The 55516-nt window shown below is 66.3% G+C and carries 54 protein-coding genes (1 of these 54 cut by a window edge); 36 read left to right on the top strand and 18 right to left on the bottom strand.

All coding sequences use genetic code 11. The annotated features are described in order from the left end of the window. Positions 1 to 91, bottom strand: the 5' end (the start) of a protein-coding gene (locus ACVOLJ_RS11780; RefSeq protein ID WP_475277665.1) for an OsmC family protein. It extends 341 nt beyond the left edge of the window; the window shows 91 of its 432 coding nt (coding positions 1-91); it begins with the start codon at positions 89 to 91; the stop codon falls past the left edge of the window. Between the two features lie 371 nt (positions 92 to 462). Here ACVOLJ_RS11780 and ACVOLJ_RS11775 point away from each other — a divergent pair, with 371 nt between their 5' ends. From ACVOLJ_RS11775 to ACVOLJ_RS11760, 4 genes are all read left to right on the top strand, one after another. Next, positions 463 to 861: an HU family DNA-binding protein gene (locus ACVOLJ_RS11775; RefSeq protein ID WP_475277664.1), complete on the top strand. Its 399-nt coding sequence runs from the start codon at positions 463 to 465 to the stop codon at positions 859 to 861. A 305-nt stretch (positions 862 to 1166) separates the two neighbouring features. Next, positions 1167 to 1475, top strand: a complete 309-nt coding sequence (locus tag ACVOLJ_RS11770; protein ID WP_475277663.1) for a DUF3861 family protein — start codon at positions 1167 to 1169, stop codon at positions 1473 to 1475. Positions 1476 to 1531: 56 nt separating this feature from the next. Next, positions 1532 to 2068 (top strand): hypothetical protein, encoded by a 537-nt coding sequence (locus ACVOLJ_RS11765; protein WP_481564193.1) that lies wholly within the window; start codon positions 1532 to 1534, stop codon positions 2066 to 2068. A gap of 81 nt (positions 2069 to 2149) precedes the next feature. Beyond that, positions 2150 to 2746 (top strand): YceB family lipoprotein, encoded by a 597-nt coding sequence (locus tag ACVOLJ_RS11760; protein ID WP_475277661.1) that lies wholly within the window; start codon positions 2150 to 2152, stop codon positions 2744 to 2746. Positions 2747 to 2779: 33 nt separating this feature from the next. Here ACVOLJ_RS11760 and ACVOLJ_RS11755 read toward each other — a convergent pair whose 3' ends face one another. Next, positions 2780 to 3322 carry a type 1 glutamine amidotransferase domain-containing protein gene (locus tag ACVOLJ_RS11755; protein ID WP_481564192.1) on the bottom strand — a complete coding sequence of 181 codons (543 nt, stop codon included), beginning with the start codon at positions 3320 to 3322 and terminating at the stop codon, positions 2780 to 2782. A 171-nt stretch (positions 3323 to 3493) separates the two neighbouring features. After that, complete coding sequence (locus ACVOLJ_RS11750) at positions 3494 to 3961, bottom strand: SET domain-containing protein (protein WP_010483549.1); 468 nt, start codon at positions 3959 to 3961, stop codon at positions 3494 to 3496. A gap of 187 nt (positions 3962 to 4148) precedes the next feature. Here ACVOLJ_RS11750 and ACVOLJ_RS11745 point away from each other — a divergent pair, with 187 nt between their 5' ends. Genes ACVOLJ_RS11745 through ACVOLJ_RS11720 form a run of 6 tightly spaced genes read left to right on the top strand, consistent with a single transcriptional unit; the run spans position 4149 to position 9780 of the window. Next, complete coding sequence (locus tag ACVOLJ_RS11745) at positions 4149 to 4604, top strand: SUF system Fe-S cluster assembly regulator (protein WP_025873978.1); 456 nt, start codon at positions 4149 to 4151, stop codon at positions 4602 to 4604. A gap of 17 nt (positions 4605 to 4621) precedes the next feature. Then, positions 4622 to 6097 (top strand): Fe-S cluster assembly protein SufB, encoded by a 1476-nt coding sequence (gene sufB / locus ACVOLJ_RS11740; protein ID WP_475277659.1) that lies wholly within the window; start codon positions 4622 to 4624, stop codon positions 6095 to 6097. Then, positions 6094 to 6498 carry a hypothetical protein gene (locus ACVOLJ_RS11735; RefSeq protein ID WP_481564191.1) on the top strand — a complete coding sequence of 135 codons (405 nt, stop codon included), beginning with the start codon at positions 6094 to 6096 and terminating at the stop codon, positions 6496 to 6498. Before sufB ends, ACVOLJ_RS11735 begins: the two co-directional genes overlap by 4 nt. Positions 6499 to 6500: 2 nt before the next feature. Next, a complete protein-coding gene (gene sufC, locus ACVOLJ_RS11730) occupies positions 6501 to 7265 on the top strand; it encodes a Fe-S cluster assembly ATPase SufC (RefSeq protein WP_475277657.1) in 765 nt (254 codons plus the stop codon). Continuing rightward, positions 7265 to 8527 carry a Fe-S cluster assembly protein SufD gene (gene sufD / locus ACVOLJ_RS11725; RefSeq protein WP_481564190.1) on the top strand — a complete coding sequence of 421 codons (1263 nt, stop codon included), beginning with the start codon at positions 7265 to 7267 and terminating at the stop codon, positions 8525 to 8527. The genes sufC and sufD overlap by 1 nt, the downstream gene beginning before the upstream one ends. Continuing rightward, positions 8524 to 9780 (top strand): cysteine desulfurase, encoded by a 1257-nt coding sequence (locus tag ACVOLJ_RS11720; RefSeq protein ID WP_481564189.1) that lies wholly within the window; start codon positions 8524 to 8526, stop codon positions 9778 to 9780. Before sufD ends, ACVOLJ_RS11720 begins: the two co-directional genes overlap by 4 nt. A gap of 421 nt (positions 9781 to 10201) precedes the next feature. Here the strand turns inward: ACVOLJ_RS11720 and ACVOLJ_RS11715 are convergent, their stop codons facing one another. From ACVOLJ_RS11715 to ACVOLJ_RS11695, 5 genes are all read right to left on the bottom strand, one after another. After that, positions 10202 to 10774, bottom strand: coding sequence for a hypothetical protein (locus tag ACVOLJ_RS11715; RefSeq protein WP_481564188.1), 573 nt, complete (start codon positions 10772 to 10774; stop codon positions 10202 to 10204). 111 nt (positions 10775 to 10885) lie between these two features. Further along, positions 10886 to 11392 carry a hypothetical protein gene (locus ACVOLJ_RS11710; RefSeq protein ID WP_481564187.1) on the bottom strand — a complete coding sequence of 169 codons (507 nt, stop codon included), beginning with the start codon at positions 11390 to 11392 and terminating at the stop codon, positions 10886 to 10888. Positions 11393 to 11538: 146 nt separating this feature from the next. Next, positions 11539 to 12006 (bottom strand): hypothetical protein, encoded by a 468-nt coding sequence (locus tag ACVOLJ_RS11705; RefSeq protein WP_481564186.1) that lies wholly within the window; start codon positions 12004 to 12006, stop codon positions 11539 to 11541. A gap of 282 nt (positions 12007 to 12288) precedes the next feature. Beyond that, positions 12289 to 12627 (bottom strand): hypothetical protein, encoded by a 339-nt coding sequence (locus ACVOLJ_RS11700; RefSeq protein ID WP_481564185.1) that lies wholly within the window; start codon positions 12625 to 12627, stop codon positions 12289 to 12291. Between the two features lie 86 nt (positions 12628 to 12713). Further along, positions 12714 to 13169 (bottom strand): hypothetical protein, encoded by a 456-nt coding sequence (locus ACVOLJ_RS11695; RefSeq protein WP_481564184.1) that lies wholly within the window; start codon positions 13167 to 13169, stop codon positions 12714 to 12716. Positions 13170 to 13492: 323 nt separating this feature from the next. Here ACVOLJ_RS11695 and ACVOLJ_RS11690 point away from each other — a divergent pair, with 323 nt between their 5' ends. The 12 genes from ACVOLJ_RS11690 (at position 13493) to ACVOLJ_RS11635 (ending at position 26099) form a co-directional block, all read left to right on the top strand. Further along, on the top strand, positions 13493 to 14032 hold the full coding sequence (locus ACVOLJ_RS11690) for a GNAT family N-acetyltransferase (protein ID WP_475277648.1): 540 nt from the start codon (positions 13493 to 13495) through the stop codon (positions 14030 to 14032). Further along, positions 14029 to 14361: a non-heme iron oxygenase ferredoxin subunit gene (locus ACVOLJ_RS11685; RefSeq protein WP_475277647.1), complete on the top strand. Its 333-nt coding sequence runs from the start codon at positions 14029 to 14031 to the stop codon at positions 14359 to 14361. The genes ACVOLJ_RS11690 and ACVOLJ_RS11685 overlap by 4 nt, the downstream gene beginning before the upstream one ends. 161 nt (positions 14362 to 14522) lie before the next feature. Then, entirely contained in the window at positions 14523 to 14915 is a 393-nt protein-coding gene (locus tag ACVOLJ_RS11680) for a hypothetical protein (RefSeq protein ID WP_475277646.1), read from the top strand. A 108-nt stretch (positions 14916 to 15023) separates the two neighbouring features. After that, complete coding sequence (locus ACVOLJ_RS11675; RefSeq protein ID WP_475277645.1) at positions 15024 to 17348, top strand: catecholate siderophore receptor Fiu; 2325 nt, start codon at positions 15024 to 15026, stop codon at positions 17346 to 17348. A gap of 51 nt (positions 17349 to 17399) precedes the next feature. Further along, positions 17400 to 18077, top strand: coding sequence for a Fe2+-dependent dioxygenase (locus ACVOLJ_RS11670; RefSeq protein WP_481564183.1), 678 nt, complete (start codon positions 17400 to 17402; stop codon positions 18075 to 18077). 171 nt (positions 18078 to 18248) lie between these two features. Further along, complete coding sequence (locus ACVOLJ_RS11665; protein WP_481564182.1) at positions 18249 to 18647, top strand: hypothetical protein; 399 nt, start codon at positions 18249 to 18251, stop codon at positions 18645 to 18647. A gap of 145 nt (positions 18648 to 18792) precedes the next feature. Further along, positions 18793 to 21213: a TonB-dependent receptor domain-containing protein gene (locus tag ACVOLJ_RS11660; protein WP_481564181.1), complete on the top strand. Its 2421-nt coding sequence runs from the start codon at positions 18793 to 18795 to the stop codon at positions 21211 to 21213. A 177-nt stretch (positions 21214 to 21390) separates the two neighbouring features. Next, positions 21391 to 22029: a PepSY-associated TM helix domain-containing protein gene (locus ACVOLJ_RS11655; RefSeq protein ID WP_481564180.1), complete on the top strand. Its 639-nt coding sequence runs from the start codon at positions 21391 to 21393 to the stop codon at positions 22027 to 22029. Positions 22030 to 22069: 40 nt separating this feature from the next. Then, positions 22070 to 22588 carry a DUF2271 domain-containing protein gene (locus ACVOLJ_RS11650; RefSeq protein WP_475277640.1) on the top strand — a complete coding sequence of 173 codons (519 nt, stop codon included), beginning with the start codon at positions 22070 to 22072 and terminating at the stop codon, positions 22586 to 22588. A gap of 76 nt (positions 22589 to 22664) precedes the next feature. Then, the gene (locus ACVOLJ_RS11645) at positions 22665 to 23468 is read left to right on the top strand and encodes a DUF4198 domain-containing protein (protein WP_481564179.1); all 804 of its coding nucleotides are present in this window, start codon (positions 22665 to 22667) and stop codon (positions 23466 to 23468) included. A gap of 58 nt (positions 23469 to 23526) precedes the next feature. Continuing rightward, positions 23527 to 24498, top strand: coding sequence for an FAD:protein FMN transferase (locus tag ACVOLJ_RS11640; RefSeq protein ID WP_481564178.1), 972 nt, complete (start codon positions 23527 to 23529; stop codon positions 24496 to 24498). Beyond that, the gene (locus ACVOLJ_RS11635) at positions 24495 to 26099 is read left to right on the top strand and encodes a sulfite reductase subunit alpha (protein ID WP_481564177.1); all 1605 of its coding nucleotides are present in this window, start codon (positions 24495 to 24497) and stop codon (positions 26097 to 26099) included. The genes ACVOLJ_RS11640 and ACVOLJ_RS11635 overlap by 4 nt, the downstream gene beginning before the upstream one ends. Positions 26100 to 26579: 480 nt before the next feature. Here ACVOLJ_RS11635 and ACVOLJ_RS11630 read toward each other — a convergent pair whose 3' ends face one another. The 4 genes from ACVOLJ_RS11630 to ACVOLJ_RS11615 form a co-directional block, all read right to left on the bottom strand. Further along, positions 26580 to 27188, bottom strand: a complete 609-nt coding sequence (locus tag ACVOLJ_RS11630) for a HutD/Ves family protein (protein WP_481564176.1) — start codon at positions 27186 to 27188, stop codon at positions 26580 to 26582. A 34-nt stretch (positions 27189 to 27222) separates the two neighbouring features. Next, entirely contained in the window at positions 27223 to 27948 is a 726-nt protein-coding gene (locus ACVOLJ_RS11625) for a murein L,D-transpeptidase catalytic domain family protein (RefSeq protein ID WP_481564175.1), read from the bottom strand. 18 nt (positions 27949 to 27966) lie between these two features. Continuing rightward, positions 27967 to 29037 carry a L,D-transpeptidase gene (locus tag ACVOLJ_RS11620; RefSeq protein WP_481564174.1) on the bottom strand — a complete coding sequence of 357 codons (1071 nt, stop codon included), beginning with the start codon at positions 29035 to 29037 and terminating at the stop codon, positions 27967 to 27969. Between the two features lie 337 nt (positions 29038 to 29374). Further along, a complete protein-coding gene (locus ACVOLJ_RS11615) occupies positions 29375 to 29701 on the bottom strand; it encodes a ComEA family DNA-binding protein (protein WP_481564173.1) in 327 nt (108 codons plus the stop codon). 198 nt (positions 29702 to 29899) lie between these two features. Between ACVOLJ_RS11615 and ACVOLJ_RS11610 the strand changes: the two genes are divergently transcribed. The 5 genes from ACVOLJ_RS11610 to ACVOLJ_RS11590 all read left to right on the top strand — a co-directional run bounded on the left by ACVOLJ_RS11610 (position 29900) and on the right by ACVOLJ_RS11590 (position 35779). Next, positions 29900 to 31393 (top strand): M20 family metallopeptidase, encoded by a 1494-nt coding sequence (locus ACVOLJ_RS11610; RefSeq protein WP_475278172.1) that lies wholly within the window; start codon positions 29900 to 29902, stop codon positions 31391 to 31393. A gap of 70 nt (positions 31394 to 31463) precedes the next feature. Beyond that, positions 31464 to 31733 (top strand): GlsB/YeaQ/YmgE family stress response membrane protein, encoded by a 270-nt coding sequence (locus ACVOLJ_RS11605; protein WP_475277632.1) that lies wholly within the window; start codon positions 31464 to 31466, stop codon positions 31731 to 31733. Positions 31734 to 31798: 65 nt separating this feature from the next. Further along, positions 31799 to 32824, top strand: coding sequence for an aminoglycoside phosphotransferase family protein (locus ACVOLJ_RS11600; RefSeq protein WP_481564172.1), 1026 nt, complete (start codon positions 31799 to 31801; stop codon positions 32822 to 32824). Positions 32825 to 32835: 11 nt separating this feature from the next. Continuing rightward, complete coding sequence (gene murU / locus ACVOLJ_RS11595; protein WP_481564171.1) at positions 32836 to 33546, top strand: N-acetylmuramate alpha-1-phosphate uridylyltransferase MurU; 711 nt, start codon at positions 32836 to 32838, stop codon at positions 33544 to 33546. An 808-nt stretch (positions 33547 to 34354) separates the two neighbouring features. Continuing rightward, complete coding sequence (locus ACVOLJ_RS11590) at positions 34355 to 35779, top strand: DEAD/DEAH box helicase (protein WP_475279361.1); 1425 nt, start codon at positions 34355 to 34357, stop codon at positions 35777 to 35779. A 612-nt stretch (positions 35780 to 36391) separates the two neighbouring features. On the opposite strand, the gene ACVOLJ_RS11585 is transcribed toward ACVOLJ_RS11590, so the two are convergent. Together ACVOLJ_RS11585 and ACVOLJ_RS11580 are read right to left on the bottom strand one after the other, a co-directional pair. Next, positions 36392 to 38986 (bottom strand): M14 family zinc carboxypeptidase, encoded by a 2595-nt coding sequence (locus tag ACVOLJ_RS11585; protein WP_475279362.1) that lies wholly within the window; start codon positions 38984 to 38986, stop codon positions 36392 to 36394. A 67-nt stretch (positions 38987 to 39053) separates the two neighbouring features. Then, the gene (locus tag ACVOLJ_RS11580) at positions 39054 to 41693 is read right to left on the bottom strand and encodes a TonB-dependent receptor (RefSeq protein ID WP_481564170.1); all 2640 of its coding nucleotides are present in this window, start codon (positions 41691 to 41693) and stop codon (positions 39054 to 39056) included. A 195-nt stretch (positions 41694 to 41888) separates the two neighbouring features. Between ACVOLJ_RS11580 and queD the strand changes: the two genes are divergently transcribed. Continuing rightward, on the top strand, positions 41889 to 42251 hold the full coding sequence (gene queD, locus ACVOLJ_RS11575) for a 6-carboxytetrahydropterin synthase QueD (protein WP_475279364.1): 363 nt from the start codon (positions 41889 to 41891) through the stop codon (positions 42249 to 42251). 271 nt (positions 42252 to 42522) lie between these two features. On the opposite strand, the gene asnB is transcribed toward queD, so the two are convergent. Continuing rightward, on the bottom strand, positions 42523 to 44424 hold the full coding sequence (gene asnB / locus ACVOLJ_RS11570; protein WP_481564169.1) for an asparagine synthase (glutamine-hydrolyzing): 1902 nt from the start codon (positions 44422 to 44424) through the stop codon (positions 42523 to 42525). Positions 44425 to 44770: 346 nt separating this feature from the next. Here asnB and ACVOLJ_RS11565 point away from each other — a divergent pair, with 346 nt between their 5' ends. Then, positions 44771 to 45460 (top strand): winged helix-turn-helix domain-containing protein, encoded by a 690-nt coding sequence (locus tag ACVOLJ_RS11565; RefSeq protein ID WP_475279528.1) that lies wholly within the window; start codon positions 44771 to 44773, stop codon positions 45458 to 45460. After that, complete coding sequence (locus ACVOLJ_RS11560; RefSeq protein WP_481564168.1) at positions 45457 to 46800, top strand: ATP-binding protein; 1344 nt, start codon at positions 45457 to 45459, stop codon at positions 46798 to 46800. Before ACVOLJ_RS11565 ends, ACVOLJ_RS11560 begins: the two co-directional genes overlap by 4 nt. Here ACVOLJ_RS11560 and ACVOLJ_RS11555 read toward each other — a convergent pair. Both ACVOLJ_RS11555 and ACVOLJ_RS11550 read right to left on the bottom strand, forming a co-directional pair. Then, on the bottom strand, positions 46797 to 48269 hold the full coding sequence (locus ACVOLJ_RS11555) for a sensor histidine kinase (protein ID WP_481564167.1): 1473 nt from the start codon (positions 48267 to 48269) through the stop codon (positions 46797 to 46799). The two genes, ACVOLJ_RS11560 and ACVOLJ_RS11555, sit on opposite strands and share 4 nt — an antisense overlap. Beyond that, positions 48266 to 48985 (bottom strand): response regulator transcription factor, encoded by a 720-nt coding sequence (locus ACVOLJ_RS11550; protein ID WP_475279368.1) that lies wholly within the window; start codon positions 48983 to 48985, stop codon positions 48266 to 48268. The genes ACVOLJ_RS11555 and ACVOLJ_RS11550 overlap by 4 nt, the downstream gene beginning before the upstream one ends. Positions 48986 to 49127: 142 nt before the next feature. Here ACVOLJ_RS11550 and msrB point away from each other — a divergent pair, with 142 nt between their 5' ends. The 4 genes from msrB to ACVOLJ_RS11530 all read left to right on the top strand — a co-directional run bounded on the left by msrB (position 49128) and on the right by ACVOLJ_RS11530 (position 53818). Further along, positions 49128 to 49703 carry a peptide-methionine (R)-S-oxide reductase MsrB gene (gene msrB, locus ACVOLJ_RS11545; protein ID WP_481564166.1) on the top strand — a complete coding sequence of 192 codons (576 nt, stop codon included), beginning with the start codon at positions 49128 to 49130 and terminating at the stop codon, positions 49701 to 49703. Between the two features lie 2 nt (positions 49704 to 49705). After that, positions 49706 to 51475 (top strand): cytochrome c biogenesis protein DipZ, encoded by a 1770-nt coding sequence (locus ACVOLJ_RS11540; RefSeq protein WP_475279370.1) that lies wholly within the window; start codon positions 49706 to 49708, stop codon positions 51473 to 51475. 14 nt (positions 51476 to 51489) lie between these two features. Beyond that, positions 51490 to 52227, top strand: coding sequence for a peptide-methionine (S)-S-oxide reductase MsrA (gene msrA, locus ACVOLJ_RS11535; protein WP_481564165.1), 738 nt, complete (start codon positions 51490 to 51492; stop codon positions 52225 to 52227). 148 nt (positions 52228 to 52375) lie between these two features. Next, positions 52376 to 53818, top strand: coding sequence for an aminotransferase-like domain-containing protein (locus ACVOLJ_RS11530; RefSeq protein WP_481564164.1), 1443 nt, complete (start codon positions 52376 to 52378; stop codon positions 53816 to 53818). Between the two features lie 16 nt (positions 53819 to 53834). Here ACVOLJ_RS11530 and bioD read toward each other — a convergent pair whose 3' ends face one another. Continuing rightward, on the bottom strand, positions 53835 to 54521 hold the full coding sequence (bioD, locus tag ACVOLJ_RS11525) for a dethiobiotin synthase (RefSeq protein ID WP_481564163.1): 687 nt from the start codon (positions 54519 to 54521) through the stop codon (positions 53835 to 53837). 67 nt (positions 54522 to 54588) lie between these two features. Between bioD and ACVOLJ_RS11520 the strand changes: the two genes are divergently transcribed. Together ACVOLJ_RS11520 and ACVOLJ_RS11515 are read left to right on the top strand one after the other, a co-directional pair. Continuing rightward, positions 54589 to 55071 carry a GAF domain-containing protein gene (locus ACVOLJ_RS11520; RefSeq protein ID WP_475279374.1) on the top strand — a complete coding sequence of 161 codons (483 nt, stop codon included), beginning with the start codon at positions 54589 to 54591 and terminating at the stop codon, positions 55069 to 55071. Further along, complete coding sequence (locus ACVOLJ_RS11515) at positions 55068 to 55430, top strand: TfoX/Sxy family protein (protein WP_475279375.1); 363 nt, start codon at positions 55068 to 55070, stop codon at positions 55428 to 55430. The genes ACVOLJ_RS11520 and ACVOLJ_RS11515 overlap by 4 nt, the downstream gene beginning before the upstream one ends. Positions 55431 to 55516 lie beyond the last annotated feature (86 nt).

Raw genomic sequence — 55516 nt, 5'->3', positions numbered from 1 at the left:
CCAGCAGGCCACTTTGCGGCGTGCTCAACTGGCCCTTGCCCGACTTCAGGTCACCTTCCCAGTGGGCGGTTGCGTGTCGCGAGATTCCCATGTCCTGCTCCTGTGTGGTGGCGATGAACCAATACCCTGCCACGCGCCGCGTTAGTCCTGCGTCGCCCCGCCGCGCGCCAGGGTCACTGTCCCGCGTCATCGCGTGGACACTTCCTCGCCACGCCAACCAGCCTTTTTCCCTTGTTTTCAGTCATTTCCGTTGGTGCTGCAACTGCAGGCCAGCGGCTGTGCAGCGCACCACGACGCCCCGTTCCCCCACGCCTGGCCATGTACTGAATCGGCCTGGATATGAAAAAACATGCACTTTCAGCGCTCCAGGCTATTGGCGGCGCCCAAGAGTTGCCCTACATTGCGCTTGCCGACGGGGTTCGGCGCCGACCAAACAACCAACCGTTCACGGAACAGGAAACCATGGCAAAGACCGCTAAGAAGGCTGCCCCGAAGAAGGCAGTGAAGAAAGTCGCGACGAAGGCAGCCGCCAAGCCGGCCGCTCCGAAGCCGATCAAGGAAGTGCTGACCAAATCCGGCCTGGTTGCACACATCGCTGAAGTCTCCGGCGTCGTCGCCAAGGACGTCCGCGCTGTGCTGGCCTCGCTGGAAGGCGCTGTTGCCGCTTCGGTGCACAAGAAGGGCGCAGGCTCGTTCACGCTGCCGGGCCTGCTGAAGATCAGCACCGTCAACGTGGCAGCCAAGCCGAAGCGCAAGGGCATCAACCCGTTCACCAAGGAAGAGCAGTGGTTCGCCGCCAAGCCGGCCACCACCAAGCTCAAGGTTCGCCCGCTGAAGAAGCTCAAGGACGCTGCGCTCTAAGCGCGCGCCCTGCAGCGGATACCTGACGGGACGGCCTTGGCCGTCCCGTTTTTTTTTGCCGCGCATCCGCGCACGCTGTGCAGTAGATCCACGCCACGCGTGGATGCGCTCCCACGCACACCCCGCAACACAGCGTTTCCAGCGCCCGGCCAATCCCCGCACAGGCCCGCTGCGCATGGCCGCGCCGCTGTTTTTCCAGTGCAGCAACGAACCGGGTGGAACACTGCGTGCAGCGCCGGCCGTCGCCGCCGGGCGATGCCTTGCCTATGGTGGTGACATTCCTCCCACCAGCGCGAGCACCCCTCATGGCCAGCCCCTCCACCCGCTACCGGATCTCGGTGACCCCGATCGAAAAGGACGGGCACCCGTGCACCGGGCGCTGCACCATCGAACTGGAGCACCGCGCCAGCCGCGACCTGATGCGGCTGCTTGAATCGGCCCCCCGCACTGCCGGCCTGAGTGGCGACGAACGCGCCACCCTGGTGGTGGCCACCCAGCTGCTGCGCGACATCGTGCAGCGCCACGCCGACACCGATGGCCACGCGCTGGCGGCGATCGCCGCGCAGGTACTGCCGGCGCTGGACGCGCTGGAACAGCTGCCTTCCTCGCGCTGAGCCACGGGCAACCGATACACTGCCGCCCTCCAGGTCGCCTCGGGGAGGAGGCAGCCATGCGCATCGTGTTGACCGGGTTGATCCCGTTGTTCCTGCTGGGCTGTTCCAGCCCGGCGCCGCCGCCGGATCCGGTGTCGCCGGGCGTCGCTGCTGCACCTGATGCGGTGGCGCCCGCGCCCGCCCCCACACAGCCGCCCGCCATGGAAACCCTCGCCATCGACCCACTGTATGGCGCGGTCGCGGCCGGCAGTGAAACACCTTCAGCGATGCTCAACGGCTACATGCTGGCACTGCTCAACCAGGACCTGGCGCGCAGCAATGCCGCGTGGACCTACGCCCCCGCCGACCCACGCCACGCCGATGACGCGGTGCTGCGCGTCCTGCCGGACGTGCGCACGCTGCGCATGGACAGTGATGTCGCCCTGCCACGCGACGATGCACGGCCGCCGCACCTGCTGGAGATACCGGTGAAGGTGCGTGCGACCACCGCAGCGGGCACCTTCCGTTACCACGGCTGGTACCGCGTACAGCCCAGTGCCGACGGCCGCACCTGGCAGATCCAGTCCGCGCGGCTGCAACCGACGTTGGACTGAACCGTTGCAGCGGCGTGTACCCACGATTCAGCAGGCAAAGCTACTCTGTAGGCCTCTTCGATCCTTTTCCCGGTCACCGCCATGCGCCTGCGATCCCTGATGACCCGCCTCGCCGCTTCCACCGTGCTGATCGCTGCAGCGATCGGTGCGCAGGCGGCCCCTTCGATTTCCGGCCGTGAACTGGCGGTGGGCGCCAGCGACGTGCAGCAGTACCTGGATGGCAGCTTCCCACGCACCCAGGACGCCCTCGGCGGGTTGATCGCACTGACCATGAGCCACCCGCAGCTGAGCCTGCCGGCCGGCGAACGCCTGAACCTGGGCATGGACGTGGCACTGGCCACCGCCGGCAGCGCGCCGGCCAAGCTGGGCACGGTGAAGCTCAGCAGCGCATTGCGCTATGACGCGCAGACCCAGGGCTTCCACCTGCAGCAGCCGAGCGTGGATGACTTCACCCCGGCCAACCAGGGCGGCCGCCTCGATTCACGCACCCGCGGCCTGCTCAACGCCTGGCTGAGTGACTATGCCCAGCGCGAGCCGATCTACAAGCTGGACCCGGCCATGGCCGGCGTGCTCGGCGCACTGCAGGTGCAGTCGGCACAGGTGAAGAACGGCAAGCTGGTGGTCACCTTCAACCAGAACCTTGGCAACCTGGTACCGGCAGGCCTGCTGGGCAAGTAACGGTAGCGCCGGGCCGTGCCCGGCGGCAACGCATCACGCGGCCAGTGCGTCCACCACCGCCTCGCTGAAGGCCGGGATGTCGTCCGGCTTTCGGCTGGTGATCAGGTTGCCGTCCACCACCACCTCGGCATCGCGCCAGCGCGCACCGGCATTGGCCAGGTCCTGCTGCAGCGAAGGCCACGAGGTCACCTCGCGGCCCTTGGCCAGCCCGCTGTTGATCAGCAGCCAGGGGCCATGGCAGATGGCCGCCACCGGCTTGCCGGCCTCCGCCACGCTGCGGATGAAACCCAACGCGGCCTCATCGGTGCGCAGGGTATCGGGGTTGATGACCCCGCCGGGCAAGACCAGCGCATCGAAGCGACCGGCATCGGCGTCTGCCAGCGGCAGGTCCACCGCTACCACCCCGCCCCAGTCCTTGTCCTTCCAGCCCTTGATGCTGGCCTCTTTTGCCGGCGACACCACGGTGACGATGGCGCCCTGCGCTTCCAGCAGGCGCTTGGGTTCAATCAGTTCGGACTGCTCAAAGCCGTGGGTGGCGAGGATGGCGACCTGCTTGCCGGCGATACGCTGTGCCATGTCGGGTGCTCCGGGATAGGGAGCACACAGGGTCGACGAATGGGCATTGGACCGCGGTGACCCAGCCGTGCACGGCAGGTGCAGGTGTATCCCGGTAGCGCCGGGCCATGCCCGGCGGCTTTTGATGTTCCCGCGTTACGCGCTCGCCGGGCATGGCCCGGCGCCACCCCATCAGCGCTTGGGCTGCAGCATCGTGCCGGTGCACTTGGGTGAGCCGCAGCGGCACTCCCAGATCTTCTTCAGCTTGGCCGTGTGGCGCTCGGCCAGGGTGATGCCGTAGTTGTAGGTCAGCTCTTCGCCGGCCTTGATATCGCGCAGGGCCTCGATGAAGACCTTGTCGCCGCGGCTGTCGCCGTCCTCGTCTTCCTCGATCACCGCTTCGCAGTTCGGGTCGCAGCTGTGATTGATCCAGCGTGCGTCGTTGCCCTTGTAATTGGCGTCGATCACCCAGTCATCGTTCAGCGTGAACAGGAAGGTATGACCACTTTCCACGTCACCGCTGTCGTCGGCATCGACATCGCCATGGCTGCGCAGCAGGCCCTTGTACTGGATCACGCGCTCGCCCTGCTTGATCGGGGCCACGGAAAACACACCGTTGCCGTGGATGGCGGACTTGCGGGCTTGGATCTTCTTGGGCATCGGCAAGGGAGGTCTGCAGCGAAAGGAAGGTTGATTCTCGCCCATTCCGGGTGATTGCGAAAATCACCCCCATGCCCCAGCATTGGCACCCTCGGCCCGGCCCCAAGCGCCCGCTGAATGGCCGGGTTGGATGCCGGCGAATAAAAGCGTACAATTTCAGTCCGCTTTAAGAACCACTCGCATCGCCATGCTGCGCGTCACCAAACTCACCGATTACGCCACCGTTGTACTGACCGTGCTTGCCGCCCGTCCGGGCGAAGTACTCAGTGCCACCGAGCTGGCCGAATTCACCGGTCTGGAACCGCCCACCGTCAGCAAGGTACTCAAGCCGCTGGCGCAGGCCGGTCTGGTCGAGGGCCTGCGCGGCGTCCGCGGCGGCTACCGGCTGACCCGTCCATCGATCGAGATCTCGCTGTTCGAAGTGGTTGAAGCCATGGAAGGGCCGCTGGCCCTGACCGAGTGCAGCCACGACCACCACCAGTGCGGCATGGCGCCCAAGTGCGGCGCGCGCAGCAGCTGGCGGCTGATCAACGACGTGGTCTCCGAGGCCCTGCGCGATGTCAGCCTGGCGCAGATCCTGCCCCCCCTTCCCCTTGTCGACGAAGAACAGCGCCGCACCATCGCTGTCGACGTCGTCTCCTGATCCGTAGGCAGCCCCCCATGGCCACCGAAACCATCGAAAACGTCGCCAGCGACGACACCCCCAACCGCGAGATCCACGAGCAGCTCGGCCGCAAGTATTCGGCCGGCTTCATCACGGACATCGAATCGGATTCGCTTCCCGCCGGCCTGGACGAGGACACCATCCGTGCCCTGTCGGCCAAGAAGGAAGAGCCGGAATGGATGACGCAGTGGCGCCTGGACGCCTACCGCCACTTCCTGACCATGCCGATGCCGAACTGGGCCAAGCTGCAGATCGCCCCGATCGACCTGCAGGCGCTCAGCTACTACTCCGCGCCGAAGGGGCCGAAGTACGCCTCGCTGGATGACGTGCCCAAGGAACTGCTCGACACCTACGACAAGCTTGGCGTGCCGCTGCACGAGCGCGCCAAGCTGGCCGGCGTGGCGGTGGACGCCGTGTTCGACTCGGTCTCGGTGGGCACCACCTTCCGCAAGGAACTGGCTGAAAAGGGCATCGTGTTCTGTTCGATGTCCGAAGCGATCAAGGAGCACCCGGAGCTGGTCAAGCAGTACCTGGGCACCGTGGTCCCGGTCGGCGACAACTATTTCGCCGCGCTCAATTCGGCGGTGTTCTCCGATGGCAGCTTCGTGTTCATTCCCAAGGGCGTGCGCTGCCCGATGGAACTGAGCACCTACTTCCGCATCAACGCCGGCCACACCGGCCAGTTCGAGCGCACGCTGATCATCTGCGAGGACAAGGCGTACGTGTCCTACCTGGAAGGCTGCACCGCGCCGATGCGCGACGAGAACCAGCTGCATGCGGCGGTGGTCGAGCTGGTCGCGCTGGAAGATGCGGAAATCAAGTACTCCACGGTGCAGAACTGGTACCCGGGCGACGAGAACGGCGTGGGCGGCATCTACAACTTCGTCACCAAGCGTGCCGAATGCCGTGGCGCGCGCAGCAAGGTCACCTGGACCCAGGTCGAGACCGGTTCGGCGATCACCTGGAAGTACCCGTCCTGCGTGCTGCTGGGCGACGACTCGGTCGGTGAGTTCCACTCGGTGGCACTGACCCACCACCGCCAGCAGGCCGACACCGGCACCAAGATGATCCACGTCGGCAAGCGCACCAAGAGCAAGATCATCAGCAAGGGCATCAGCGCCGGCCGCGGCCAGAACACCTACCGCGGCCTGGTCAAGGTCGACCGCAATGCCGACGGCGCGCGCAACTACACCCAGTGCGATTCGCTGCTGATCGGCAAGCAGTGCGGCGCCCACACCTTCCCCTACATCGAGGTGAAGAACCCCGGCGCCACCGTCGAGCACGAGGCCACCACCTCGAAGATCTCCGACGACCAGCTGTTCTACTGCCGCGCCCGTGGCATCAGCCAGGAAGACGCGGTGTCGATGATCGTCGACGGCTTCTGCAAGCAGGTGTTCCGCGAACTGCCAATGGAGTTCGCAGTGGAAGCCAAGAAGCTGCTGGAAGTCTCGCTGGAAGGCAGCGTCGGATGATGCGCGCGCCTTTACCTGCCCTGGTCCTGCTGGGCCTTTCGCCCTGGGCCGTCGCAAATGCAGCGTGCACGCCTGAAGACCTGCGGGGTAGCACCCCCGTCACGCTGCCTGCAGGCACGGTCATCTCCACGCCGGGGGAGTTCTCGATGCTGGTGCGAGCCCGAGCGGACGGCAGCTTCGACTCGATCGTGCCGTTGCTGACGTCGCGTAACCGCAGCCTGGATCGCGCTGCGGCCGAATCCATCCGGCAGGCCTCGCTTCCAACCTCCTGCCTGCAAGAACACGGTGAAGAAATCATCGTGATCTTCTCCACCCTTCCCGCTCAATCCGGGCAGTCCGACGGCGGTTCTGTGCAGATCGTCCGCATCGACCCCGCAGCCCAGAAAACTACCAAGTCATGACCATGCTGAAGATCGAAAACCTCCACGCCCGCATCGGCGACAAGGAAATCCTCAAGGGCCTGTCGCTGGAAGTGAAGCCCGGCCAGGTGCACGCCATCATGGGCCCCAACGGCGCCGGCAAGTCCACCCTGGGCAATGTCCTGGCAGGCCGCGATGGCTATGACGTGACCGAAGGCAGTGTGCAGTTCGAAGGCACCGACCTGCTGGACCAGGACCCGGAAGCGCGCGCCGCCGCCGGCCTGTTCCTGGCGTTCCAGTACCCGGTGGAAATCCCCGGCGTGAACAACACCTACTTCCTGCGTGCGGCGCTCAATGCCCAGCGCAAGGCACGCGGCGAGGAAGAACTCGATTCCATGCAGTTCCTCAAGCTGGTGCGGCAGAAGCTGGCCGTGCTGCACCTGAAGGACGAACTGCTGCACCGTGGCGTCAACGAAGGCTTCTCCGGTGGCGAAAAGAAGCGCAACGAGATCTTCCAGCTGGCCGTGCTGGAGCCGAAGCTGGCCATCCTGGATGAAACCGATTCGGGCCTGGACATCGATGCGCTGAAGAGCGTCGCCGACGGCGTCAACGCCCTGCGCAGCGCCGACCGCTCGTTCCTGGTCATCACCCATTACCAGCGCCTGCTGGACTACATCAAGCCGGACGTGGTGCACGTGCTGGCCGATGGCCGTATCGTCAAGAGCGGTGGCCCGGAGCTGGCGCTGGAACTGGAAGCGCACGGCTATGACTTCCTGAAGGACCGGGTCGTGCCCGAGGCGGCGGTCTGATGAGCGCCCTGCTCGACTCGATGGCCCAGGCCTTCGGCGGCAGCGATGCGCGCCGCGAAGTGCTCGACAGCGTGCTGCGCGACGGCCTGCCCGGCGCCCGCAGCGAAACCTGGAAGTACACCTCGCTGCGCCAGCTGGAGCGCCGCGCGTTCGCACCGGCACCGCTGAGCCCGACGCTGCTCGATGCCGCGCTGCTGGACGACATTCCGTCGCCGCGCCTGGTGTTCGTCAACGGCCGCCTCAACGATGCGCTGAGCGACGTGCAGGGCCTGCCCGCCGGCGTGCAGCTGGAAACGCTGTCGTCGGCGCTGACTGCAGGCGAGGATGCCGTGCGCTTCCTCGGCCGCCGCTACGAGCACAGCGATGAAGTGTTCGCCCGCCTCAATGCCGCCCTTGCCGATGAAGGCGTGGTGCTGCGCGTGGATGCCGACGTGCAGGTCGACGTGCCGGTGCAGCTGGTGTTCGCCAGCGTGGCCGCCGACAGCGATCTGGCCTGGCACCATCGTCACCTGATCGAACTGCGTACCGGCGCCAGCCTGGGTGTGGTCGAGCACCGCTTCAGCGTGGGCGATTCGGCGCACCTGGACAACACCGTGCTGCACGCCCACGTGGCCCGCGATGCGGTGCTCAAGCACGCCCGCGTTCAGGCCGGCAGCGCGCGCCAGACCAGCTTCCTGCGCACCGACGCAGTGCTCGCCCGGGATGCGCAGTACCACCGCGTGGACCTGGAGCTGGGCGCCGCGCTCAGCCGCCACGAACTGAACGTGCGCCTGGAAGGCGACAATGCCCAGCTGACCGCCAATGGCGTGCTGCTCGGCAATGGCCGTCGCCACGTCGATACCCGCCTGGGCATCGACCACATCGCCCGCGACACCGGCGCCGAGCTGCAGTGGCGCGGCGTTGCCGCCGGCCGCAGCCGCGTGGTGTTCCATGGTGGCATCCAGATCCGTGCTGGCGCCGACGGTACCGATGCCAACCTGTCCAACAAGAACCTGCTGCTGTCGGCCGACGCCGAGATCGATACCCAGCCGACGCTGGTGATCGACGCGGACGAAGTGAAGGCAGCACACGGTGCCACCGTCGGCCAGCTCGACGCCAACGCGCTGTTCTACCTGCGCTCGCGCGGCCTGCCGCAGGCCCAGGCGCAGGCGCTGCTGAGCGCCGCGTTCTGCCACGAGCCGCTGAAGGTGCTGCCCGATGCGCTGCGCGAGCAGCTGGCACGCCGCCTGGACAAGGCGCTGGCCGAGGCGGGCGTGGCATGAACCTGTCCACCCCGCGACCGATCGAAGCACGCACCGACGCACCCGACTGGGCGCGCGTGCGCCTGGACTTCCCGCTGTTGATGCGTGAGGTGCACGGCAAGCCGCTGGTGTATTTCGACAACGCCAACACCGGCCAGAAGCCGGTGCAGGTGATCGGCGCGGTGGACGAGTTCTACCGCCGCTACAACGCCAACGTCAGCCGTGCGGTGCACGCACTGGGCACCGAGGCCACCGACGCCTACGAAGGTGCGCGCAACACGCTGGCGCGCTTCCTCAACGTACGCAGCAACGACCTGGTGCTGTGCAGCGGCACCACCTTCGCGATCAATCTGGTTGCCTATTCCTGGGCGCTGCCGCGCTTGAAGGCCGGCGACGTGATCCTGGTCTCGCGCATGGAACACCACGCCAACATCGTGCCCTGGCAGCTGGTTGCCCAGCGTACCGGCGCGACCATCCGCGTGGCCGAGATCACCCCCGACGGCGCGCTGGATCTGGATGCGCTGCGCGCGGCGATGACCCCCGAGGTCAAGCTGCTGGCGGTGGCCCACGTGTCCAACGTGCTGGGCACCGTGAACCCGGTGCGCGAGATCTGCCGCGAAGCGCGCAAGCGTGGCATCGTCACCGTGGTCGATGGCTCGCAGGCCGTACCGCATCGCAAGGTCGATGTCACCGCCATCGGTTGCGACTTCTACGCCATCACCGGCCACAAGATGTGCGGCCCGACCGGCACCGGCGCGCTGTGGGCGCGCCGCGAACACCTGGACGCGATGCCGCCGTTCCTGGGCGGCGGCGAGATGATCAAGGAAGTCAGCTTCGACGGCACCGTCTTCAACGACGCCCCACACAAGTTCGAAGCCGGCACCCCGAACATCGCCGGCTTCATCGGCCTGGGCGTGGCCGCGCATTACCTGCAGGACATCGGCCTGGACCACGTGGAAGCACGCGAGGCCGAACTGCTGGCGCACTTCACCGAAGAACTGCGCAAGGTTGATGGCCTGCGCATCATTGGCGAAGCACCCGAAAAAGCAGCGGTGGTGTCATTCCTCATCGACGGCGCGCACGCGCACGATCTGGCCACCCTGCTGGACCTGGAAGGCGTGGCCGTGCGTTCGGGCCAGCACTGTGCGCACCCGCTGCTGCAGTACTACGGCGTTGCCGCCACCTGCCGTGCGTCGCTGGCGTTCTACAACACGCACGAAGAGATTGAGCGGTTCATGACTGCGTTGACCAAGGTGCGGAAATTGCTGGCGTGAGTTTTCAGCAACCGCTTGAAAGACGAGAACGCCGCGGGAGACCGCGGCGTTTCTGTTTTCATGCAATGCCAATCGCTGGATGAGCATCGCCGACGTTGATGCCTGATTTCCATACTCAGTACGCACATCGGTATCCCGACGACAATGCCACGTACCGGATGGAACTCTACTTCCGCGTTCGCAGGGATGCGGACAGACGCAAGAAGACGAGCACTTCATCGAGTGCAGCTACGAAACCGGCACCCTCAGGTCGACAAGAGGGAATTTCACACATGCATTCAGGGCAACAACCATTTCAGCTTCCACTACTCATGTGAAGCCAACCACAGCCAAAACGCGCCTTGAGCCTCAATCCCTGCATCTCATTTCATCGCAAATCCAGAGCAACGAGCGCATCGTCGATAATTCCGATCAGCAGCCGTCAAAACTGATACTGAGATTTTTTCCCGACGAGCAATGCAATGACTGGACCGAGCAGTACGCGAATGCAATCAACTGCAAATGCCCTGCCACGCTCACCCAGCTTTCGCGCAACCCGTGAATAACCGAAGAATCCAGCAAATCTACCCTTACATGCTGCCCGAATATATAGCCGTTTCGCCGCCTTCCCATCGAAGGGAGAAGACTCTTCATGGAACAATGCAAACCCAAGAACGACCTCAGGAGTCATTTCAAATTCAGCAGCAGTTCCCAAGTATTTAGCAGCCCTCGAAAAATCCTTGAGTTTTATGGACACTCTCGCCAGATTTGAAAAGGCAATCGAGGATGGGGCAATCAATGAGACACGCCGATAGCTATCGAGAGCGACGTGAAGATCCACACAGACTCCTTCCCCGCCGTCCTCATACACCAGCCCTCGGCATAGATATCCATCCAATCGTTTGGACTCAACTTCCGATTCAATCAAGGATTCTGCACAAGCAAGAGCGTCCCCCGCCTTACCCTTGGAAAGCAGGTCCATGGCGACATTGAAATCCTTGCCATTGTAGTTCACGGACTCCTGCTCTCTTTCATCTTGACCTTGCTCTCACGCATCATGCCCTCTCCAACTTGCTGCAGCACGGCAGGCGTAACTCTCCTCGGACTGAGCAAGCAAGATCGAAAGTCACTTGATGTCCTCAAGATTAAGCAACACGTCTCCGAAGGTTGCACGCTCCACTTCCACTGGCCACCTCAACGACTGCACATCAAGAGGCGCGAAGATCTCCCCGAGCAATAGATCCTCGGTTGTTCCAGTCTTCTCTCTATCCCTGAAGGTTCCAATCACTGACACCCAAGAGTAAGCATGCTCTTGAAAGATGCGCTCTTGGACATCCATCGGACCTCTAATTCGGATAGAAGTCTCGTCGGTCACTCCTGCCTCATAAAGCTCCTTGCTTGAGCTCAAGACAAATAGATCCCGTGAAACGGAAAGATAACCTTCAACTCGAATAATGCGGCCATTGAATCCACTAGCGTCGTTTGCGAGCGCCCTGAAAGTCACTCTGCACGCATTCTGCACCGCCTCTCCGCAGCTCATTCTGTGCGACGCATGATCTTCTGCAGGCATTTGACAAGCAGCTAATTGGCATGCAAGTACCACCACGAAAGCCACGAATCCAATCTTCTTCACGTGAACACCTCTGAGCGAAGAGCAGCTTTTCTCTCAAAACCAGCACATCCAGTGACCTCGAGTCCGAGCCAGAGCCGCTCCACACCGCCCGTCTGGATCATTGAATTCGTACGAATTGTTATGGGCATACGCGTAAATTGCGGCCCCTAGTTGGAGAACCCCGCCCCGCAAGGCGGAATCCCAATCCGTTCATGGCGCAACCTCTGAAGATCTGCCTCCATCAGTGCACGCGTTGTCTCCGGCGGATCAAGGCGCAAGCCTTGCTCAAGGATTTGCATCGCGCGCTTACAATCCCCCCCGCCTTGCTCCAGTGACAGAAAAAGGGCCAATCGCTGCATTGAACTGACGTCCCTTCGCGCGACTCCCTCCTCAAGCCAGTAACGATATCGCTCCATATCGCCACGCGTCGAATAGTGCCATTCGAGCCTTAGACGAGCCTCCGCGCTCCCATTTTCAGCCATCGAAATCTGACGTTTCAACTCTTCTTCAGAAAGGACCAAACTTGGCGCTTCTTCAGACTTCTCATTCCGGGAGAATCGATCGTCCTGGGGCCCTCCGCTCCCGCAACCAGCGAGCAGCAAAGACAAAGCAACAGAATGGGAAAGAGATTTCATTACCTCACCTTTACCGATTCTATTCTTCTAATTAATACGCCCACAAGCTTAACGGCGCTGCGCGCCTCACTCCCGCGACGCTCCCTGCCACCTGGATCGTTGACTTCTTCTTAAATTTTTTTGATTTAATACTGCAGAAGATCGCCCACCCTCAGCCCGTTTTGCACGGGACTACAGAATGAAGTCCGCAGAACTGCCAACCTGTCACCTGCAAAGCCCCCTCAATCTGGAAATGGCACCCGTAGCGACCGGACTCCCCAATGCCGTCCAGCCCATCATCATCTAGCGGCCGTCCTGAGTTTCGTCATCAGAGGCCGCAATGCCATCATCAATGTGGAGGAAAATACTGTCATTGCCAATCAGACGAACATACAGAGTAACCACTTGATCGGCCATTGCCAGTGCTGAACAAATATCCTGAGTAGCGAAAACCCTGTCCCCCGCCGCCACGCGCCTCCACACATCCCCCAGAAGCACTTCATCCAATGAAGTTAATGTTTCAATAGCTGAAACCTCCCAGAGATCTCCAGGGCCTGCGAACAACCCGAGTGCACTAGCAACCGCCCTCCCGGTAATGGGAAACTGACCGGTAATTGGAAACTGAATTGAATCCTCACTCATTACCTGCCACTCTCCATTCAATGGCCTTTCGACGAGCATGAGAAATACGAACACATCTGTTCATTGAATGACCCGTACATGCGCTCTCAGGCAATGCCCTCTTGGTCCACAACAAAGGTCTCATAATCGATAGCTGCAGCTTCCGCAATCGACATCCTCCCCTGCAAGCGAAGGATGCCGACGTAGGCCGCCTTTGCCTGCAGGGAATCAGCAGAGCCCTTTGTGAGAATGACCCGCAACCAAGCCTCAATGGCAGCAGGTTCCAACTTTCCGCGCAGCGCGGCAGATACAACGCTTTCGATCATAAGCCTCCGATTGTCATCAACAGGCTCCGATCCCAGGGTCAGCATGCCTGTAACGCAGGACAACATCACCGGATCGGCCCAACGCAGTGCTCCAATGAAGATGGCACGTTCCCGCACCTCGGCATCGGAATCGAACATTGACCTGGCAACCAGTGCGTAGCTTGCAGGATCAGGGCGATCAGTGAGCCTGCCGGCTATGCGATACAGCTGATCGAGCAGCTGCTCCTTCTTCAACATTCAAGACCCCTCGCTGCATCCATGTCCCTTCTCCTCAGCGTCTACGAAAGCCGTCTGCGCAGACAGCCCAGGTGCGCCAGGGCATATGGCTCCGATGCCCCACTGACAGCCCCCCCCGTTCCGCGGCCCGCTTCATCCGCAGAAGTGACTGCAACAAAGTACAGAATCGCCTCATCTGCGCCTGGAAGGCTGGTAGAAAGCTGCCATCGATTCTGTTTCCAGGCCGGCCCGGCGTCAACGCGGCCAAGCGAGGCTCACATTCTGATCTCGTGGCTGCGCGGCCCGGCCTCCCCCGATCGGCTTCTGGGGCCTAAAATGCCCCCATGAGCCCCCTGACCTTCCGCGCCGCCACGTCGGCCGACATCCCCGCCCTGATCACCCTGGTCACCTCGGCCTACCGCGGCGACGCCAGCCGCGTCGGCTGGACCACCGAAGCCGACCTGCTGGACGGCGCCCGCATCGATGCCGCCGGCATCCAGGGTGACCTGGACCGCCCGCGCTCGACCATCCTGCTGGCAGAGCGCGACGGCCAGCTGGTGGCCTGCGCCCATGTTGCCGACGACAGCGGCAAGGGCTACTTCGGCATGTTCTCGGTCGACCCGGCCCAGCAGGGCGGCGGCGTCGGCAAGCAGCTGATGGACGCGGCCGAAGCCCACGCCGCGCGCGAATGGGCGGTGCCGGTGATGCAGATGACGGTGATCGACGTGCGCGACGAATTGATCGCCTTCTACGAGCGCCGCGGCTACCAGCGCACCGGCATCAAGAAGCCGTTCCCGTATGGCGACGAGCGCTTTGGCATCCCCAAGCGCGACGACCTGCGCTTCGAGATCCTGGAAAAGCCGCTGGCCGGAGCCACCGCGTGAGCGAGGCTTGGACCTTCGTCTGTGCCGGCGCCGAACTGCTGCCCGGTGAAATGAAGAGCGTGTTCGATGAGGTCACCGGCACCCCGATCGTGGTGTTCAACCTCGATGGCGAACTGTATGCCCTGGAAGACCAGTGCACGCACGAAGAGTTCGAGCTGTCCTCGGGCGAGTTCAATACCAGCGAAGGCAGCGTCGAGTGCGTGCTGCACGGTGCGCGCTTCGACGTGCGCGATGGCCGCGCCCTGTGCGCCCCGGCCTACACCGCGGTGCCCAAGTTCCCGGTGAAGCGCGAGCACGACGCGATCTGGACCCGCGACGACCGCGACTAGAGTCCACAGCGTCCACCCGTGGGGTGGATCCACCGGCCGGCTCTGCAGGGCCATACAGGGCCCCGAAGGCCCGTCCGGGACCGGCCGCCCATCGCGCAGATGCGAATCATTATCGTTGGTGTTATGCTAAGTAACATCTTCGTCACGACTCCGCCTGCGCCATGGCTTCGCCCGCGCCCACCGCCACGCTGTGCCAGCTCGCCCGCCAGGGGTGGCCGCTGCTCGTGGCTGCGCTGCTGACGCTGCTGCTGGGCTGGTCGGCGTTGCATGAAGGCCGGAGCACGCCGACAGGTGATGCGCCCGGCGCCTACGCGCAGGATGCAGCGCCGTCTTCGCCCCCCTACGCGTTGCCGCACGAGCACGCGATGCAGCGCGCGGAATCCGAGCCAGAAGGCAGCCGCGGTGACAAACCGCCGGCACTGCGGCGCCTGTGCCTGCAGCGCCCGGAGCATGCCCCCGCATACGCTCCTACGCCGGCGATGCCTGATCCGCCGGTGCCCGCGACCGATCGTCGCCAGCCTCCCTCGCACGCACCGCCTGCGCAGCTGGCCTGACGTTCTTCTGCGCGCTGCGCAGCCGCTGAACCGCCTTCCCCTTTCCCGTCCTGTTGCCGCGCTGCCCCGCGCTGGCGGCTCCTTCCTGTTCCTTCTCTGCAGACGCCCATGAACCCGATCAAGAGCCGCAAGCACGCTTCGCCGCTTCGTACCCTGCCGCTGGCCACCGCCAGCCTCGCTGCCGGCCTCGGCCTGGCCGCGCTGCCTGCGCTGGCCCACGCCGAAGCCACTGACAACGCCCGCACCCTGGACAAGGTCGACGTGCACGCCGTTCGCGGCTACAAGGCCGACAAGGTTGCCTCGCCCAAGTTCACACAGCGCCTGCAGGACACTCCGCAGACCATCCAGATCATCACAAGCGACCTGTTCAACCAGCAGGGCGCCACCACTCTTACCGAGGCACTGCGCAACAGCCCGGGCGTCGGCACCTTCTATGCCGGTGAAAACGGCAACACCACCACCGGCGATGCATTGTTCATGCGCGGCTTCGACACCTCCAACAGCCTGTTCGTCGATGGCGTGCGCGACCTTGGCTCGATCTCGCGCGATGTGTTCAACATCGAACAGGTGGAAGTGACCAAAGGCCCGGCCGGCACCGACAACGGCCGCTCCGCACCGACCGGTGCAATCAACCTGGTCAGCAAGCAGGCCACGCTGCAGGACGCAACCTCGGCCAGCGTTTCGCTCGGCAGCGACCAGCAGCGACGCGCCACCGGTGACTGGAACCAGGCGCTGGGTGCGACCAGCGCGCTGCGCGTCAATGCCATGTGGCAGGACAGCGACCAGCCCGGCCGCGACCACGTGCAGAACAAGCGCTGGGGCATTGCGCCGTCGCTGGCCTTCGGCCTGGGCACCGCCACCCGCTACTACCTCAACCTGCTGTACGTGAAGCAGGACAACGTGCCCGATGGCGGCGTGCCGACCCTGGGCCTGCCCGGCTGGACCGCGCAGCCGACCCTGGAAGCACTGGCCGGTCACCCGGTGAACCCGGAGAACTTCTACGGTACGCGTGCAGACCACGACGACGTGACCGCGAAGATGGCCACGTTCCGCTTCGAACATGATTTCAGCGACACCCTGCGCCTGACCAACACCGCGCGTTGGGGCCGCACCGAACAGGACTACCTGCTGACCGCCTTCATGGGTACCGGCGTTCGCGGTGCGAATGGCCGCCCGACCGGCAACATCAGTTACACCAATCCGGCCGATCTCTCGACCTACACGATCGCGCGCAGCCTGCCGACCTTCAAGGACCAGCGCAACACCATACTCACCGATCAGTTGAACCTGCGCGCGGACTTCACCACCGGCAGCGTCGGCCATGCGCTGAGCACCGGCCTGGAGTTCACCCGCGAAGAGCTGGACAGCTACGGGCAGGCCACCACCGGCGGCACCACCTGGCCGGCAGCGAACCTGTACAACCCCGACTGGAACGTGGGCGGCCTGAGCTGGGCGCACAATGGCGCCGATGCCCACGGCAAGACCACCACGTCCTCGGCCTACCTGTTCGACACCCTGTCCTTCGGCGAGAGCTTCCTGCTGACCGCCGGCGTGCGCGCCGACCACTACAAGACCGAGTACGCCAGCGCATCGGTGTGCGGCGGTCGTGGTGGCCCGGTGTGTGGCAGCAATCCGACCGGCACTGTGCTGCGCAATCCGACGCTGGAAGTATCCGACACGCTGCTGAACTGGAAGCTCGGCGCACTGTACAAAGTGGGCGACACGGTCAGCATCTATGCCAACTACGCCGTCTCGCAGCAGCCGCCGGGCGGTGCGAACTTCCAGCTGAGCAGTTCGGCCAGCAGCGCCGACAACCCCAAGCTGGACCCGCAGAAGGCCAAGACCTTCGAAGTGGGCAGCAAGTGGGCGTTCCTGGATGACGCGCTGGCGGTGAATCTGGCGCTGTTCCAGACCGACGTGGACAACGAGATCAACACCACGGTGCTCGACGATGCCGGCAACCCGACCCAGACCGGCAGCAAGCGGGTCAAGGGCGTGGAGCTCTCCGCAGTCGGTCGCCTGACCGACAACTGGTCGGTGAGCGCCGGCTACAGCCACCTCGACACCGAAGTGAAGGAAGGTGCCAAGGTGGCCGCCGATGGCACCACCAACCTGACCTACACCCCGGCCGACACGTTCACCGGCTGGACCAGCTACACCCTGCCCTTCGGCCTGACCATCGGCGGCGGCGTGCGCTATGCCGGCGGCATGCACCGTGGCACCGATGGCGCGGTGGGTACCCCGTCGTTCACCAGGTCGTACGTCGTCTACGACGCGGTCGTGTCCTGGGCGATCAACGAAACCATCTCGCTGCGCTTGAACGGCTACAACCTGTTCGACAAGCAGTACGTGGCCAGCATCAACAAGAGCGGCTACCGTTACACCCCGGGCGCCCCGCGCACCTTCCTGCTCAGCGCGGACGTCCGCTTCTGATGTCATGGCGCGGGGGAGCCCACCTCCCCCGCGCATCGATGAGGAACCGCCATGCTGCTGCACATCCCCAACGTGCTTGCACCTGAAGAAGTGGCGAATATCCGCCAGCGGCTGGACGCTGCCGACTGGACCGACGGACGCGAAACGGTTGGCGCACAGGGTGCGCAGGTCAAACACAACGAACAGTTGCCTGATGCTTCACCGCTGAAGGCCGCGCTCGCTCCCGTGGTGCTGGCCGCGCTCAAGCGCAGCCCGCTGTTCTTTGCCGCCGCACTGCCCTTGAAGTACCTGCCACCGCGCTTCAACCGCTACACCGGTGGCGGCACCTACGGCTTCCATGTCGACGGGGCGGTGATGAATCTCGGCAACGGCGAGCAGCTGCGCTCGGACATCTCCTGCACGCTGTTCCTGTCCGCACCGGACGAGTACGACGGTGGCGAACTGATCATCAGCGACACCTACGGCGAGCACGAAGTGAAGCTGCCGGCCGGTGACCTGATCGTGTATCCCTCCAGCAGCCTGCACCAGGTCAACCCGGTCACCCGGGGCGCACGCGTGGCATCGTTCTTCTGGGTGCAGAGCATGATCCGCGACGACGCACAGCGCCGCCTGCTGTGGGAAATGGACACCTCGATCGAGCGCCTGCGCCAGACCGGCGCCGATGCCGCGGCGGTGCTGCAGCTGACCGGCGTGTACCACAACCTGCTGCGCCGCTGGAGCGAGGTCTGAGCCGCCCGGACCGGTCCTGCGACAATTTGGCAATCATTCTCATTTGCAACCGCTAACAGCTCTCATTACAATCACGCCCCGTTGACGCCGGATGTTCCGGCCAGCCTGGGGTTCTACGTGCTGCACCCGCTCCGCCCTCGCCCGCTTCGGCTCGTACAGCTCGGCACCGCCATGCGCGGTCGTCGTCCTGCACTGGCCAGCCTGCTGGCGTGGGTGGCGATGCTGGTGCTGCTGATGGGGACCCTGCCGCTGTTGCCGATGGCCCATGCCGGCGCCGCCGCGCAGGCGCTGCAGCAGCCGTTGGAAGAACGCGGCGGCGAAGCGCCGCTGCAGGAAGAAGCCCCGGCCAAGCTGCGCCGCTGCGCTTCGGCCCCGGCCAGGCCGGCCGATGCGCCGGCACCGCCCCTGCTGCTGGCCAGCCAATGGCTGCAGACCGAACTCAAGCTGCTGCCCGCCACGCCGGTATCGCCCGGTGTGCGCACGGACTGGCCATTGGCCGCTCCAGACACGCCCTGGGCCGAGGCGCCCGGGCGTCGCCAGCAACGCGGCCAGGCGCCGCCGCTCGCCTGATCCACGGCGTGCCGTGACCGCCTGCGCGGTCACCCCGCCACGCCGCTGCCTGCTTCACCCCTGCCGCCCCTGACCGGGCATCCCCGCCGTTGCCGCGCCTCCTGCGCCGGCATCGCACCGCATTGCATCCTTCAAGGAAACTGCCATGGCTCAGCGCCATCGTCGTCGTTCGCCCCTGTCCCGCCACCTGCTGACCAGCGCCGTGCTGGCCGCCGTTGCCGCCCCCGCCTTTGCCAACGGCGACGCCGCTGGCGCCCCGCAGACCCTGGACAAGGTCGTGGTCACCGCCTCCGGCTTCGAGCAGAAAGTGGTCGACGCCCCGGCCAGCATCAGCGTGGTCAGCCGCGAGGAACTGAGCAAGCGCCCCTACACCAACCTGGTCGATGCACTGCGCGATGTCGAAGGCATCGACGTCGGTCTGGAAGCCAGCGACAAGAACGGCCGTGCCACCATTTCCATGCGCGGCCTGCCCTCCGAATACACCCTGGTGCTGATCGACGGCCGCCGCCAGAGCAACGTCGGCCAGATCTACCCGAACAACTTCGGTGGTGGCCAGTTCGCCTACCTGCCACCGCTGGACGCGATCGAACGCATCGAAGTGGTGCGTGGCCCGATGTCCACCCTGTACGGCTCGGACGCCATGGGCGGGGTCATCAACATCATCACCCGCCGCAACCAGGACAGCTGGCACGGCGCGGTCACCCAGGGCTTCACCGTGCAGCAGGACGATCAGTTCGGCGATACGCGCACCACCGACGTGTACCTCAGCGGCCCGCTGGTCAAGGATCGTATCGGCCTGGCAGTACGCGGCAGCTATTACGATGCGAAGGCATCCAACCCCGAATGGGATGCGCTGACCCTGCCTGACGGCACGCTGTGGGAACGCAGCATCGGCTTTGGCGGCGGCGGCAAGTCGGTCGCCAACACCAACTGGACCACCGGTGTGCGCCTGAACTTCCACGTCAACGACGACCACGAACTGTGGCTGGACTACGACGTGTCGCGACAGAAGTACGACAACAGCGAAGGCCAGACCGGCACCCTCGACAGCCTGGCCAGCCTGTGGCGCGTCGGCAACGCGGTCATTCCCAACCCGAACGGCAGCGGCACGGTCACCCGCCGCGTGGTGCAGCCACGCGTGGGCTATACCGCCTACCAGCGCTACGAGCGCGACCAGCTGTCGCTGACCCACCAGGGCCGCTACAGCTTCGGCACCTGGCAGACCTCGCTGACCCACAGCAAGAGCAACAACCTCGGCCGCTCGCTGCCGCTGACCCTGGACGAGCGCGGCGACCTGCAGACGCTGTGGAACGACGTCTGCCGGCGTACCGGTGCGGCCAACAACTGTGCCGCCGGCCGCAACAACGCACTGGGCGCACTCAATGCCAGCGAACAGGCACGCCTGCAGGCGTTCCTGCCGCGTCCGCTGCGCACCATGGAACTGGAAGGCTACGTGCTCGACACGATGCTCGACCTGGATTTCGGCGCGCACAAGCTGACCGTCGGTGGCCAGTACAACGATACCGACATGGTCGACGGCGTGTTCGGCATGGACGGCGCCGGCTACCGCAGCAACGCCAAGCAGAAGCACCGCATGTGGGCGCTGTTCGCCGAGGACAACTGGTCGCTGACCGACACCCTCACCGCCACCTTCGGCGTGCGTTATGACGACCACAACGTGTTCGGCAGCCACGTCAGCCCGCGCGGCTACCTGGTGTGGAACGCCAGCGACGCGTGGACCTTCAAGGGCGGTGTCAGCACCGGCTACAAGACCCCGCGTCCGGACCAGCTGTTCCCCGGCATCACCGGATTCGGTGGCCAGGGCGTGCTGCCGCTGGTGGGCTCGCCCAACCTGAAGCCGGAAACCAGCACCAATTACGAGCTGGCCGCCTACTACGAGGGCCAGCGCTGGGGCTTCAACGTCACCGGCTTCATCAACAAGTTCGAAGACAAGATCGCCAGCGGCGGCACCTTCCCCAACTGCGAAGTGGCCCCGGCCGGCAGCGGATACTGCGTGGACATCGGGCCGGGCTGGGCATCGCTGGGCTACAGCACCTTCACCCAGAGCGTGAACATCGACAAGGCCGAAACCCGTGGCGCCGAGCTGGCCGCGCACGTCGACCTGCTGGACAACCTGCAGCTGCGCGGCAACTACACCTGGACCAGGAGCGAGCAGACCGCCGGCCCGCAGAAGGGCCTGCCGATCACCGGCACCACCCCGGCCAGACACATGGCCAATGCCAGCCTCAACTGGCAGCTCAACGATGCCATCAGCCTGTCACTGATCGGCGAGGGACGCTACGACCGCTACCGCGACACCATTCTCGACGCTGCCGGTGTCAGCAACACCCGCTATTACGAGGACTACACGATCTTCCACCTGGGCGGCAGCTGGAAGGCCACGCCGTGGCTGACGGTCAACGCGCGGGTCAACAACCTGTTCGACAAGAACTTCGTGTCGCAGTCCTGCCTTCTGATCAACCCCAGCGAGTTCAACTGCGTGGACGACTACGCCACCAAGGACCAGCGTCGCAGCTACTGGATCTCGCTCAACGCGAAGTTCTGAGCCCACGACCGAGCGGTAGTCCCCTGGTAGATGCCGACCTTGGTCGGCGCCGTTTCATCCACCCACGGCGTGGATCTACCAGGGCACCCTGGCGCACGGGATACACAACGACATCCAATTGCGAGCAATTCTCATCAATGGTGTAATGAATAGTCTCCAGATGCCTTCAACCATGCCGTGAGCCGTCCCGCCTCTTCTACCGTGCAGCAGCAACAGAGCCGCGGTTTCTGGCTGCGTACGCTGCACCACTGGCATTGGATCAGCTCGGCGGTCTGCCTGATCGGCATGCTGCTGTTCTCGGTGACCGGCATCACCTTGAACCATGCGGCAAAGATCGAGGCAAAACCGCAGGTGCAGAACCAGCAGCTGGAACTGCCGGCCGATCTGCTTGGACAGCTCGGCGCGCGCGCGGACGGCAACGCACCGATTCCGCGCCCGGCCCGGCAATGGCTGGATGAACACCTGGGCATCGCCATCGGCGGCCGAGCGGCCGAATGGTCGGCCGGAGAAATCTACCTGTCGCTGCCGCGCCCCGGCGGCGATGCCTGGCTGAGCATCGACCGCGAAACCGGCGCAGTGGAGTACGAATCCACCTCGCGCGGCGCTGTGTCCTACCTCAACGACCTGCACAAGGGCCGCAACGCTGGCCCGGCGTGGGGCTGGTTCCTGGACCTGTTCGCCGTGGCCTGCCTGGTGTTCTGCATCACCGGCCTGTTCCTGCTGCACCTGCATGCGCGGCAGCGACGCATGACCTGGCCGCTGGTCGGCCTCGGCCTGATGATCCCGCTGCTGATCGCCCTGCTGCTGATTCACTGACACCCCCCGTGATTCCCCTTTGTTTCCCCGGAGCCGCCCAATGCGCGTCACCCTGACCATCGCCCTCAGCGGCCTGCTGGCCACTTCGCCGGCCTATGCCGCCACGCTCGACATCAACGTCGAAGTGCCCAAGCTCAACGTGGCCGAATACCACCGCCCGTATGTGGCGGTGTGGCTGGAAGGTGCCGATCAGAAGGTCGCCGCCAACCTCTCGGTCTGGTACCAGCAGACCAGCAACAGCGAAGGCCACGGCACCAAGTGGCTGCCGGACCTGCGCCAGTGGTGGCGCAAGAGCGGCCGCACCCTGCAGGTGCCGGTGGACGGCGTGACCGGCCCGACGCGCCCGGCCGGCAAGCACGCGCTGTCGTTCAACGACAAGCAGCCTGCGCTCAAGCAGCTGGCCCCGGGCAACTACACCCTGGTGGTGGAAGCGGTGCGCGAAGTCGGCGGCCGCGAGCTGCTGAAGGTGCCCTTCACCTGGCCGGCGACCGCCGCACAGAACGGCCGTGCGCAGGGCGCCACCGAACTGGGCCTGGTCACCCTCGCCGTCAAACCCTGAAAAGCGGAAGGAGGGGATCAATTGGTAGTTCCCCTCCCCTCGCCGCACCATCCTGCATCCACCTGGAGTCTTCCGCATGAAGCGCACGCTCGTCCTCGCCGCCGCTCTGGCCGCTGCCCTTCCGTTCTCGGCCCTGGCCCACAAGGCCTGGCTGTTGCCCTCGCAGACCGTGATCGCCGGCAACGCGCCGTGGATCACCGTCGATGGTGCGGTTTCCAACGACCTGTTCTATTTCAACCACGTGCCGCTGCGCCTGGAATCGGTGGTGATCACCGCACCGGATGGCAGCACCGTGCAGGCACAGAACGCCGCGACCGGCAAGTACCGCAGCGTGTTCGACGTCGAACTGAAGCAGCAGGGCACCTACCGCATCGCCTCGGTCAATGACGGTCTGTTCGCCACCTACGAACAGAATGGCGAGCGCAAGCGCTGGCGTGGCAATGCTGCCACCTTCGGCGAACTGCCCAAGGACGCGAAGAAGCTGGAAGTGAGCCAGTCGATCGGCCGCGTGGAGACCTTCGTCACCAACGGCGCGCCGAACGACACGGCACTGAAGCCGAGCAACCGTGGCATCGAACTGGTCGCTGTCGGCCATCCGAATGATCTGTTCGCAGGCGAAGAAGCCACCTTCCGCGTCCTGGTCGATGGCAAGCCGACCGCGGGCCTGGAGTTCGAGATCGTGCGTGGCGGTACCCGCTACCGCAACGCGCAGGACGAGCAGAAGCTGACCAGCGATGCCAAGGGCGAGATCAAGGTCACCTGGCCGGAAGCGGGCATGTACTGGCTGGAAACCGGCACCGAGGACAACAAGACCTCGGTCAAGCAGGCCAGCAAGCGCCGCCTGAGCTACGTGGCCACCGTGGAAGTGCTGCCGCAGTAACCCGTGCATCGACGCGGTGCCAGGCGCGTCCTGGCATCGCGCACTGCCACGCATTGCCATGACCGACATATCACTCGACATCGCCCGCCTCGGTGGCGCCACCATGGGCACCACCTGGAGCGTGTCGCTGGTTGCACCGCGCCAGCGCGACCTGCACCCCCTGCACGCCGGCATCCAGGCACGCCTGGATGAAGTGGTCGCGCAGATGAGCACCTGGGAACCGGCCTCGGACATCAGCCGCTACAACCGCGCCGACGCGGGCCAGTGGTTCACGCTGCCGACCGAAACGCGCCATGTGCTGGCCTGCGCGCTGGCTGTCGCCGCCGCCAGCGAGGGTGCATTCGACCCCAGCGTCGGCCCGCTGGTCGCGCTATGGGGCTTCGGCGCGCACGCCGGTGGACGTCATGCACCTGCCGCCGACATCCTGCAGGCGACCCGTGCACGCTGCGGCTGGCAGCGCCTGCAATGGCAGGGAAACGCCCTGCTGCAACCCGGCGGTCTGGAGCTGGACCTTTCGGCGATCGCCAAGGGCTTCGGCGTCGATCACGTTGCCACCTGGCTGCGTGATCAGGGCATCGGCGCGGCACTGGTCGAGGTCGGCGGCGAACTGGCCGGCTACGGTCGCAAGCCTGACGGCCACCCGTGGCGGGTGCTGGTGGAATCGGCACCGGAAGAGGACGCACAGACCGACGCTCCGCCCCGTGTGCTTGCACTAGACGGCAAGGCCGTGGCCACTTCGGGCGACCGCTGGCACCAGTACCAGGCTGACGGCGAGGCCTACAGTCACAGCCTCGACCCACGCACGGGCATGCCGGTGCGACAGGTCGCTGCCGCTGTCACGGTCGTCGCCAGCGATGCTATGCATGCCGATGCCTGGGCCACCGCATTGACGGTGCTCGGGCGCCAAGCGGGCATGGCCTTGGCCGAGCGCGAAGGACTGGCTGCCCGCTACCTGCAGCGCGCAACGGATGGCCCACGCGAGTTCCTCAGCAGCGCCTTCCAGCGCCTGCTCGATGAGCAGGACGCATGAGCGCACGCCTGTCGCGCGCGTTGCTCGGCAACGTTCTCGTGCTGGTTCTGCTGGCGCTGATCGGTTGGGCGCTGCTGCAGCTGCACCTGGATGAAGCGTGGTGGCAGGGCACGCCGCCGACGCGGCAATGGCATGCCGCGGCGCTGGCCGGCGTGATCTACACCCTGGCCTGCAGCGTGCTGTGGTGGCGCGGCCGCCCGCGCGATGAAAGCGACGAAGGCGGTCCGCAACCGATCCTGCTGGTCTGGTCCAGCCAGACCGGCTTTGCCCGCGAACTGGCCGAACGCAGCGCCGACGTGCTGCGTACTGCCGGTACGCCGGTACGCCTGCGCGGATTGCACGAGGTGGATGCCAGCGTGCTGGCCGGCAGCGCGCGTGCGCTGTTCATCGCCAGCACTACCGGCGAAGGCGATGCCCCCGATCACGCCCTGCCCTTCCTGCGCCGGGTGATGGCCACGCCGCAGGCGCTGGCCCACCTGCATTACGGTGTGCTTGCGCTGGGTGACCGCAGCTACGGCCATTTCTGCGCGTTCGGCCACCACCTCGATGGCTGGCTGCGCGCCCAGGGCGCACACCCGCTGTTTGATGCCATCGAAGTGGACAACGCCGATCCCGCCGCACTGCGCCACTGGCAGCAACTGCTTGGCCAGCTTGGCGGGGGTGCCAGTGAACTGCCCGATTGGAGCCCAGCCGAGTACCAGTCGTGGACCCTGCTGCAACGGGTCCACCTCAACCCCGGCAGCGCCGGCGGCCCGGTGTACTGGCTGCGCCTGCAGCCGCCTGCCGCCGCCAACGCGCAATGGCGGGCCGGCGACATCGCCGAGATCGGCCCGCAGCATGCGCGGCACAGCGCGCGCACGTGGCTGGGCACGCAGGGGTTTGATGCAGACACCGTGCTGGAGGACGGGCAGACGCTGCTGGCCCGCGTCGAGCGCTCGCACCTGCCTTCACTGGTGCCACCCGGCGACCTGCCGGCACTGCTGCAGACCCTGCAGCCCCTGCCGCACCGCGAGTATTCGATCGCCTCGGTGATGGCCGACGGTGCGGTGGACATCCTGCTGCGCCGCCAGCTGCGTGCCGATGGCACGCCGGGCATCGGCAGCGGGTGGTTGTGCGACCACGCGGTAGTGGGCGAACCGGTGCAGCTGCGCCTGCGCCGCAACGACAACTTCCACGGTGTGGCCGCCGACGTGCCGCTGCTGCTGATCGGCAACGGCACCGGCATCGCGGGCCTGCGCGCGCACCTGCATGAACGCGCACGCGATGGCGCGCGCCGCACCTGGTTGCTGTTCGGCGAACGTTCGGCCGCACACGATTTTCATTTCGGCGATGAACTGCAGGCGATGCTGGCCGAGGGCACGCTGGCGCGGCTGGACACGGTGTTCAGCCGCGACGGCGGCACTCACCGTTATGTGCAGGACGCATTGCTCGCCGAAGCGGCGACGCTGCGGCAGTGGGTCGATGAAGGGGCCACGATCCTGGTCTGCGGCAGCCTGCAGGGCATGGCCCCGGCGGTGGACGCGGTGATCGAACAGGTGCTGGGCACCGAGGGCAAGGAAGCCTTGCTGCTGGCCGGGCGCTACCGGCGCGATGTGTATTGAAATCGCCGCATCCACGCATGGCGTGGATCTACTGCTCCACTTCGGCGGATGCGAACCGCCTTCTGGTGGGTGCGGACCTTGGTTCGCACCGCGACGCGGTATCGCGGCCCCATCCACGCACGGCGTGGATCTACTGCTCCACTTCGGCGGATGCGAACCGCCTTCTGGTGGGTGCGGACCTTGGTTCGCACCGTGACGCGGTATCGGCGGCCCCATCCACGCATGGCGTGGATCTACTGCTCCACTTCGGCGGATGCGAACCGCCTTCTGGTGGATGCGACGTGACGCGGTATCGGCGGCCGCATCCACGCATGGCGTGGATCTACTGCTCCACTTCGGCGGATGCGAACCGCCTTCTGGTGGGTGCGGACCTTGGTTCGCACCGTGACGCGGTATCGGCGGCCCCATCCAGGCATGATGCCAACCGCATCTGCAGTAGATCCACGCCATGCGTGGATTGAGCCCATCGTCGCCCAGGAATCATCCCGCCGCTGCGCTTACCCGGATCGCCAACAACTCGCCTCCGCCCTGCAACGCATGCCGCTGCCGCTCACCGGCCGACAGCCACGCTGTATCGCCCGCCTGCATCGCAGGCAACCCGCTGTCCTTGCCAAACTCGGCGTGCCCGCCCAGCAGATGCAGCGTCCACGCCACGCCCGGCTCGCAGAAGAAGAACATCGGCCCGACCAGCGGCCGGTGCAGCAGCTCGGCCTGCAGCAGCCCGCGCTTCCACATCAGGTTGAAATCATGGGTGGTGCCGTCGATCAGTTCGCCGTGCAGCGTCTGCTCACCGGCAAAGCGCATGCGGCCGTGCGGTGGCAGCACCTCGGCCACGCGTCCATCGTCGAAGCGCAGGCGAACCCCATTGCCCTGCAGCAGCACCAGTTCGCGTTCGACACCGGGGAAAGCCGAGAACGCGGCGTCCTGTTCGATCTCTGCCACCGACAGGCGCAGCGCCCAGTCGTCGCCATGCACCGGCAGGCGCAGAATCTCGCGGGTCCAACCCAGGCCGTTGCGCCAACGCTCGCGACGATAGTCCAGGCTGGAAATCACCTGGCTCGGGGTGTGCAGCAGGGAGTCGATGTTCATACGCACATTGCATCACGCCACGCGTCGGCGTGCATCACTGCGTTGCCAGGCGACCCTGCGCACCGCACTCGCCGCCCAGCAGCTGCGAGTGTTTCAACCAGTCCTGGTCGGGGTAATAGGCAAACACCATCGTGCCGCCACGCAGCGCATCGATCAGCGGCCTGGCCACCGACAACCGTACTGCAGGGCACCCCAGGCTGCGCCCCAGCCGGCCCTGCAGCTGCGCGGTCGAAGGATTCACATACGGCGCACCGTGGATGACGATCGCACGCTCGCGGGCGCGATCGTTGAAGCCGGGCTCCAGTCCGGCCAGCCGCAGCGAATAACCGTTGCCGCCCATGTAGGTTTCCTGTGCGGTGAACGCGCCGAGGCTGGACATGTAGCTGCCTTCGCGGTTCGAAAAATGCTCGGTGCGGTTCTCGCCGCTGTTGCGCCCGTGCGCCACCCACTCCTCGAACAGCAGCCGCTGGCGGGCCAGGTCGAAGACCCACATCCGCGGCTCGGTGGAAGGTCGCGAGTAATCGATCACGCTCAGGCGTTCACCGTTGATGCCCAGCTCCGGCCGCTGCAACGCGCAGCGCATCGCATGCGCGGCCAACTGCAGCACGCGGCGGTCGGCCTTGGGCGCGCTGCGTGCCAGCTGCGCGGCCAGATCATCGGCACTGATCGCGGCGACAGGCGCCTGCGCCCATGCCGACGCAGTGGCAACAGTGGCCAGCAGGCCAACAGCGGCCAGCCGGCGGGAGAGGAAAGCGGACATGGGCAGCCCGGGAAGGTCTCAGGATCCCTTGAGGGTGGACGCTGGCGGCTCCGATTCCAAGACCGGCTGCATTCCCGATTCAGCCGCGCTTGGGCGCACCGCCGGCAGCGAGGTGACCAGCAGGGTCGTTCCCGGCACCAGCACCTGGTACAGCTGGCGGGCAAAATCGGCCGGCAGCGCCATTGGCAGCGAGGGGGTAGCCAGCAGGTCCGGCGTGGCCTGGGCGCGGTCCTGGCCCAGCAACGGGTAAGCCGTCCACTGGTGCAGCCGCTGCTGCGCGTCCAACGGGCTGGGCGTTTCGCTGAAACCCTGGCCCATCACGAACAGGGTGGTGCCCTGGAATGCCGGCAGCGCGTCGGCCTTCAACGGCGATTCGCCGATCATCACACCGTCGCGCAGCACATACAGGCGCTGGTCGTGCAGGCTGACCAGGATGCCGACCTGCCCGCTGGGGGCGGCACTGTCATCCCACCAGGCCTTGTCCGGCGCGGCGCCCTCGCCTTCGGGCAAGGCCTGGCCGCGCGCATTCACCGGCGCCAGCACGGCAGGATAGGCCAGCGTCATCGGCGCGCTCTTGGCATCGGCCACCACCACGGTATCGCCGCGCTTGGTTTCGCTGAACAGCTTCTGCGCGAATGCCTGTGGCAGGCGCACGCAGCCATGCGAGGCCGGATGCCCAGGCAGGCTGCCGCCGTGCAGTGCGATGCCATCCCAGGTCAGCCGCTGCATGTAGGGCATCGGCGCGCTGTTGTAGAGGTTGGAGCGGTGGTCCTTGTCCTTCTGCAGGATGGTGAACACACCGGTCGGGGTTTCGTGCCCGCTCTTGCCAGAGCTGATGGTGGTCAGGCCGATGGCGATGCCGTTGCGATACACGTAGGCACGCTGCTCATCCAGGCTGACCACCAGCACGATCGGCCCGGCCGGCGAAACTTCCGGATGCCACAGGTACTCGCCGGGCTTGAGGTCGGTCGGCCCGCGTTCTTCAGGGACCGTGGCGGCGGCAGCGGGCCGGGGCGGCGTCGCCGCCTGTGCGGCCCATGGCATTGCCAGGGCAACGGCGAGCATCAACGTTGATCGAAGCAGGTGCATCCAGCGGGCTCCATTCCATGCGAAGCGGCCACCGTACACCATGCGCACGTCGCGGCTGCGCCAAAAGAAATTGCCCGGCGACACAGCCATGTGTCGTACCGGGCAATCGTCACGTCCCTGTCGGCCTGCTGCCACCCCCTCGCATCCTGCGAAGCGGGGGCGACGTTGCATCCTGCACGCGGCCGCGTCTGTCCTGTTTGTATCTCAGCCCCTTCCACAGGTCTGTGATGCCACCATCCTGGTGATTGGTGCCGCATCCCTGCGACGGTCGGTGGTTACGGGCGTCCTGTCCGTAGCCAGTGAACCCGCATCCTGCCGGTCCCGACGGTTCCTGTTGTCATCGCCTTGGCACGGTTCGCACCGGTACCGATCCAGGTACCGGATCCGCGGGCAACACTCTGTTGCCGACGGTGATCCGCTGTCGATTCCGTTCGACGATCGATGTCCCTATCCCCTTCACCTGCGTCAGGTCCTCGACGCGATGAAACGGGCCGTGTCTGCGCCGGTGCTCGACGATTGCCGCAGCCTTCTTGGCTCCGACCATCGTCAATCCCTGCTGCAGCGCCTGGGCATCGGCCCGGTTGATGTCGATCGGCTCGGCGGCTTGCGCCCCCGCGATCCACACCCCCAGTGCCAGTGCCCTTAACACGACAATCCAAGGCACGACGTGTATCTCCTTGTGGTTCTGGTCGTCCCGGCCGGCAATCCCGTCGGTCGAAACAGTGTCCGTCACCACATGCACACAGCGTATAGGTTTGACGGATTTCTAAAAGCCAGCCAAATACCCGACGTGATGTAGGAAAAACCCTACCCGCGGGCGAGGCGTAGAATGTCCGGATCAGCCATGCAACCGGAGTTTCAGATGGACAGCGCCAAGCTCGGCCAATTCGTCAGTGACAAGTGGGACAGCGAAATCGTCCCGCAGTTGGTCGACTACATCCGCATTCCCAACAAGTCGCCGATGTTCGACGCCAATTGGGTGCAGAACGGCTACATGGAGCAGGCGGTCACCCTGATGGAGAACTGGGCCAAGGCCCAGCAGCTGCCCGGCCTGAAGGTCGAAGTGGTGCGTCTGGAAGGCCGTACCCCGCTGATCCTGCTGGAGATTCCGGCCACCGGCGCCGAAACCGGCGATGACACCATCCTGCTCTACGGCCACCTGGACAAGCAGCCGGAAATGACCGGCTGGGACGAAGACCTCGGCCCGTGGACCCCGGTCCTGCGTGGCGACAAGCTGTACGGCCGTGGCGGCGCCGATGACGGCTACGCCATCTTCGGTTCGCTGGCCGCCGTGCTGGCGCTGCAGGCCCAGGGCCTGCCGCATGCCCGCTGCGTGGTGCTGATCGAAGCCTGTGAAGAATCGGGCAGCTACGACCTGCCGGCCTACGTCGACCACCTGGCCGACCGCATCGGCAAGCCGTCGCTGGTGGTCTGCCTGGATTCGGGCTGCGCCAACTACGACCAGCTGTGGTGCACCACCTCCCTGCGCGGCCTGACCGGCGGCAATTTCACCGTGAAGGTGCTCAACGAAGGCGTCCATTCCGGCGATGCCTCGGGCGTGGTGCCGTCCAGCTTCCGCCTGCTGCGCCAGCTGCTGTCGCGCATCGAGGACCAGGACACCGGCCGCATCCTGATCGATGGCATGAACGTGGAGATCCCGGCCGAGCGCCTGCAGCAGGCCAAGCGTGCCGCTGAAGTGGTCGATACCGAGATCTTCGAGAAGTTCCCGATGGTCGACGGCCTGCGCCCGATGAACGAGGACCTGACCGAGCTGGTGCTCAACCGCACCTGGCGCCCGGCGCTGTCGGTCACCGGCGTGGGTGGCATGCCGGCCCTGGAATCGGCCGGCAACGTGCTGCGCCCGCAGACCTCGGTGAAGCTGTCGCTGCGCCTGCCGCCGACCGCCGACGGCAAGACCTGCGGCGAACTGCTGAAGGACGCCCTGCTGCGCGATCCGCCGAATGGCGCGCAGGTCACCCTTGACCTGGAAAAGGCCTCCACCGGCTGGAACGCGCCGGCAATGGCGCCGTGGCTGACCAAGGCCATCGACGATGCCAGCCAGGCCTTCTTCGGCAAGCCGGCGATGTACATGGGTGAAGGCGGCTCGATCCCGTTCATGGGCATGCTGGGCGAGAAGTTCCCGGGTGCGCAGTTCATGATCACCGGCGTGCTCGGCCCGCACTCCAACGCGCATGGCCCGAACGAGTTCCTGCACATCCCGATGGGCAAGAAGGTCACCTCCTGCGTGTCCAAGGTGATCAGCGAGCACTACGCGGCCAGCCTGCGCGGCGAAACCAGCGGCTCGCCGGTGGCTGCCGACAGCGGCACCCGCCACGGCAACCACGGCTGCTGCTGATTACGCCACACCGTGACGGACGCAGCCTGGCCTTGCTAGGCTGCGTCCACCCATCGAGAGCACCGATTGCATGAACGGTCTGTTTGGCAGCACCAGCTGGCTCTACATCATCCTGGTTGGCTTCTTCGTCGGCCTGCTCGGGCGATTCTTCATGCCCGGCAACAACCGCATGGGCTGCCTGCTGACCATCGTGCTGGGCATCATCGGCGCGCTGCTGGCCGGGTGGTTCGGCCAGTACATGGGGTGGTACGCAGCGGGCGAACCGGCCGGTTTCTTCGGTGCGGTCGTGGGTGCGGTCGTCGTGCTGGCGATCCTGCGCCTGTTCAGCGGTCGCCGCTGAACCCGCCATCCCCTTCCCTTTCCGTTCCCGACGTTGGCGCGCCCGGCGCGCCCGGATATGCCTGCATGACCGAACCTGCCTCTGATCCCCAGCGCAGCGCACAGCGCCTGCAGTGGGCCCGTACCCAGCTCGACGATGGCGCTGCCGTGGTCGAACGCGCGTCGGTGGATGCCGGCATGCGCAGCTACTGGCGCACCACCAGCACGCGCGGCAGCCACATCGTGATGGATGCCCCGCCGGGACTGGAAGACCCCACGCCGTGGCTGCGCATGCGCGGCATGCTGCACGACCATGGGCTGCGCGTGCCTTCGCTGCTGGCCCAGGATCTGCCGTCCGGCTTCCTGCTGCTGGAGGACCTCGGCGGCCCGACGCTGGCGCGCATCCTCAACGAACGCAACGCCGACGAATGGTTCGGCCGCTCCATCGAACAGCTGCTGCGCCTGCAGGCGATTCCGGTGCCCGCCGATTTCGGCCATTTCGGCGAAGCGCTGTTGCAGCGCGATGCCGGCCTGTTCGACGAGTGGTTCCTGCAACGCCACCTGGGCCTTGAACTGGACTGCGGTGAGATTGAAGGCCTGCAGCTGGTGCACCGCCGCTTGATGGACAACGCGCTGGGCCAGGCACAGCTGATGACCCATCGCGACTACATGCCACGCAACCTGATGCCGGTCGACGATGGCCCGGCCGTGCTTGATTTCCAGGACCTGGTGCGCGGCCCTATCGCCTATGACGCGGTGAGCCTGTTCAAGGATGCGTTCCTGAGCTGGCCGCTGCAGCGCGTGGACGAGTGGCTGGCGCAGTACCACCAGCGCGCGCGCGACGCGGGTCTGCCTGTACCTGACCGCGCCACGTTCCTGCGCGATGCCGACTGGATGGGCATCCAGCGCCACGTGAAGATCCTGGGGCTGTTCTGCCGCCTGCGTTACCGCGACAACAAGGGCCATTACCTGGACGATGCCCCGCGCTTCATCGCCTATCTGGATGAAGTGCTGCCGCGCTATCGCGAACTGGCGCCGCTGCAGCAGCTGCTGGAAACGCGGATCAAGCCGGCCCTGGCTGACCTTGCCGCGCCGATGCGCGTGCTGCGCTGAAGGACGCATCGATGAAGGCCCTGATCTTCGCCGCCGGCCTCGGCGAGCGCATGCGTCCGTTGACCCTGCACACGCCCAAGCCGCTGCTGCCGGTGGCCGGCAAGCCATTGATCGTCTGGCATCTTGAACGCTTGGCCGCCCTCGGCGTGCGCGATGTGGTGGTCAACACGGCCTGGCTGGCCGAACAGTTCCCGGCTGTTCTGGGCGATGGCAGCCAGTGGGGCGTGCGCCTGCATTTCCTGTACGAAGGCCAGACACCGCTGGAGACCGGCGGTGGCATTCTCAATGCGCTGCCGGTACTGGGCGATGCGCCGTTCCTGGTGGTCAACGGCGATATCTGGACCGACTTCGATTTCGCCACGCTGCCGCGCGAACCGCACGGCGAAGCGCACCTGGTGCTGGTGGACAATCCCGCGCAGCATCCCGACGGCGACTACCGGCTGGATGCGCACGGCCTGTTACACCACGACCGCGCAGGCCCGTGCCTGACCTACGCCGGCATCGGGCTCTACCGCCCATCGATCGTGGCCGACTGGCACGCGGTGATCGGCGATGCACCGGGCAGCGAGCGGGTGCCGCCGAAGTTCTCGGTGGTGCCGCTGCAGAAGCACTTCATGGCGCAGGGCCTGATCAGCGGGCAGCACCATCGCGGGCGCTGGACCGATGTGGGTACGGTGGATCGCCTGCGCGCGCTGGATGATGAGTTGGCTGCGAACGGCTGAGCCCCTCGTGGCTGGGCGACTTGAGAACAGAAGCCTTGCTTGGCCGGTCGGGGTGCGCTGCGCAGGGGACGCTGCAAGTACGTCCATGTAAGCTCGGTCGCCGCATCCATGCGGCTCACGCCCCTGCGCAGCCCACCCCGACCGGCCTCTGACAGTTTCCGTGGGCGTCCAGCCACGGAAGAAAGAAAGAAAAGCAAAAGCGGATCGCTTCGCTACGCTCGCTCTGGTGTCGACCAAGGTCGACACCCACCACAAGCAAGACACTTGTCGACCAAGGTCGACACCCACCAACAGCAGTGCAGTACGCAGTCCCGGCAGATCGCGGGAATCTGTCGAAGGCGGGGTGGCTCAGGTTGCGGGGGCGTGAGCGCCATGGATGGCGCGACCGAGGCTACATGGACGTATTTACGCCGTCCCCCGCAACCGGACCCACCCCGCCATCCCTCAGGAAACCAGCTTTTGACGTTGACGTTGACGTTGCTTCGGCTTCGGCGGGGGCAGGGCGCAGCCCTGCAGACACAACCGCAACCTGAACAGGCCCTTTTGCGTGAAGTCTCAAACATCGTTTAGACTTGCAGGGTCTGCAGCGGCCGTCCGTTTCCCTTCGGGATCGCCGGCGACCGGGGTCCGCCCCCTTCGCCCGCCCCCACTCCGACGCCGTTCGTCACGCATTCCAGCCGGCGCTTCGCGCCGGCTGCACCCAATTCTCGCAGCGCGGTTCACGGGAACGCTCCGAGTCAGCCGATCAGTTTGATCTGCCCCCGTCTGTCCGTTCGGACAGGCGTTAACTGTACTTGGAGCAATCTCAATGTCTTTTGAATCCCTGGGCCTTGCGCCCTTCCTGCTGCGTGCGCTCGCCGAGCAGGGCTACGAAACCCCGACCCCGATCCAGCAGCAGGCGATCCCGCTGGTGCTGGCCGGCCGCGACCTGCTGGCCGGCGCACAGACCGGTACCGGCAAGACCGCTGCCTTCGGCCTGCCGCTGCTGCAGCACCTGGGCACCGCCTCGCAGGAAGTGCGTACCGGCCCGCGCAAGCCGCGTGCCCTGATCCTGGCCCCGACCCGCGAGCTGGCCACCCAGGTGCATGACAGCCTGCGTGGCTACAGCAAGTACCTGCGCATCCCCAGCGCCTGCATCTACGGCGGCGTCGGCATGGGCAACCAGCTGGACATCCTGCGCCGTGGCGTGGACCTGCTGGTGGCCTGCCCGGGCCGCCTGATCGACCACCTGGAGCGTCGCAGCATCGACCTGTCCGGCATTGAACTGCTGGTACTGGACGAAGCCGACCGCATGCTGGACATGGGCTTCCTGCCCTCGATCAAGCGCATCCTGGCCAAGCTGCCCAAGCAGAACCGCCAGACCCTGCTGTTCTCGGCCACCTTCGAGGACAACATCCGCCAGCTGGCGCTGGAATTCATGCGCAACCCGGAGCAGATCCAGGTCACGCCGAAGAACACCGTTGCCGAAACCATCACCCACCGCGTGCACCCGGTCGATGGCGGCCGCAAGCGCGACCTGCTGCTGCACCTGCTGGCGCAGGACAGCCGCGAGCAGACCCTGGTGTTTGCCCGTACCAAGCACGGCAGCGACAAGCTGGCCGCGTTCCTGGAAAAGTCCGGCATCAAGACCGCTGCGATCCATGGCAACAAGAGCCAGGGCCAGCGCCTGCGTGCACTGGGCGACTTCAAGGCTGGCCGGGTGACCGTGCTGGTGGCCACCGATATCGCTGCGCGCGGTATCGACATCAACGAGCTGCCGAAGGTGATCAACTTCGATCTGCCGATGGTGGCCGAAGACTACGTGCACCGCATTGGCCGTACCGGCCGCAACGGTGCCACCGGCGAAGCGATCTCGCTGGTCGCGCAGGATGAAGTGAAGCTGCTGCGCGCGATCACGCGCCTGCTCGGCCGCGACATGGATATCCGCGATGTGCCGGGCTTCGAGCTGCAGGTGCCGATCCGCTGGGGCAACAGTGCTCCGGGCAAGGCCGAGCACGAGACCGGTGAACGCGCACCGCGCAAGAACCACGCCCGTCGTCCGCACGGCGACGCACCGCGTCACGCCCATGCAGGCCCGAAGAAGGCCGGCGGTGGTCGTCGCGAGGGCGGTGGCAATGGCCAGCAGCGTGCAGGTGCCGGTGCCGGTCAGGGCCAGCGTCGTGGCGGCGCCGGGAATTCCGGTGGCGGCCGTGGCCGCAGCCAAGGTGGCAATGGCGGCGGTCGCGCCGGCTGATCCCAGCTGACATGGATGGCGCTTCCCGCTGCGCGGGGGGCTGTCGGAGGACGGCGCTGACGCGCCGTCCTTTTTTGTTGCTGGCTACCGGGTGATAAAGCACGCGGTGGCAGTACCGAGGGCGGATGGGCGTGGGGCCAGCGCAAAACACGCCGTAAACCCCGCTCCGCGGTCCGGCCCAGCCGCTGGCGGCTGGGCGTTCGGGCGCTTGCGAAGCAGTGCTTCGCAGGCAAAACGCCCTCACCCATGGGGGCTCGGTCGGCGCATCCATGCGCCTCACGGTTCTGCGCTGGCCCCACGCCCATCCGCTTCAAGCATTGCCTGCGCCTTCTTGTCCCGCCGGGTAGCCGGAAGAAGAAGGATCAAATTCAAGTTCAAAGACAAAAGCAAAAGCCGGACTTCCAGCTTTTGCTTTTTTGCTTTTGCCCTTGCTCCCGCCTTGGGTTTGATGCGTCCGCGCCCGCGGGAAAATGTCTGGGGAGGACGGATGGGTTGCGCAGGACCGCAGGCGCCATGGATGGCGCCTACGAGCCTACAGGGACGTACTTGCGGCGTGTCCTGCGCGGCCTATCCGTCCTCCCCACCCCCATGGCAATGAAGGCGCCAAACGCCTCAACCCCGCGCCTTAGCCGGATTCACCAGATTCCCGAAGAAGATCGCGTTGATCAGCAGCCGATCAGTCCCGTGCCAGTACTTGCGATGCGCCGGGTCATCGGCGAACAGGATCACATTGCCCTGCCCCTGCGCCGACACCAGCAGCCACGCACTGCCGGCCACCCGGCTGCGGTTGCGCTCGGAAAGATAGCCGTTCACCCGCGGCGTGGCGTCGATGCGCACCACCGTGGAGAAACCGTTCGCGCTGGGCTGCAGGGTCACGGTGTTCTCCTTGTTGATCGCCAGCTGCCGACGTGGCACACCGAATGCCAGTGGGTGGCTGGTATCGACATCGGCGCTGAGGATATTGCCGCTGACACGCTCGATCGCAGCAATGTCGCGCTGGTCACCGAAGGCACGGCGCGCGGTGTCGCCAGCGTCTTCATCCTTGCCCAGCGTCTCGCCCTCGGCCAGCTTCTGTTCGATCGCCCACTTCGACGCGGTGCCGTAGGTGACCAGTGAGCCACCGGCCTGGATCCAGCGCTTCAATGCGGCTACCGCCGTGGCATCGATGCCGGTGTAGCTGCCACCGGACAACACAACGGTGGTGTAACGATCCAGCGCTACCTTGCCCAGCTGCTGCGGGTCGAGCTTGCTGGCCGGCAGCTGCAGCTGCTGGTCCAGCAGGAACCAGGCCGAACCGATTTCGGTGGCGGCCACGCCCTCCCCCATCACCAGCGCAACGGCCGGCTTGCGCAGTGCCTTGACGCTGTCACTGCCGAGGTCGATGCCTTCGCGGCTGCGGCCGCTGGACAGGGCATGCACCTGCACGCCGGCATCGCCTGCGGCGGCAGCGACGGCGTGCTGCAGGGCGGTGCCCTGCAGTGGCTGCCCGGCGACCGGCACCACGATGCTGCCGCCGGCAAAGGCGATATCGCCCTGCGCGGTGCTGGCAGTGAACGGCTGGAACGCCGTCCGTGTGGAGAGCCCCTTGGCCTGCAGCGCCACCAGTGCGCGGCCGGCGTTGTAGTCGCGCCAATCGATCACATAGGCAAAGCGGGCATCACCGCCGATCACCCCGCCCTGGACGGTGGGCACTTCGGACACGCGCGCGCCGCCATCGATCCGGCTGCGGCTGCCGGCGAACGCCACGCCATAGGCCGGGGCGATCGCATAACTGGTGCTGCCATAGAACACATCGCCCTTGATCGGCGGGGTCTCGGCGAAGATCGAGTGCACCAGGCGGAACTGCGCCTGCTGCACCGGCACCACGTAGGCATTGCCCGCGTCGAAACGCCGGCCGTCAACGGTGACGTCGCGGTCCAGTGCACGCACCTCGATCCGGTGCAGCAGCAGCAGCTCCAGCAGACGCCGGGTCAGTGCCGGGTCATGCGCATCGCCGAACACGAAGCTCTTCACCGGCTGCTGCGCCGCCTGCTTCAAGGCGCTCTGGAAGAACGTCTTCTGCAGGTCGAACAGTCCACTGCGCTCTGTCACCGCCCCGCGCACCGTGCCCAGGCCGGTGGCCACCTGGTTGCGGATGGTGAACGGGAAGGTCAGCAGCCCGTTCACCGATTCCTGCACACGGCCGCGCGAACTGGCCTGCTCGACAGTGACGCCGACCGCGCCATGGAAATCCGGATAGGTCGAGCCATACACCGGCGAGAAGTTGTCGAAGTTTTCGCCGGTGTAGTACAGCGAGCCCAGCGCATCCAGCGCCTGCGCGTGGTACCTGGCCAGGGTCTTGTTGAATTCATACGACGCAGCGGGAATCAGCGGGCTGTGCATGCTCTTCGGCGACGGCTCGAAGTAGTACGTGCTGTCCTTGCCCATCTCGTGGAAGTCGATCTGCACGTTCGGGTACCACTGGTGGAACACCTCGACCTTCGGCCGCGAATCCTGCTGGGTCAGGGCAAGCCAGTCGCGGTTGAGGTCGGTGAAGTAGTGGTTGGTGCGCCCCTGCGGGAATGGTTCGACATGTTCCTTGTCGGCCGGGTCGGCCGAGGCCGGGCTGGAGGCCCACGCGTTGTGCCAGTTCGCCGCGCGATCGCGACCGTCGGGGTTCTGCGCCGGGTCGAACAACACCACCGCCTGCTGCAGCCACTGCTGCGTTTCAGCGCTGCGGTTGGCCACCAGATAATAGGCGGTCAGCATCGCGGCCTCGCCACTGGAGGTCTCGTTGCCGTGCACGCTGTAGCCCAGCCATACCACCACCGGGCTGTCCCCGGCCGCGCTGCGTGGCTGCGCCGGATCGACCAGGGTGGCGTGTTGCTGGCGGATCTGTTCCAGCCGCGCCTGGTTGCTGGCCGCGGTGACGGTGGCGATCAGCAGCGGCCGGCCCTCGTAGCTGCGGCCGATCTCGCGCACGCTGATCCTGTCCGAGCGCCTGGCCAGTTCCTGGAAATAGGCAACCAGTTGATCGTGGCGGGTGAAGCGGCTGCCGATTGGATAGCCAAGGAACTGTTCCGGCGTGGGAATGCTGGCATCGAAGCCGGAGGCTTCGCTGGCCTGCGGGAAGAAGTAGGCGCTCTGTGCGTGAACCGCAGGCGGCGCGGACACGACGGCGGTGAGAGCGAGCAGCAACGGCACAACGACACGGCGATGCAAGGACACGGTGACTCCCCAGAAGGAACGTGGCGACACGACCGGTCGCGCATGGCGACCGGTCGTGTGCGGTGAATCAGAAGCGGTAGTCGAAACCCAGCGTGAAGTAGCGGCCACGCAGGTCGTACTGGCTGAAGTCGTACGGCGCACGGATGCCCGGGAACGACGCGTCGTACGGCGGCGTCTTGTCACCCAGGTTCTGCACCTTGGCGTACACGGTCAGGTTGTCGATGCCGGTGTAGCCCAGGTACAGGTCGAACTGGTTGTACGCATCGACGCGGTCCTGCACGGCCGCGGCGGCGGTGCTGGCCTTCTGGTCGTAGCCGCTGGTGTAGTACCAGGTGACCGCGGCGGTGTAGTCGCTGTACTTCCAGTCCAGGGTGGTGGTGGCCTTGTTCTTCGGCAGGGTGGCACCGAGGTTGCTGCCGGCATAATCCACCAGCGGGCCACCGACCACGGTCGGGCGGCGATAGTCGCGCACGTGGGTATAGGCCGAGGTCACGGTGAAATCACCGAGGGCGGTGGTCGGGATGCGCTGGCGCAGCTCGACGTCGATGCCCGAGGTCTTCAGCTCGCTCAGGTTCTGGTAGCGGTTGAACACCGCCTGCAGCTTGCCGCGCTCATCGCGCTGCACCGCACCGGCGACGTTGTCGTTGACCAGCGTCTGGGTGTTGTTGGTACCGACAAGGTTGTCCAGCTGGATACGGTAGTAGTCGATGCTGAGGTTGGTGTTCTCCCATGGCGACAGCACCACGCCGAAGTTCAGGCTCTTGGTGCGCTCCGGCTTCAGTTCGCTGTTGCCGACGGTGAAGAAGGTCGGGTTCTGTCGCGAGCCCGGCACGTCCGGATCACGCGGATCGACCACGCTGCCGTAGGCGATGCTGGTGCTGTTGGAGTTTTCCGACAACGACGGTGCACGGAAGCCCTTCGATGCAGAAGCGCGCACCAGCAGGAAATCCAGCGGCTGCCAGCGCAGGCCAAGCTTGGGCGAGAACGCGTCACCGAAGTCATCGTAATGGTCGGCACGCGCGGCGGCCGACAGTTCCAGGGTCGATGCCAGCGGCACGTTGACCTCGGCGTATGCCGCGCTGACCTTGCGTTCGCCATGCACTTCGGCGATGGCCGGGCGTACCTGCAGGCCGGCATCGATCTGCCACGGATTGTTGGAATCCAGCTTCTCGCGCCGCCATTCGGCACCGGCGGCGAAACCGATGTCGCCGGCCCAGGTATGGCCGAGGCTGCCGGAGATCTTCGCATCGATGCCCTGCAGCACCGACTCGGCCGGGCGCAGGGTGGCGATGTTGATCGAATCGCGTACCGACTGCGGCGTGGCCGCCGGGTTCAGCAGGTTGTAGCTGCCGCTGGCCAGCGCATTGGCCAAGGCCCAGCGGTTGGCGAAGCCGCCGGAGACGCTTTCGCGCTCGCTGCTGCGCGCGCCGAAGGCGGCCACTTCCCAGTCCCATTTTTCGGTGTTGCCGCGCAGGCCGAACACGCCGCGATAGGCGGTGGAGCGGTTGGTCTTGATGGTGCCGCCGAGGTCGAAGAAGGTGTACTCGATCGGTACCGCGCGGCCATACGGGTTGTAGGGGCTGCTGGCCGGCAGGTTGGATGACACCGGCTCGGCCAGGCCGGTCTGGGCGTTCAGTGCGAAGCGCCCGCTTTCCAGGGTGAAGAACGGGCTGCTGCCGAACCAGGCGGCACTCTTGATCTGGCTGTACAGCACTTCGCCGAAGGCTTCGGCGTTGTCGCCCAGCCGGAAGGTGCCGTTGGCATACGCCTGGTAGCGCTTGGTGGAGGGAATCAGCGTGGTGTACGGCGCCTGGTTGAAGCCACAGGTATCGCCGGCCAGGCCGTCGATCGGTGCACTGGCCACGCGGGTGGTGCCGGTGGGGCAGTTGCCGTTGGCATCGAGCATCGGCACCGAGGCGCCGTTGACCAGGTAGCGCGCGCCCTTGGCCGACCAACCGTTCCAGCGGCCGCCGGGCTGGTCGCTGTAGATGCCGCTCTTGGTCAGGTTGCGCTCGTCCTGGTCCAGGCGCTCACGGTTGTAGGCCTGCAGGCTGAAGAGGATGTTGTAGCCGTCCTTGTCGATGTCGCCGAGGCCACCGACGAATTTCAGGTTCTGCTCGTGCAGGCCGCCCTGGTCGGCGCCGCCGAAGCTGCCACCGATCTCGGCCCCTTCGAAATTCTGCCGGGTGATGATGTTGACCACGCCAGCGACTGCATCGGAACCGTACACGGCCGAGGCACCATCCTTGAGCACTTCGATGCGTTCGACGGCGACCAGCGGCAGCGCATTGAGATCAACGAAGGTGTCCGACAGGCCACCGGCCGGGAAGCCGTAGTTGGCCAGGCGACGGCCATTGAGCAGCACCAGCGTGTTCTTCTGCGAGAGTCCGCGCAGGCCGATGCCGGCCGAGCCCGAGGCCCAGCCGTTGTTGGTGGTTTCGTTGCTGGCGTTGCCGGTGTTGGCCGAGATCGAACGCAGGACATCGGCGACGGTGGCCTTGCCGGTCTGTTCCAGCTGCTGGCGGGCGATCACCTGCACCGGGTTGGACGCCTCGGTATCGGCGCGCTTGATGTTGGAACCGGTGACGCGCACGGCGGCCAGGGTGCTGGCCTCGCCATTGGCATCGGCGGTGGTTTCGGCGGCGGCAGACAAAGGCGCGGCCAGAGCGACGGCCAGGGCCGCCACAAGCAGGGTGTGCTGGGGCATGACGATGTGGGGGAGGTAGTGGAAGGACGAGGTAAGTTCCGCAGTAATCCATGCCTGGCCGGGATCCGGCCAATAACATCTCTTCATACGGATATAAGAGAAACTATCATCTCTTCATCCGGATGGAAAGAATTTCTTCACGGAAACCGAACGCCGGGCCGGGCCCAGCGTCGTCCTGCGGCGTACAATCGCGGCATGGAAATCTTCAAAGTCTTCATGCTCGAGGCGGCGCACCGCCTTCCCAATGTGCCGCCGGGGCACAAGTGCGCGCGCCTGCACGGGCATTCGTTCCGGGTGGAACTGAAAGTCGAGGGCGAGCCCGGTGCGCAGACCGGCTGGATCATGGACTTCGGCGATGTGAAGGCGGCCTTCCAGCCGATCTACGACCGCCTGGACCACCACTACCTCAACGACATCCCCGGCCTGGAAAACCCGACCAGCGAGAACCTGGCGGTGTGGATCTGGGCCGAGCTGAAGCCGCTACTGCCGGCCCTGAGCGAAATCACCGTGCATGAGACCTGCACGTCCGGCTGCCGCTACCGCGGCCCGACCGCCTGACAACCAACTGATCTGAAACGTATTTCCAGGTCAGTGAGGGCGCGTTCATCAATTTTGTTGCATTGCCGCATGATCGGCGTATGCTGCATTGCATCAAGCAAATGCACGGCGCATGCGATTGGCGACAGCCACTGACGCGACGCCCACGCTCATTGCATGGGTCCCTCCCCCCATGCAATCCGGACCCGGCAGATCCCTCCCTCTGCCGGGTCTTTTTTTGCCTGCTATCCGGCCGTAGTACCGGGCCATGCCCGACGGGCGCAACGCTGCGTCAGCGCCCGCGATTGGCGTGCCAATGCTGGTGCCAGGCCTGGAACATCAGCACGTTCCACAGGTGGGTGTGCCACTTGCGTTCACCACGCAGGAACGCCTCCCAGATCGCACGTACGCGCACGACATCGAAGCAGCCCTGGTTGCGCAGCAGTTGCGGGTCCAGCAACGCTTCGGCCCAGTCGCGCAGTGGACCGGCCAGCCAGCGTGCCATCGGCGGGCCGAAACCCCGCTTGGGCCGATACACCAGCGGTGCGGGCAGGTAACGCGACAGCAGGTGCTTGAGGATCCGCTTGTGCTCGCCATCGTGGTATTTCAGATGCTGCGGCAGGCGCCAGGCCAGGCGCACCACCTCCATGTCCAGCAGCGGCGAACGTGTCTCCACGCCCGACGCCATGCCTGCACGGTCGACCTTGGCCAGGATGCCTTCGGCCAGGTCCATGCGGAAATCCAGCAGCTGGATGCGCGCTTCGGCCGGCAATGCGGTGTCCTGCTGCTGGAAGAGGGTCGCCGGTTCGCGCGCCCCCAGCACCACCTGGGTGGGCTGCCGCCAGCGGGTGACGCGCTGCAGGTAATGGCCTTCCACATCGTTTGCAGCCACCTCGGCCACCAATGCGCGCCACCCGCCAAGGCGGCCGCGCTCGACGTTCAAGCGGCTGCTGCCGCGCCGGGCAAGATCGCGCACCCAGTCCGGCAGGCCACCGCACAGGCGCGCATTGCGCAATGCGCGGCCATAGCTCGGGTGGCCGAAGAACAACTCATCACCACCATCACCGGTCAGCGCCACCGGCTTGCGCGCGCCCAGCAGCTCGCTGGCCAGCAGCGTGGGCAGCTGCGAAGCATCGGCAAACGGTTCGCACCAGACCTGCGGCAGCCGCTGCAGCAGATCAAGCCCCTGGCGGCTGTCCATCCGGTGCAGGTGATGGTGTACGCCCAGGTGGCGGGCCACCTGCGAGGCCCACTCGCTCTCGTCGTGGCCTGAATCGTCGAAACCCACCGTCCACGCTTCGATCGGCAATGCAGATTGCGCCTGCATCATCGCCACCACCAGCGACGAATCGGTGCCGCCGGACAGGAATGCGCCACAGGCCAGCGGCGAGTGCATGCGCGCGGCCACAGCCTGCTGCAGGATCACCTCCAGCTGGTCGGTGGCCTGGTCCAGGCTGGGCGCCGGTTGCAGCGGCTGCTGCAGCGCCGACTGCATCGCATCGCGGGCGCACCAGTAGCGATGGCCACCCTGTGCCGCCTGCGTCGAACCGCCGGCGGCATGATCCTTCAGATCCACCCGCAGCATCGCCCCGGCCACCAGTTTATGGATGCCGCGGTAGATCGTGTGTGGCGCTGGCACGTAGTCATGCCGCAGCAGCAGGCTCAACGCGTCCTGGTCGATGCTGGGAGCGAAGCCGGCGAAGGCCTGCAGCGCCTTCAGTTCCGAAGCGAACAGGAACTGCCCCTGGTACCACCCGTAGTACAGCGGCCGCTCGCCGACCGGATCGCGCGCAAGCCACAGCTCATGCGCATGCCGGTCCCATACGCTGAAGGCGAAGGCGCCTTCGACGCGCGACAGCGCACGCTGTACTCCCCATTCGACAATCGCGTGCAGCAGCAGGCGCGCATCGGTGCAGCTGCGCGGCAGATCGCGCAGCTGTGAACGCAGCGCGGCCGCGTTGTAGATGCGCCCATCCAGGCACAGCACATAGCGCCCACAGCTTGAACTGAGCGGCTGCAACGGCATGTCGGCCGGTGCACGGCAATGGCCCAGGGCCAGCCCGGATTCCGCATCGGTCCAGTAGCCGATCCGCCCGCGGCCGCGCTGCTGCAATGCGCGCAGCATGGGGGCCAGCTGCTGGAGCAACTGCTCATCGTCGGCGGGCGGCAACCATGCGCCGACCACGCCGCTCATCGAACGGCTCCGGGGCGATGGCAGTCGGGGGTGCGCGGGGAGCGGGAGGCGGACGGCATGGTGGCGGCACGCGTGGGGAGAGGCCTGCCATGCTCCGCCCGGGCGCGCCAGCCGTCAGTCGCGTTGCTGTCAGCGACGGTCACCGCAGGCAGGTGTTGCGTAACGTTTTGTAACACGCCGCTGGCTATCCTGCGGCCAAGCCTTTGCCGGGCATGCACCCCGGCCGGCGCGCCAGCAACCCCGGCTGAATGGCGCCCGCCCCCAGGACCCGGGCGGCCCGACAGCTGGGATAGCATCGCCGCGCTCGTGCCACGGCGGTACGGTAATGCCGATGGAGGCCCTGCAAATGCTGGATATCGTACTTGTCGAAGACGACGCCCGGCTGGGCACGATGGTCAGCGACTACCTGCAGCGGCACGGCTACCAGGTTGCCCACGAGCGCTGCGGCGAGCGCGCCATCGCGCGGATCCTGAGCGAAAAGCCGGCGCTGGTCCTGCTCGACATCGGCCTTCCCGGCCAGGATGGTTTCGAAGTGTGTCGGCAGATCCGGCCCCACTACGACGGCATCATCTGCGTACTGAGCGCCCGCACCGACAACATCGACCAGGTGCTGGGCCTGGAACTGGGCGCCGACGACTACATCGGCAAGCCGATCGAGCCGCGCGTACTGCTGGCGCGGCTGCGCGCCCACCTGCGCCGCCATCGCCGGGTCGAGCCCCGCGATGGCGCGCTGCGTTTCGGTGAGCTGAGCATCGACCCGTCCACCCGCAACGTGCATCTGCAGGGCCGCCTGCTGGAATTGACCACCGCAGAATTCGACCTGTTGTTCCTGCTGGCCAGCAATGCCGGCCAGATCCTCGACCGCGACGCGCTGCTGCGTGGACTGCGCGGCATCGCCTTCGACGGCCTGGACCGCTCGATCGATGCGCGCATCTCGCGCCTGCGCCGCAAGCTGGGCGACAATCCGGAACAGCCCGAACGGATCAAGACCGTACGCGGCCGCGGCTACCTGTTCAGTCGTTCGGCATGGGGATGAAGCACACCTCGTCGGCCATGCGCGGCCATGCCTTCCACTTCCTGCGCTACGGCATCGGCTTCCTGATCGCCCACCTGCTGCTGATCGTGCTGGGCCTGTGGGCCTGGGACGCGCTGCTGGAAGACCGTACCGAGGCCAGCCTGCAGGCGGAAATGCGCGGTACCCACGCGCTGCTGCAGCACCGCTTTGCCGAAACGCCGCCCGCGCAGTGGAAGGCGCTGACACGGCAGCTGGATGTCGACTTCGCCTATCCGCTGCGGCTGATGCCGCTGGCCGAGGCTGCCGCCCAGCTGAGCAGCAGCCAGCAGCAGGCGTTGTACAAGGGCCGGGTACAGATCGAATTGGAGCACATGCTCAGCCTGCAGCGTATCGGCAGCAGCAACAGTGCCGTGGTGATCGGGCCGTTGGACCAGGCCCTGCCCGAGGAAAGCTGGCAGGACAGCGAAGCGTCCGGCGTGGCCATCATCCTGCTGATCCTGATGGTGGCGGTGGCGCTGCCGATGTACGTGATGGTGTACCGGCTGTGGCGCGATGTCTCGCGGCTGGCGCAGACCGCGCGACGGATGCGCGATGGCCAGCTGGAGAGTCGTGCACCGCGTGCCGGCACCGCGCTGGTGCGGCCGTTGGCCAAGGCCTTCAACCACATGGCCGAACAGCTGCAGTTGCTGCTGGAAAGCCAGCGCGTGCTGGCCCAGGCGGTGGCCCATGAAGTACGCACGCCGCTGGCGCGGATGCGCTTCGGCCTGGCGGATCTGGAAGAAACCGGGCTGGATGAAGGCCAGCGCGACGCCCTTTCGGGCCTGCGCATCGACGTCGACCGCCTGCAGCACCTGACCGATGCCGGTGTGGAGTACGCCGCTCTCGGCCGCTGCCACCAGCTCACCCGCCAGCGGCTGCAGCTGTCGGCGCTTGTCCGCGGCGTGGTCGACCAGTACGCGCCGCTGTCGATACCGGTACAGCAGGAGCTATCGCCGGCCGGGCTGGTCAACGTCAACCGGCACATGCTGGAACTTGCGCTGCGCAACCTGCTGGGCAACGCACTGCGCTATGCACGCCGCCAGATCCGCATCACCAGCACGCTCAATGAGGGCTGGCTGTGCCTGCAGGTGGAGGATGACGGCCCCGGCATCGCCGCCGAACTGCGCAGCCAGGTCCTGCAGCCCTACGTGCGGCTGGACCCGGCCAGCCCCGGCTTCGGGCTGGGGCTGGCACTGGTGCAGGTGGTGGCGGACAAGCACGGCGGCCATGTCGAAGTGGTCGACTCGGTGCTCGGCGGTGCCTGCATCCGTTTGCTGCTGCCGATGGAAAGCGGCGTCGCGCCCGCTGCCGAAGCGACCTAGTTCGCGTCGGCATCCGCGCGTGGCAAGGCGAACACGAACAGCGCGCCGTGTTCACTGTCACGCAGTTCAATGCGGCGGCCATGCAGCTGCACGATTCGCTGCACGATCAGCAGGCCGAGCCCGCCGTTTTCGCCGCGCCGCGCCCCCAGTGCGGCAGGTGCCTGGAACAGCTGCGCACGCAGTGCCGGGGCAACGCCGGGGCCATCGTCCTGCACCGTCACCTGCACGCTGTCGCTCAGCGCGGCCAGCCGCACTACCACGTTGCCGCCCTCGGGCGCGTGGCGCAGCGCATTGTCGAGCAGGTTGGTCAGCACCCGCTCCACCAGCCCCAGGTCCGCACGCACCAGCGGCAGCCCGGGCGGGAAATCGGCATGCAGGCGCTGCCCGCGGGCCTGCGCGGCCAGTTCGAATTTCTGCAGCACGTCCTGCAGCAGTTCGGTCAGCGCGAACACTTCCCACTCCAGCCGCACCTCGCCGTGCTCCAGCCGTGCCAGTTCGAACAGCGCGCGGGCCAGGCGCCCGACCTTGGCACTCTGTGCCAGCGCAATGCCGAGATAGCGGCGGCGTTCTTCAGGCGACAACGTGGCTTCCTTCAACGCCAGCGTTTCCAGATAGCCATGCAGCGATGACAACGGCGTGCGCAGGTCATGGGAAATGTTGGCCACCAGCTCGCGGCGCTGCAGGTCCTGCTGCCGCAGCTGCTGCCATTGCTCACCCAGCCGTTGCGCCATCTGCGCATGGGCATGTTCGAGGATCTTCAGTTCATCGCGTTCACCGGCGCGCAGCGGCGTGGGCGCTGGCAGCGGCGTGGGTGCATCGATATCGAACGCCTGGATGCGACGGGTCAACTGGCGCAACGGGCGGGTCACCCAGTAGAACGCCACCAGCCCGGCCAGCAGCCCCAGGCCACCGATCAGCAGTACCGACCACAACGTCGTGCGCCACTGCCCGCTGGCGGCGAGGTCATCGGCCAGCATCTGCCGGTGCTCGCCCACCAGCACTACGTAGACATAGCCCGCCTGCCGGCCCTGCACCACCAGCGGCGCAACGCTGAACACCTTGCGGCCATCGGCACTGCGCGGGTCGTCGCCGAGGATCGGCAGCGGCGCGCCAGACAGCAGGCGCTGCAGCGGCGTCACGTCCACCTGGCTGCGCAGCAGATGGCCGCTGGGTGCATCGTGGCCGAGGATGCGGCCCTGGTCGTCCAGCAGGTACACCTCGACACTGGGATTGACCGCCATCAGCTGGCCGAACAGCGCGCGCACCGCCGCATCCCGCATGCCGCTGGTGTCCATCAGTTCGCTGCGTTGGGCGATGTGCTCGGCAAGGCCCAGCGACAGGCGCTGCACCACTTCCTGCTCGTGCCGGGTGTTGGTGCGCATCTGCCAGGCCAGCAGCGCCATGCAGCACGTCAGCATCAGCGCCGACATCACCAGCGCCAGTTTCTGCCACAGGTTCGGCTTGATCATGCCGACGCCCCTGCCGGGTCGACCAGCTTGTAGCCACGCCCCCACACCGTGAGCAGCCGGCGGGGGTTGGCCGGGTCCGGTTCGATCTTGCTGCGCAGGCGGTTGATGTGGGTGTTGACGGTGTGCTCGTAGCCATCGTGCTGGTAACCCCACACCTGGTTCAGCAGTTCCATGCGCGCGAACACCTGGTCCGGGTGGCGGGCAAAGAACAGCAGCAGTTCGAACTCACGCGGGGTCAGCTCCAGCGCGGCGCCGTCGACCGATGCCGTGCGCGCGACCGGGTCCAGCCGCAGGCCGCCCAGTTCGATCGCGCCGGCATCGATACGCGCGTTCTGTGCCATCGCCTCGGCGCGACGCAGCAGCGCACGCACCCGGGCCACCAGTTCCGGCATCGAGAAGGGCTTGGCCAGATAGTCGTCCGCGCCCAGTTCCAGACCGACGATGCGCTGGGTTTCACTGCCGCGGGCGCTGATGATGATGATCGGCACGTAACGCGCCATCGCGCGTGCGCGCTGGCAGACCTGCAGCCCATCCACGCCCGGCAGCATCACATCCAGCACCAGTGCATCCCACGGTCCTTCCTGTTCGATCAGGCGCAGGCCGGCATCGCCGCTGGCGGCGTGCGCGACTTCATAGCCCTCGTCAGCCAGATGCATGCGCAGCAGGTCGGCGATATGGGCATCGTCTTCAACGATCAGGACACGTTTGCTGGACATCGGCAGGGCTTCGCCAGTGGGGGCTGCCCGCATTGTGGCGCGGGAGCGGCCGCGATACCTCACGGAAAATTGAATCCTGCGTGAGGATTCGTTGATCGCCGCGGGCGCAGCATGGCCACGTCATCCCTTCCAGGAGTCCGCCATGTCCCTTACCCGCCGCCACCTGCTGGGCCTGGGGGGGCTTGCCGGCGCTGCCGGCCTGCTCGGCCTGGGCGCGTGCAGCCGGGCCGAACAGGCCTCGGCCGCGGCGCGCCCATCGCGACAGTTCGAGGTCAGCCGCAGCGATGCCGAATGGCGGCGCCTGCTGACCCCGGCCCAGTACGCGGTGCTGCGCCAGCAGGCCACCGAACGACCGTGGAGCAGCCCGCTGGACAAGGAGCACCGGCAAGGCACCTTCAGCTGTGCCGGCTGCGCACTGCCGCTGTTCTCCTCGTCCACCAAGTTCGACAGCGGCACCGGCTGGCCCAGCTTCTGGGCACCGCTGCACAACGCGGTCGGCGAGGACCGCGATACCACCTTCGGCATGTTGCGGGTGGAAGCGCATTGCCGCCGCTGCGGCGGCCACCTCGGCCACGTCTTCAACGACGGCCCGCGTCCCACCGGGCTGCGCTACTGCATGAACGGCGTGGCAATGGCCTTCGCGCCGGGAGCTGCACAACAGGACGCCGCCGGTGGCTGGCGCGTGCCGCTCGGCGCTTCCCCCACCTCTGGAGCATGATGATGCTGCTGTTGCTGCTGGCCTATCTTGGTGGTGTGCTGACCCTGCTCAGCCCGTGCATCCTGCCGGTGCTGCCGTTCGTGTTCGCACGCGCGGACCGCCCCTTCCTGCGCAGTACCCTGCCCCTGCTGGTGGGCATGGCGTTGACCTTCACCGTGGTTGCCAGCCTGGCCGCCGTCGGCAGCCAATGGGTGGCCCAGGCCAACCAGATCGGGCGCTGGGTGGCGTTGGTACTGATGGCCGTGTTCGCCGTCGCGCTGCTCTGGCCGACCCTTGCCGATCACCTGCTCGCCCCGTTCCAGCGGCTCGGCGCACGCCTGAGCGCGCGTGCCGATGCCGCCGATGCGGCGGGACGTGGCGGCGCCTGGACCTCGCTGCTGATCGGTGTTGCCACCGGGCTGCTGTGGGCGCCCTGTGCCGGCCCGATCCTCGGCCTGGTGCTGACCGGGGCGGCCCTGAACGGTGCCAGCGTCGGCACCAGTTCGTTGCTGCTGGCCTATGCACTGGGCGCGGTGACTGCGCTGGCGCTGGCGGTCTGGGTTGGCGGGCGCGTGTTCCGTGCGCTGCAGGCACGCCTGGGGCTGGGCAACGTGGTACGCCGGGTGCTGGGTGTTGCCGCGCTGCTGGCGGTGGTTGCGATCGGCCTGGGGTGGGACACCGGCCTGCTGACCCGCCTGTCGGCCGTCAGTACCGCACGCATCGAACAAGGGCTGCTGGATGCGGTGCCCGGCGCGCAGCCGGCCGCACCCCCGATGATGATGATGGCCGGCGCCGATGCACGCGGCGATGCGCCACTGCCGGTGGAAGGCACCCTGCCCGCACTGGACGGTGCCACCGGCTGGCTCAACAGCCCACCGCTGACGGCCGCCAGCCTGCGCGGCAAGGTGGTGCTGGTCGATTTCTGGACCTACTCCTGCATCAACTGCCTGCGCGCGATGCCGTTCGTGCACGAGTGGGCGCAGCGCTATCGCGACCATGGACTGGTGGTGATCGGCGTGCACACCCCGGAATTCGCCTTCGAGCGCGACCCGCGCAACGTGATGAAGGCGGTGCAGCAGCTGAAGGTCACCTACCCGGTGGCGCTGGACAACCAGTATGCGATCTGGCGCGCGTTCAACAACCGCTACTGGCCCGCGCACTATTTCGTCGACGCGCAGGGCAACATCCGCGGCCACCAGTTCGGCGAAGGCAACTACGCCCATTCCGAACAGGTGATCCGTCGCCTGCTGACCGAAGCCGGGCAGACCGATCTGCCACCGCCGGCCGACCCCGCTGCGGCCGACCTGCAGGGTGTGGCCACGCAGGCGGACATGAGCAACCTGCGTTCGCCGGAAACCTACCTGGGGCATGCCCGCGCCGAGCAGTTTGCCTCGCCGGGCGGGCAGCGTGCCGACGCCGCGTTCGATTACACCTTGCCTGCCACCCTGGCATTGAACCAGTGGGGCCTGGCCGGGCACTGGAACGTCAACGACGAGGCTGCCCGGTTGCAGCAGGCCGGTGGCCGCATCGGCTTCCAGTTCCATGCGCGCGACCTGCACCTGGTCGTGGCGCCCGGCGCGGACGGCAAGCCGGTGCGCTTCCGCGTGTGGCTGGATGGCAAGCCGCTGCCCGCCGCCGATGCCGGTGCGGATGTCGGCGCAGATGGTACCGGCACCATCAACGAACACCGCCTGTACCAGTTGATCCGCCAGCACGGCACGGTTGGCCCGCATCGCTTCGAAATCGAGTTCCTCGATGCGGGCGTGCAGGCCTATGCCTTCACTTTTGGTTGAAGCAGGAGGACACGATGAAGCTTTCCTTCGAACAGGGTATTGCCGCCGGTGTGGCTGGCCTGGTAGCCAGCGCCCTGGTGGCTGGCGTAGTGCTGGTTGGCCCTGGGGCGATGGCCGCGCCGGTTGAAGCCAGTGCACAGGTGCGGGCCCTGCCTGCACCCACCGGTGATGCGGCGTTCGGCGATCAGGCCACCCATGCCAGCGTGGTGTTTGCCGGTGGCTGCTTCTGGGGCGTGCAGGGTGTGTTCCAGCACGTCAAAGGCGTTAGCAACGCCGTGTCCGGCTACATTGGTGGCAGCGCTGCCGATGCGCGCTACGAGCGGGTGGCCGGTGGGCGCACCGGTCACGCCGAAGCGGTGAAGGTGGACTACGACCCCCGCCAGGTCAGCTATGGCCAGCTGATGCAGGTGTTCTTTTCGGTGGTACATGATCCAACCCAGCTCAACCGCCAGGGCCCGGACCATGGCAGCCAGTACCGTTCGGCGATCTTCAGCGACGATGCGCGGCAGCAGGCTGCCAGCCGTGCCTACATCAGCCAGCTGGGCCAGGCCGCCAGCTATCGCGCACCGATCGTCACCCAGGTAAGCAGCGGCCAGCGCTTCCATCCGGCCGAGAGCTACCACCAGAACTACATGAGCAACTACCCGCAGGCGGCGTACATCCGCTACTACGACGCTCCCAAGCTGGCCGCGCTGGGCAAGCAGTTCCCTGCGCTGTACCGGCGCGATCCGGTGCTGGTGCCGATGCGCTGAACCGGCGCGACCTTCACCATGAAAAAGACGCACGGCCACCGGGCCGTGCGCTTGGGAAATATCGATGCGGCCCCGATCAGGTCCGCCCGACAGCCACATGCTAGGCTCGGCGACATCATGGGTACAGAGCCAGATGTCGGCCAGTTCGATGGATACAGAAGACAACACTTCGATGATTCCTCCCCGCTACCAGCGGCTGTCCGATGAGCTGGCCGAAGCCATCCACGGTGGCCGCCTGCCGGTCGGCAGCCGATTGCCTTCGCTGCGGCAGATGGCGTCGCAGCGGCAGCTCAGCCTGAACACCGTGATTGCGGCTTATCGCCAGCTGGAAGACGCCGGGCTGGTGATTCCGCGGCCCAAGGCGGGTTTCGAAGTGGCGCCACGGCTTTCGGCGCCGCAGCGTTCACTGCGTGATGCTCCGTCGGCCCCCACTGCACCGCTGCAACAGGTATTGATGGCGCGTGTACTGGAAGCACAGCGACGGCCCGGGGTGATCGACCTTGCCTTTGCCGGCCCACGCGGACGGCAGTTCTATCCGGGTGCGCAGCTGGCACGACACACCGCGCAGGTGCTGCGGCATGGCCTGCAGACCGTGGAAACCTACGCACGCCCGAACGGTTCACCACGCCTGCTGGCGCAGATCGTGCGGCGCGGCCCGCGCCTGGGCCTGCATACCCACGCCGAACGCCTGCTGCTGACCCACGGCGCGATGGAAGCATTGCAGCTGGCCTTGCGTGCCGTTACCCAGCCGGGTGATGCCGTCGGCATCGAGGCGCCCTCGTACTTCAACCTGTACCCCTTGCTGACCACGCTAGGCCTGCAGCCGATCGAACTGCCCACCCACCCGCAGCACGGACTGGATGTGGACGCGCTGGAATCGTTGCTCGAGCACACACCGCTGGCAGCGCTGGTGGTGATGCCCACCGTGCACAACCCACTGGGCTGCACCATGCCGATCGCCGCCAAGCAGCGCCTTGCCGAACTGGTCAATGCACGCGGGCTGCCGCTGATCGAAGATGCGGTCTATGCCGAGCTGCAGTTCAGCGAACCGCCAGCGCCGCTGCTCAAAGCCTTCGACAGCGACGGCTGGGTGATGGTGGTGGGTGGCTTCTCGAAAACGCTGGCGCCCGATTACCGGATCGGCTGGCTCGACGGCGGGCGTTTCGCAGAGCGCATCGCGCTGCTGAAATTCCAGTCCACCGGCGGCGAGCCGCAGCTGCTGGGCGACGCCGTGGCGGCCTATCTGGAAGCGGGCAGTTACGAGCACCACCTGCATCGCATGCGACGGCTGTACCGCGAACAGGTCGGACGCCTGCGGCAACTGGTCGCCGAGCATTTCCCGGCCGGAACCTGCGCGACCGAGCCGCAGGGGGGCTTCCTGCTGTGGCTGGAACTGCCGGGCGTGGAGACCGGCGAACTGTTCGAACGGGCCCTGCAGGAGGACATCGTGTTCATGCCGGGACAGGTGTATTCACGCGGCGCGCGTTATCGCCATTGCCTGCGGCTGTCGTGCTGCCAGACGCTCGATGCGCGCTTCATCAGCGCGGTGGAGCGCCTGGGCGCGATCGCGCGGGAGCTGGCGGTGGGTTGATGGCCCGGCGCAACCATCACGCGCTGTGCAGATGCGCGCTCAGCACGTCGCCATCGGCGCCCGGCAGATGCGGCAGCCGTCCCCAGCACGGCATCGGCAGGCGCTGCTGCAGCGTCGCGAAGTTCTCGTCCTGGCGCTGCATCGATGGGTCGATGTGGTTGCCGATCCAGCCCAGGCAGTCCACGCCGCTGGCCTGCAGGGCGTGCGCCGTCAGCCGCGCGTGGTTGACACAGCCCAGCCGCATGCCCACCACCAGCACCACCGGCAGCTGCAGTGCGCGCACCAGGTCCAGCTGGTCCAGTTGCGCCGACAGCGGCGCCAGCCAGCCGCCCACGCCCTCGACCACCACCACATCGGCCTGTGCGCGCAGGCGCTCGAAAGCGACCACGATCGGTGCCAGCTCAATGCGCACGCCATCCTCGGCCGCGGCCAGTTCTGGTGCCAGCGGTTGCCGCAACGCGTAAGGGTTCAGATCCGCATAGTCGGGCGTCGGCTGGCTGGCCGCCTGCAGGGCCAAGGCATCATCGTTGCGCAGGCCGTGCCCCTGGTCCTGGCTGCCACTGGCCACCGGCTTCATGCCCACCGCGCGCAGGCCGCGACGCCGCAATGCGTGCAGCAACGCAGTACTGGACGCGGTCTTGCCGATCTCGGTATCGGTGCCGGTCACGAACAGGGCCGGGGGCACGGTGGCAGGCAGGGGCATCACAGGTTCCAGCGGGTCAACGGAGCCTGCATTATCGCTGGCCCGGCACGCTTGCTAGACTGCGGCCATGTTCGCCAATGCCTCGCTTACCGGCAGCAAGCCGGAACAATACGCCCAGCTGCTGGAACAGGCCCGTGGCCTGGTCTACGGCGAGTCGGACCGCATCGCCAATGCGGCCAACCTCGCTGCACTGGTCTACCACGCCCTGCCCGGCCTGAACTGGGTGGGCTTCTACCTGTACGACGGCAAGGAACTGGTGGTCGGTCCGTTCCAGGGCCTGCCGGCCTGCGTCCGCATTCCGCTGGACAAGGGCGTGTGCGGTGCGGCCGCCAGCCAGCGTGTCACCCAGCGCATCGAGGATGTGGAGGCTTTCCCCGGCCACATCGCCTGCGATGCCGCCTCACGCTCGGAACTGGTGGTGCCGCTGCTGCGCGGCGATGAACTGATCGGTGTGTTCGACATCGACAGCCCCGAGGTCGGCCGGTTCGATGCCGAAGACCAGGCTGGCCTGGAAGCCATCGCCCGGGTGTTCGTCGAGGCTCTGGGATGAGCGCGGTCAAGCTGCGCAACATCGGCCCGAAAAGTGCGGCGTGGCTGCGCCAGGTCGGCCTGCGCAGCCGCGAAGACCTGGTTGCCATCGGTGCGGTTGGCGCCTTCGTCAAGGTCAAGCGCGCCGGCTTCAAGCCCAGTCTCAACCTGCTCTACTCGCTGGAAGGCGCGCTGCTGGACTGCCATTGGCAGGAGCTGGGCGAAGCACAACGCGATGCGCTGGTGCAGGACTACGAGGCGCGCATTGCCGCGCATCCGCTGAAGGCCGCCGGCCCGGCATCAGGCCCAGTGCACGAGCAGCGCTTCGACCAGGACGATGACGGCGAAGAAAGCGTGCCCGACAGCACCGACGAGGATTGAACGGTAGCGCGGGGGGCGGCCCGGGCCGGCCGGAGAGCGGCCGCGGGGGGCGCGCGGCGGGGAGGGCCCCGCCGCCGCCCAGGGTG

Source organism: Stenotrophomonas sp. STEN046, assembly GCF_056759755.1.
Note: the sequence above shows the minus strand (reverse complement) of the source record. Positions and strands in the feature narration are given on the sequence as shown.

What these genes read in the sequence shown, in the direction of transcription:
- ACVOLJ_RS11775 (WP_475277664.1), top strand. Translation starts at nt 463, where the DNA reads ATGGCAAAGACCGCTAAGAAGGCTGCCCCGAAGAAGGCAGTGAAGAAA.
- ACVOLJ_RS11770 (WP_475277663.1), top strand. Translation starts at nt 1,167, where the DNA reads ATGGCCAGCCCCTCCACCCGCTACCGGATCTCGGTGACCCCGATCGAA.
- ACVOLJ_RS11765 (WP_481564193.1), top strand. Translation starts at nt 1,532, where the DNA reads ATGCGCATCGTGTTGACCGGGTTGATCCCGTTGTTCCTGCTGGGCTGT.
- ACVOLJ_RS11760 (WP_475277661.1), top strand. Translation starts at nt 2,150, where the DNA reads ATGCGCCTGCGATCCCTGATGACCCGCCTCGCCGCTTCCACCGTGCTG.
- ACVOLJ_RS11755 (WP_481564192.1), bottom strand. Translation starts at nt 3,322, where the DNA reads ATGGCACAGCGTATCGCCGGCAAGCAGGTCGCCATCCTCGCCACCCAC.
- ACVOLJ_RS11750 (WP_010483549.1), bottom strand. Translation starts at nt 3,961, where the DNA reads ATGCCCAAGAAGATCCAAGCCCGCAAGTCCGCCATCCACGGCAACGGT.
- ACVOLJ_RS11745 (WP_025873978.1), top strand. Translation starts at nt 4,149, where the DNA reads ATGCTGCGCGTCACCAAACTCACCGATTACGCCACCGTTGTACTGACC.
- sufB (WP_475277659.1), top strand. Translation starts at nt 4,622, where the DNA reads ATGGCCACCGAAACCATCGAAAACGTCGCCAGCGACGACACCCCCAAC.
- ACVOLJ_RS11735 (WP_481564191.1), top strand. Translation starts at nt 6,094, where the DNA reads ATGATGCGCGCGCCTTTACCTGCCCTGGTCCTGCTGGGCCTTTCGCCC.
- sufC (WP_475277657.1), top strand. Translation starts at nt 6,501, where the DNA reads ATGCTGAAGATCGAAAACCTCCACGCCCGCATCGGCGACAAGGAAATC.
- sufD (WP_481564190.1), top strand. Translation starts at nt 7,265, where the DNA reads ATGAGCGCCCTGCTCGACTCGATGGCCCAGGCCTTCGGCGGCAGCGAT.
- ACVOLJ_RS11720 (WP_481564189.1), top strand. Translation starts at nt 8,524, where the DNA reads ATGAACCTGTCCACCCCGCGACCGATCGAAGCACGCACCGACGCACCC.
- ACVOLJ_RS11705 (WP_481564186.1), bottom strand. Translation starts at nt 12,006, where the DNA reads ATGAAATCTCTTTCCCATTCTGTTGCTTTGTCTTTGCTGCTCGCTGGT.
- ACVOLJ_RS11700 (WP_481564185.1), bottom strand. Translation starts at nt 12,627, where the DNA reads ATGAGTGAGGATTCAATTCAGTTTCCAATTACCGGTCAGTTTCCCATT.
- ACVOLJ_RS11695 (WP_481564184.1), bottom strand. Translation starts at nt 13,169, where the DNA reads ATGTTGAAGAAGGAGCAGCTGCTCGATCAGCTGTATCGCATAGCCGGC.
- ACVOLJ_RS11690 (WP_475277648.1), top strand. Translation starts at nt 13,493, where the DNA reads ATGAGCCCCCTGACCTTCCGCGCCGCCACGTCGGCCGACATCCCCGCC.
- ACVOLJ_RS11680 (WP_475277646.1), top strand. Translation starts at nt 14,523, where the DNA reads ATGGCTTCGCCCGCGCCCACCGCCACGCTGTGCCAGCTCGCCCGCCAG.
- ACVOLJ_RS11675 (WP_475277645.1), top strand. Translation starts at nt 15,024, where the DNA reads ATGAACCCGATCAAGAGCCGCAAGCACGCTTCGCCGCTTCGTACCCTG.
- ACVOLJ_RS11670 (WP_481564183.1), top strand. Translation starts at nt 17,400, where the DNA reads ATGCTGCTGCACATCCCCAACGTGCTTGCACCTGAAGAAGTGGCGAAT.
- ACVOLJ_RS11665 (WP_481564182.1), top strand. Translation starts at nt 18,249, where the DNA reads ATGCGCGGTCGTCGTCCTGCACTGGCCAGCCTGCTGGCGTGGGTGGCG.
- ACVOLJ_RS11660 (WP_481564181.1), top strand. Translation starts at nt 18,793, where the DNA reads ATGGCTCAGCGCCATCGTCGTCGTTCGCCCCTGTCCCGCCACCTGCTG.
- ACVOLJ_RS11650 (WP_475277640.1), top strand. Translation starts at nt 22,070, where the DNA reads ATGCGCGTCACCCTGACCATCGCCCTCAGCGGCCTGCTGGCCACTTCG.
- ACVOLJ_RS11645 (WP_481564179.1), top strand. Translation starts at nt 22,665, where the DNA reads ATGAAGCGCACGCTCGTCCTCGCCGCCGCTCTGGCCGCTGCCCTTCCG.
- ACVOLJ_RS11640 (WP_481564178.1), top strand. Translation starts at nt 23,527, where the DNA reads ATGACCGACATATCACTCGACATCGCCCGCCTCGGTGGCGCCACCATG.
- ACVOLJ_RS11635 (WP_481564177.1), top strand. Translation starts at nt 24,495, where the DNA reads ATGAGCGCACGCCTGTCGCGCGCGTTGCTCGGCAACGTTCTCGTGCTG.
- ACVOLJ_RS11630 (WP_481564176.1), bottom strand. Translation starts at nt 27,188, where the DNA reads ATGAACATCGACTCCCTGCTGCACACCCCGAGCCAGGTGATTTCCAGC.
- ACVOLJ_RS11625 (WP_481564175.1), bottom strand. Translation starts at nt 27,948, where the DNA reads ATGTCCGCTTTCCTCTCCCGCCGGCTGGCCGCTGTTGGCCTGCTGGCC.
- ACVOLJ_RS11620 (WP_481564174.1), bottom strand. Translation starts at nt 29,037, where the DNA reads ATGCACCTGCTTCGATCAACGTTGATGCTCGCCGTTGCCCTGGCAATG.
- ACVOLJ_RS11610 (WP_475278172.1), top strand. Translation starts at nt 29,900, where the DNA reads ATGGACAGCGCCAAGCTCGGCCAATTCGTCAGTGACAAGTGGGACAGC.
- ACVOLJ_RS11605 (WP_475277632.1), top strand. Translation starts at nt 31,464, where the DNA reads ATGAACGGTCTGTTTGGCAGCACCAGCTGGCTCTACATCATCCTGGTT.
- ACVOLJ_RS11600 (WP_481564172.1), top strand. Translation starts at nt 31,799, where the DNA reads ATGACCGAACCTGCCTCTGATCCCCAGCGCAGCGCACAGCGCCTGCAG.
- murU (WP_481564171.1), top strand. Translation starts at nt 32,836, where the DNA reads ATGAAGGCCCTGATCTTCGCCGCCGGCCTCGGCGAGCGCATGCGTCCG.
- ACVOLJ_RS11590 (WP_475279361.1), top strand. Translation starts at nt 34,355, where the DNA reads ATGTCTTTTGAATCCCTGGGCCTTGCGCCCTTCCTGCTGCGTGCGCTC.
- ACVOLJ_RS11580 (WP_481564170.1), bottom strand. Translation starts at nt 41,693, where the DNA reads ATGCCCCAGCACACCCTGCTTGTGGCGGCCCTGGCCGTCGCTCTGGCC.
- queD (WP_475279364.1), top strand. Translation starts at nt 41,889, where the DNA reads ATGGAAATCTTCAAAGTCTTCATGCTCGAGGCGGCGCACCGCCTTCCC.
- asnB (WP_481564169.1), bottom strand. Translation starts at nt 44,424, where the DNA reads ATGAGCGGCGTGGTCGGCGCATGGTTGCCGCCCGCCGACGATGAGCAG.
- ACVOLJ_RS11565 (WP_475279528.1), top strand. Translation starts at nt 44,771, where the DNA reads ATGCTGGATATCGTACTTGTCGAAGACGACGCCCGGCTGGGCACGATG.
- ACVOLJ_RS11560 (WP_481564168.1), top strand. Translation starts at nt 45,457, where the DNA reads ATGAAGCACACCTCGTCGGCCATGCGCGGCCATGCCTTCCACTTCCTG.
- ACVOLJ_RS11555 (WP_481564167.1), bottom strand. Translation starts at nt 48,269, where the DNA reads ATGATCAAGCCGAACCTGTGGCAGAAACTGGCGCTGGTGATGTCGGCG.
- ACVOLJ_RS11550 (WP_475279368.1), bottom strand. Translation starts at nt 48,985, where the DNA reads ATGTCCAGCAAACGTGTCCTGATCGTTGAAGACGATGCCCATATCGCC.
- msrB (WP_481564166.1), top strand. Translation starts at nt 49,128, where the DNA reads ATGTCCCTTACCCGCCGCCACCTGCTGGGCCTGGGGGGGCTTGCCGGC.
- ACVOLJ_RS11540 (WP_475279370.1), top strand. Translation starts at nt 49,706, where the DNA reads ATGCTGCTGTTGCTGCTGGCCTATCTTGGTGGTGTGCTGACCCTGCTC.
- msrA (WP_481564165.1), top strand. Translation starts at nt 51,490, where the DNA reads ATGAAGCTTTCCTTCGAACAGGGTATTGCCGCCGGTGTGGCTGGCCTG.
- ACVOLJ_RS11530 (WP_481564164.1), top strand. Translation starts at nt 52,376, where the DNA reads ATGGATACAGAAGACAACACTTCGATGATTCCTCCCCGCTACCAGCGG.
- bioD (WP_481564163.1), bottom strand. Translation starts at nt 54,521, where the DNA reads ATGCCCCTGCCTGCCACCGTGCCCCCGGCCCTGTTCGTGACCGGCACC.
- ACVOLJ_RS11520 (WP_475279374.1), top strand. Translation starts at nt 54,589, where the DNA reads ATGTTCGCCAATGCCTCGCTTACCGGCAGCAAGCCGGAACAATACGCC.
- ACVOLJ_RS11515 (WP_475279375.1), top strand. Translation starts at nt 55,068, where the DNA reads ATGAGCGCGGTCAAGCTGCGCAACATCGGCCCGAAAAGTGCGGCGTGG.